47 protein-coding genes are annotated in these 56,692 nt (G+C 74.3%); 32 read left to right on the forward strand and 15 right to left on the reverse strand.

Annotation, left to right across the window (positions count from 1 at the left end; genetic code table 11):
- Positions 1 to 424: 424 nt before the first annotated feature.
- On the reverse strand, positions 425 to 1,204 hold the full coding sequence (locus ACFV7Q_RS02330) for a DeoR/GlpR family DNA-binding transcription regulator (RefSeq protein WP_385422682.1): 780 nt from the start codon (positions 1,202 to 1,204) through the stop codon (positions 425 to 427).
- A 209-nt stretch (positions 1,205 to 1,413) separates the two neighbouring features.
- Between ACFV7Q_RS02330 and ACFV7Q_RS02335 the strand changes: the two genes are divergently transcribed.
- On the forward strand, positions 1,414 to 2,325 hold the full coding sequence (locus ACFV7Q_RS02335; RefSeq protein ID WP_385422684.1) for an SIS domain-containing protein: 912 nt from the start codon (positions 1,414 to 1,416) through the stop codon (positions 2,323 to 2,325).
- Positions 2,322 to 3,161 carry a class II fructose-bisphosphate aldolase gene (locus ACFV7Q_RS02340; protein WP_385422686.1) on the forward strand — a complete coding sequence of 280 codons (840 nt, stop codon included), beginning with the start codon at positions 2,322 to 2,324 and terminating at the stop codon, positions 3,159 to 3,161. Before ACFV7Q_RS02335 ends, ACFV7Q_RS02340 begins: the two co-directional genes overlap by 4 nt.
- 130 nt (positions 3,162 to 3,291) lie before the next feature.
- Here ACFV7Q_RS02340 and ACFV7Q_RS02345 read toward each other — a convergent pair whose 3' ends face one another.
- Positions 3,292 to 4,149, reverse strand: a complete 858-nt coding sequence (locus ACFV7Q_RS02345) for a hypothetical protein (RefSeq protein WP_385422687.1) — start codon at positions 4,147 to 4,149, stop codon at positions 3,292 to 3,294.
- A gap of 289 nt (positions 4,150 to 4,438) precedes the next feature.
- On the opposite strand from ACFV7Q_RS02345, the gene ACFV7Q_RS02350 reads away from it, so the two are divergent.
- A complete protein-coding gene (locus ACFV7Q_RS02350; RefSeq protein WP_385422689.1) occupies positions 4,439 to 5,629 on the forward strand; it encodes an acyl-CoA dehydrogenase family protein in 1,191 nt (396 codons plus the stop codon).
- A 14-nt stretch (positions 5,630 to 5,643) separates the two neighbouring features.
- Here ACFV7Q_RS02350 and ACFV7Q_RS02355 read toward each other — a convergent pair whose 3' ends face one another.
- Positions 5,644 to 7,068, reverse strand: a complete 1,425-nt coding sequence (locus ACFV7Q_RS02355) for an MBL fold metallo-hydrolase RNA specificity domain-containing protein (RefSeq protein WP_385422691.1) — start codon at positions 7,066 to 7,068, stop codon at positions 5,644 to 5,646.
- 231 nt (positions 7,069 to 7,299) lie between these two features.
- Here ACFV7Q_RS02355 and ACFV7Q_RS02360 point away from each other — a divergent pair, with 231 nt between their 5' ends.
- From ACFV7Q_RS02360 to ACFV7Q_RS02390, 7 genes are all read left to right on the forward strand, one after another.
- The gene (locus ACFV7Q_RS02360) at positions 7,300 to 8,376 is read left to right on the forward strand and encodes a zinc-dependent alcohol dehydrogenase family protein (protein WP_385422693.1); all 1,077 of its coding nucleotides are present in this window, start codon (positions 7,300 to 7,302) and stop codon (positions 8,374 to 8,376) included.
- 5 nt (positions 8,377 to 8,381) lie between these two features.
- Complete coding sequence (locus ACFV7Q_RS02365; RefSeq protein WP_385422695.1) at positions 8,382 to 9,065, forward strand: helix-turn-helix domain-containing protein; 684 nt, start codon at positions 8,382 to 8,384, stop codon at positions 9,063 to 9,065.
- Positions 9,065 to 9,820 (forward strand): HAD family hydrolase, encoded by a 756-nt coding sequence (locus ACFV7Q_RS02370; RefSeq protein ID WP_385422697.1) that lies wholly within the window; start codon positions 9,065 to 9,067, stop codon positions 9,818 to 9,820. Before ACFV7Q_RS02365 ends, ACFV7Q_RS02370 begins: the two co-directional genes overlap by 1 nt.
- The gene (locus ACFV7Q_RS02375; RefSeq protein ID WP_385422698.1) at positions 9,817 to 12,222 is read left to right on the forward strand and encodes a glycoside hydrolase family 65 protein; all 2,406 of its coding nucleotides are present in this window, start codon (positions 9,817 to 9,819) and stop codon (positions 12,220 to 12,222) included. The genes ACFV7Q_RS02370 and ACFV7Q_RS02375 overlap by 4 nt, the downstream gene beginning before the upstream one ends.
- Positions 12,223 to 12,334: 112 nt before the next feature.
- Entirely contained in the window at positions 12,335 to 12,784 is a 450-nt protein-coding gene (locus ACFV7Q_RS02380; protein WP_385422700.1) for a universal stress protein, read from the forward strand.
- A 172-nt stretch (positions 12,785 to 12,956) separates the two neighbouring features.
- On the forward strand, positions 12,957 to 14,666 hold the full coding sequence (locus ACFV7Q_RS02385) for a SulP family inorganic anion transporter (RefSeq protein ID WP_385422702.1): 1,710 nt from the start codon (positions 12,957 to 12,959) through the stop codon (positions 14,664 to 14,666).
- A gap of 146 nt (positions 14,667 to 14,812) precedes the next feature.
- Positions 14,813 to 15,424, forward strand: coding sequence for a hypothetical protein (locus tag ACFV7Q_RS02390; protein ID WP_385422704.1), 612 nt, complete (start codon positions 14,813 to 14,815; stop codon positions 15,422 to 15,424).
- Positions 15,425 to 15,480: 56 nt separating this feature from the next.
- On the opposite strand, the gene ACFV7Q_RS02395 is transcribed toward ACFV7Q_RS02390, so the two are convergent.
- Complete coding sequence (locus tag ACFV7Q_RS02395) at positions 15,481 to 15,966, reverse strand: CBS domain-containing protein (RefSeq protein ID WP_385422706.1); 486 nt, start codon at positions 15,964 to 15,966, stop codon at positions 15,481 to 15,483.
- A 209-nt stretch (positions 15,967 to 16,175) separates the two neighbouring features.
- On the opposite strand from ACFV7Q_RS02395, the gene ACFV7Q_RS02400 reads away from it, so the two are divergent.
- Together ACFV7Q_RS02400 and ACFV7Q_RS02405 are read left to right on the forward strand one after the other, a co-directional pair.
- Positions 16,176 to 16,469 (forward strand): hypothetical protein, encoded by a 294-nt coding sequence (locus ACFV7Q_RS02400; RefSeq protein WP_385422708.1) that lies wholly within the window; start codon positions 16,176 to 16,178, stop codon positions 16,467 to 16,469.
- Positions 16,470 to 16,732: 263 nt separating this feature from the next.
- Positions 16,733 to 17,632 carry a universal stress protein gene (locus ACFV7Q_RS02405; protein WP_385422710.1) on the forward strand — a complete coding sequence of 300 codons (900 nt, stop codon included), beginning with the start codon at positions 16,733 to 16,735 and terminating at the stop codon, positions 17,630 to 17,632.
- Between the two features lie 34 nt (positions 17,633 to 17,666).
- On the opposite strand, the gene ACFV7Q_RS02410 is transcribed toward ACFV7Q_RS02405, so the two are convergent.
- A complete protein-coding gene (locus tag ACFV7Q_RS02410; protein WP_385422712.1) occupies positions 17,667 to 18,371 on the reverse strand; it encodes a response regulator in 705 nt (234 codons plus the stop codon).
- Between the two features lie 275 nt (positions 18,372 to 18,646).
- Here ACFV7Q_RS02410 and ACFV7Q_RS02415 point away from each other — a divergent pair, with 275 nt between their 5' ends.
- Both ACFV7Q_RS02415 and ACFV7Q_RS02420 read left to right on the forward strand, forming a co-directional pair.
- Positions 18,647 to 18,970, forward strand: a complete 324-nt coding sequence (locus tag ACFV7Q_RS02415; protein ID WP_385422714.1) for an STAS domain-containing protein — start codon at positions 18,647 to 18,649, stop codon at positions 18,968 to 18,970.
- A gap of 115 nt (positions 18,971 to 19,085) precedes the next feature.
- Positions 19,086 to 19,610, forward strand: coding sequence for a pyridoxamine 5'-phosphate oxidase family protein (locus ACFV7Q_RS02420; protein ID WP_385422716.1), 525 nt, complete (start codon positions 19,086 to 19,088; stop codon positions 19,608 to 19,610).
- On the opposite strand, the gene ACFV7Q_RS02425 is transcribed toward ACFV7Q_RS02420, so the two are convergent.
- The 3 genes from ACFV7Q_RS02425 to ACFV7Q_RS02435 form a co-directional block, all read right to left on the reverse strand.
- Positions 19,611 to 21,326: a GAF domain-containing protein gene (locus ACFV7Q_RS02425; RefSeq protein WP_385422718.1), complete on the reverse strand. Its 1,716-nt coding sequence runs from the start codon at positions 21,324 to 21,326 to the stop codon at positions 19,611 to 19,613.
- A gap of 126 nt (positions 21,327 to 21,452) precedes the next feature.
- The gene (locus ACFV7Q_RS02430; RefSeq protein WP_385422720.1) at positions 21,453 to 22,508 is read right to left on the reverse strand and encodes a nitroreductase family protein; all 1,056 of its coding nucleotides are present in this window, start codon (positions 22,506 to 22,508) and stop codon (positions 21,453 to 21,455) included.
- 334 nt (positions 22,509 to 22,842) lie between these two features.
- Entirely contained in the window at positions 22,843 to 23,484 is a 642-nt protein-coding gene (locus ACFV7Q_RS02435) for a CBS domain-containing protein (protein ID WP_385422722.1), read from the reverse strand.
- A 269-nt stretch (positions 23,485 to 23,753) separates the two neighbouring features.
- On the opposite strand from ACFV7Q_RS02435, the gene ACFV7Q_RS02440 reads away from it, so the two are divergent.
- Complete coding sequence (locus tag ACFV7Q_RS02440) at positions 23,754 to 25,526, forward strand: GAF domain-containing protein (RefSeq protein WP_385422724.1); 1,773 nt, start codon at positions 23,754 to 23,756, stop codon at positions 25,524 to 25,526.
- A 98-nt stretch (positions 25,527 to 25,624) separates the two neighbouring features.
- On the opposite strand, the gene ACFV7Q_RS02445 is transcribed toward ACFV7Q_RS02440, so the two are convergent.
- Positions 25,625 to 26,353 (reverse strand): response regulator, encoded by a 729-nt coding sequence (locus tag ACFV7Q_RS02445; RefSeq protein ID WP_385422726.1) that lies wholly within the window; start codon positions 26,351 to 26,353, stop codon positions 25,625 to 25,627.
- 182 nt (positions 26,354 to 26,535) lie between these two features.
- Between ACFV7Q_RS02445 and ACFV7Q_RS02450 the strand changes: the two genes are divergently transcribed.
- The 3 genes from ACFV7Q_RS02450 (at position 26,536) to ACFV7Q_RS02460 (ending at position 31,280) form a co-directional block, all read left to right on the forward strand.
- Complete coding sequence (locus tag ACFV7Q_RS02450) at positions 26,536 to 27,420, forward strand: oxygenase MpaB family protein (RefSeq protein WP_385422728.1); 885 nt, start codon at positions 26,536 to 26,538, stop codon at positions 27,418 to 27,420.
- A gap of 33 nt (positions 27,421 to 27,453) precedes the next feature.
- Positions 27,454 to 29,598, forward strand: coding sequence for a tetratricopeptide repeat protein (locus ACFV7Q_RS02455; protein ID WP_385422730.1), 2,145 nt, complete (start codon positions 27,454 to 27,456; stop codon positions 29,596 to 29,598).
- A gap of 77 nt (positions 29,599 to 29,675) precedes the next feature.
- Positions 29,676 to 31,280, forward strand: a complete 1,605-nt coding sequence (locus tag ACFV7Q_RS02460) for a phytoene desaturase family protein (RefSeq protein WP_385422879.1) — start codon at positions 29,676 to 29,678, stop codon at positions 31,278 to 31,280.
- A gap of 31 nt (positions 31,281 to 31,311) precedes the next feature.
- Here ACFV7Q_RS02460 and ACFV7Q_RS02465 read toward each other — a convergent pair whose 3' ends face one another.
- Both ACFV7Q_RS02465 and ACFV7Q_RS02470 read right to left on the reverse strand, forming a co-directional pair.
- Complete coding sequence (locus ACFV7Q_RS02465; protein ID WP_385422732.1) at positions 31,312 to 31,779, reverse strand: nitroreductase family deazaflavin-dependent oxidoreductase; 468 nt, start codon at positions 31,777 to 31,779, stop codon at positions 31,312 to 31,314.
- 71 nt (positions 31,780 to 31,850) lie between these two features.
- Positions 31,851 to 33,056, reverse strand: coding sequence for an FAD-dependent monooxygenase (locus tag ACFV7Q_RS02470; RefSeq protein WP_385422734.1), 1,206 nt, complete (start codon positions 33,054 to 33,056; stop codon positions 31,851 to 31,853).
- A gap of 93 nt (positions 33,057 to 33,149) precedes the next feature.
- On the opposite strand from ACFV7Q_RS02470, the gene ACFV7Q_RS02475 reads away from it, so the two are divergent.
- From ACFV7Q_RS02475 to ACFV7Q_RS02495, 5 genes are all read left to right on the forward strand, one after another.
- The gene (locus ACFV7Q_RS02475; RefSeq protein WP_385422736.1) at positions 33,150 to 33,776 is read left to right on the forward strand and encodes a TetR/AcrR family transcriptional regulator; all 627 of its coding nucleotides are present in this window, start codon (positions 33,150 to 33,152) and stop codon (positions 33,774 to 33,776) included.
- A 25-nt stretch (positions 33,777 to 33,801) separates the two neighbouring features.
- Complete coding sequence (locus ACFV7Q_RS02480; RefSeq protein WP_385422738.1) at positions 33,802 to 34,179, forward strand: VOC family protein; 378 nt, start codon at positions 33,802 to 33,804, stop codon at positions 34,177 to 34,179.
- Between the two features lie 144 nt (positions 34,180 to 34,323).
- The gene (locus ACFV7Q_RS02485) at positions 34,324 to 35,268 is read left to right on the forward strand and encodes a hypothetical protein (RefSeq protein ID WP_385422740.1); all 945 of its coding nucleotides are present in this window, start codon (positions 34,324 to 34,326) and stop codon (positions 35,266 to 35,268) included.
- Positions 35,269 to 35,286: 18 nt separating this feature from the next.
- Positions 35,287 to 35,913 (forward strand): hypothetical protein, encoded by a 627-nt coding sequence (locus ACFV7Q_RS02490; protein WP_385422742.1) that lies wholly within the window; start codon positions 35,287 to 35,289, stop codon positions 35,911 to 35,913.
- Entirely contained in the window at positions 35,891 to 36,730 is an 840-nt protein-coding gene (locus ACFV7Q_RS02495) for an inositol monophosphatase family protein (RefSeq protein WP_385422744.1), read from the forward strand. The genes ACFV7Q_RS02490 and ACFV7Q_RS02495 overlap by 23 nt, the downstream gene beginning before the upstream one ends.
- A gap of 79 nt (positions 36,731 to 36,809) precedes the next feature.
- Here the strand turns inward: ACFV7Q_RS02495 and ACFV7Q_RS02500 are convergent, their stop codons facing one another.
- On the reverse strand, positions 36,810 to 37,997 hold the full coding sequence (locus ACFV7Q_RS02500) for an SLC13 family permease (RefSeq protein ID WP_385422746.1): 1,188 nt from the start codon (positions 37,995 to 37,997) through the stop codon (positions 36,810 to 36,812).
- Positions 37,998 to 38,178: 181 nt separating this feature from the next.
- Between ACFV7Q_RS02500 and ACFV7Q_RS02505 the strand changes: the two genes are divergently transcribed.
- Both ACFV7Q_RS02505 and ACFV7Q_RS02510 read left to right on the forward strand, forming a co-directional pair.
- Positions 38,179 to 44,022: a TIR domain-containing protein gene (locus ACFV7Q_RS02505; RefSeq protein WP_385422748.1), complete on the forward strand. Its 5,844-nt coding sequence runs from the start codon at positions 38,179 to 38,181 to the stop codon at positions 44,020 to 44,022.
- A gap of 224 nt (positions 44,023 to 44,246) precedes the next feature.
- Entirely contained in the window at positions 44,247 to 45,302 is a 1,056-nt protein-coding gene (locus ACFV7Q_RS02510) for a hypothetical protein (RefSeq protein ID WP_385422750.1), read from the forward strand.
- Between the two features lie 127 nt (positions 45,303 to 45,429).
- On the opposite strand, the gene ACFV7Q_RS02515 is transcribed toward ACFV7Q_RS02510, so the two are convergent.
- Positions 45,430 to 47,175, reverse strand: a complete 1,746-nt coding sequence (locus ACFV7Q_RS02515; protein ID WP_385422752.1) for a serine hydrolase — start codon at positions 47,173 to 47,175, stop codon at positions 45,430 to 45,432.
- Between the two features lie 520 nt (positions 47,176 to 47,695).
- Here ACFV7Q_RS02515 and ACFV7Q_RS02520 point away from each other — a divergent pair.
- From ACFV7Q_RS02520 to ACFV7Q_RS02550, 7 genes are all read left to right on the forward strand, one after another.
- Positions 47,696 to 48,805 (forward strand): NAD(P)H-dependent flavin oxidoreductase, encoded by a 1,110-nt coding sequence (locus ACFV7Q_RS02520; RefSeq protein WP_385422754.1) that lies wholly within the window; start codon positions 47,696 to 47,698, stop codon positions 48,803 to 48,805.
- 14 nt (positions 48,806 to 48,819) lie between these two features.
- Positions 48,820 to 50,412, forward strand: a complete 1,593-nt coding sequence (locus ACFV7Q_RS02525; protein WP_385422756.1) for an acyl-CoA synthetase — start codon at positions 48,820 to 48,822, stop codon at positions 50,410 to 50,412.
- Positions 50,413 to 50,664: 252 nt separating this feature from the next.
- Complete coding sequence (locus tag ACFV7Q_RS02530) at positions 50,665 to 50,895, forward strand: hypothetical protein (protein WP_385422758.1); 231 nt, start codon at positions 50,665 to 50,667, stop codon at positions 50,893 to 50,895.
- On the forward strand, positions 50,892 to 51,083 hold the full coding sequence (locus ACFV7Q_RS02535) for a hypothetical protein (RefSeq protein ID WP_385422760.1): 192 nt from the start codon (positions 50,892 to 50,894) through the stop codon (positions 51,081 to 51,083). Before ACFV7Q_RS02530 ends, ACFV7Q_RS02535 begins: the two co-directional genes overlap by 4 nt.
- A 104-nt stretch (positions 51,084 to 51,187) precedes the next feature.
- Complete coding sequence (locus tag ACFV7Q_RS02540; protein WP_385422762.1) at positions 51,188 to 52,306, forward strand: calcium:proton antiporter; 1,119 nt, start codon at positions 51,188 to 51,190, stop codon at positions 52,304 to 52,306.
- Between the two features lie 127 nt (positions 52,307 to 52,433).
- Positions 52,434 to 53,939: a fatty acyl-CoA synthetase gene (locus tag ACFV7Q_RS02545; RefSeq protein ID WP_385422764.1), complete on the forward strand. Its 1,506-nt coding sequence runs from the start codon at positions 52,434 to 52,436 to the stop codon at positions 53,937 to 53,939.
- 68 nt (positions 53,940 to 54,007) lie between these two features.
- The gene (locus ACFV7Q_RS02550; RefSeq protein ID WP_385422766.1) at positions 54,008 to 54,352 is read left to right on the forward strand and encodes a GNAT family N-acetyltransferase; all 345 of its coding nucleotides are present in this window, start codon (positions 54,008 to 54,010) and stop codon (positions 54,350 to 54,352) included.
- Positions 54,353 to 54,375: 23 nt separating this feature from the next.
- On the opposite strand, the gene ACFV7Q_RS02555 is transcribed toward ACFV7Q_RS02550, so the two are convergent.
- Together ACFV7Q_RS02555 and paaK are read right to left on the reverse strand one after the other, a co-directional pair.
- Positions 54,376 to 55,197: a YhjD/YihY/BrkB family envelope integrity protein gene (locus ACFV7Q_RS02555; protein ID WP_385422767.1), complete on the reverse strand. Its 822-nt coding sequence runs from the start codon at positions 55,195 to 55,197 to the stop codon at positions 54,376 to 54,378.
- 70 nt (positions 55,198 to 55,267) lie between these two features.
- Complete coding sequence (gene paaK, locus ACFV7Q_RS02560) at positions 55,268 to 56,596, reverse strand: phenylacetate--CoA ligase PaaK (protein ID WP_385422769.1); 1,329 nt, start codon at positions 56,594 to 56,596, stop codon at positions 55,268 to 55,270.
- Positions 56,597 to 56,692 lie beyond the last annotated feature (96 nt).

The following is a 56,692-nucleotide window of genomic DNA, read 5'->3' on the forward strand; positions in this document are numbered from 1 at the left end:
GTCGCAATCCACACCAGGCCAGAAGGCCCTCACCCATTTCAAGATCCCTCAACCGAGACCTGCATCACCCGTCCACAACCTCCCGGGACAGAACAACTAGGGCGCGTGACAGCCGCACGCATCACCGAGCGGAACGCGCGCGGCTGGGGCACGCTGCGGGGCGGGGTCGGGGGGACACCCTCCCGACCCCGGGTGCGGGCCTCCCGCGCCGTCGCCTCCGCCTGGCGTTACGAAGCTTGCTTTTGTTCGCCCGCCTTCGCTTTCCCGGCCCGGCGGCACGAAGTCCGCTTTCGTCTGCCCGCCTTCGTCGCCACCGCCCGGCAGTACGAAGCCCGCCTTCGCCTTGCCACCTTCCCCCCGCCCGGCGTTACCGGGTCCGCCCGCCTCCCCGTCCTCGCCCCCCCCGCCCTCGCCCCCCGCCCCCTCACACCCGCAGCACCTCCACCCCCGCCGCCTCGAAGGCGGCTGCCACCGGGGTGGGGAGGCCGGTGTCCGTGACCAGGGTGTGGACCGCTTCCGTCGGGCAGATGCGGGCGAAGGCGCGGACCGCGAGTTTGGTGGAGTCGGCCGCGACGACCACCCGGCGGGCACGTTCGCACAGGAGGCGGTTCATCGCGGCCTCGTCCTCGTGCCGGGTCGCTGCGCCATCGGTGGGGTCGAAGGCGTCGACGCCGACGACGGCGGTGTCCACCGTGAGCTGGCCCAGCACCTGTTGGGCCAGCGGGCCGGTCAGCTCGTACGACTGGGAGCGGGCCACCCCGCCCGTCAGGACGATCTTGAACTGCGGTCTGATGACGAGCTCTCCCGCGATGTTGAGCGCGTTCGTCACCACCGTCAGCGCCGGTGAGCCCGTCGCCAGGTCCCGGCGCCCCGCCAAGGCCCGGGCCACTTCCGTGGTCGTGGTGCCGCCGGTCAGGCCGATCACCTCGCCCGGCGCGATCAGGGCGGCCACCGCTTCGCTGATGCGGTGTTTCTCGGCGGCCCGGCGGGAGGTGCGGTAGCGGAGCGGGAGTTCGTACGAGACGCCGTGCACCACCGCCCCTCCGCGGGTCCGCACCAGCAGCTGCTGTTCGGCCAGCCGGTCGAGGTCGCGGCGGATCGTCGCGGCGGAGACGCCGAGGGCCTCCGCCGCCGGCTCGACCTCCAGTTCGCCCCGCTCCACCAGCAGGTCCAGCAGTGTCTGCCAGCGCTCCTTCCGGGTCATGGACCCCACGGCGTTCGCCCCCTCCGGCGCTCCTCGTGCCGGTCAGCCGTCCGTCCCTCGGCGACCGCACACCCTTCTTCCCCCCCGACACTAGCCCAGCCCATCACCCCCGAGATGCTTGAAGTTGCGTGAAAATGCCCGATAGCGTGCAGGAATCCGCAAGGACGTCATAAAGCGAGCGAGTGCACAAGCCGGGCCAGGGAGCCGTCATGAGCCAGAGCCACGTCGCGTACGAGTTGGGGACCCAGCCCGAGTGCTGGGAGCGGGCGGTCGAACTGGCCCCGGTCCGGCGGGCGGTGCTCCCGCAACCGGGGGAGCGCACCGCGATCGTCGGGTGCGGGACCTCGTACTACATGGCGCAGGCGGCCGCCGTGCTGCGCGAGGAGGCCGGGGAGGGTGAGACCGACGCGTTCCCCGCTTCGGAGTTCCCGCTGCACCGCCGCTACGACCGGGTCCTGGCCCTGACCAGGTCCGGCACCACCACGGAGGTGCTGGACCTGCTGGCCGGGCTGCGGGACGCGGGCGTGCCCACGACCGCGGTGGTCGGGGACCCGGCGACGCCGGTGATGGGCCTCGCCGACGAGCTGGTGGTGCTGGACTTCGCGGACGAGCAGTCCGTCGTGCAGACCCGTTTCGCGACCACCGCCCTGACCCTCCTGCGTGCCCACGTCGGACGGCACACCGCCGCCGCGGTCGCCGACGCGCGGACCGCCCTCGCCGAGCCGCTGCCCGAACGGCTCTCGGAGCACGGCCAGTTCACCTTCCTCGGCCGCGGTTGGAGCGTCGGCCTGGCGCACGAGGCGGCGCTCAAGATGCGGGAGGCGTCGCTCTCCTGGGCCGAGTCCTACCCGGCGATGGAGTACCGGCACGGCCCCGTCAGCATCACCGGCCCCGGCACCCTCACCTGGTGCCTGGGTGCGGCCCCCGAGGGGCTGGCCGAGCAGGTGCGGGCAGCAGGTGGCGCGTGGGTGCCGGCAGGGCGGCTCGACCCGCTCGCCGAGCTGGTACGGGTCCACCGGCTGGCCCTCGCCGTCGCCGCCCGCCGGGAGCTGGATCCGGACCGGCCGAGGAACCTCACCCGCTCGGTGGTCCTCACCTCCGGCGAGGAGGCGGTCCGATGAGTCTGGCCGCAGCCGGTGACCTCGTCGCGGAGGCGGCCGCCGCCGGGCGGGCCGTCGCCGCGTTCAACATCATCACGCTGGAGCACGCCGAGGCGGTCGTCGCCGGCGCGGAGCAGGCGGGCGTGCCCGTCATCCTGCAACTGAGCGAGAACGCGGTGAAGTTCCGCGGCGGGGCGCTGCTCCCGATCTCGCGGGCGGCCGCCGCGTGCGCGGAGGTCGCCGCCGTGAAGGTCGGCCTGCACCTCGACCACGTCAAGAGCCCCGATCTGCTGCGGCAGGCGGTGGACGCCGGCTTCAGCTCGGTGATGTACGACGCCGCGCAGCTGCCGTACGCGGAGAACCTGGCGGCGACCCGCTCCGCCGCCGACTGGGCGCACGCCAACGGTCTATGGGTGGAGGCCGAGTTGGGGGAGGTGGGCGGGAAGAACGGGGAGGCGCCGCTGGATCCGCACGCGCCCGGCGCCCGTACCGACCCGGACGATGCCCGCCGCTTCGTGGCCGATTCCGGGGTGGACGCGCTCGCGGTGGCGGTCGGCAGCACCCACGCGATGACCAGCCGTACCGCCTCCCTGGACCACGCGCTGCTGGCCCGGCTGGCCGAGACCGTGGACGTGCCGCTGGTGCTGCACGGCTCCTCGGGGCTGCCGGACGCGGAGCTCGCAGCCGCCGTCGCCGGCGGCATCCGGAAGGTCAACATCGGTACGGCGCTGAACCTGGCCATGACGGGGGCCATCCGCGCCCACCTCACTCCGGCGGACCCGCGCCCGTACCTGACGGCGGCCCGTACGGCGATGACGGCGACGGCGGTGGCAATGATCGCCGCGCTGACCCGGTGACCCGCTGACCCGGTGATGACCCGGTGACCTGCTGATGGCCCGCTGGCCCGCTGGCCCGCTGGCCCGCTGGCCCGGTGATCCGCGTGCCCCGCTGACCCGCGGACGAGGCCGGCCCCGCCCCGCCCGCGGCTCAGCGCCGCACCAGCCGGGCCCCGTGGCAGGTGATGGCGTGCCACCGGGCCCGGTCCGGGCCCGCGCCGTGGGCGAGGGTCCGCCGGGCCTCGATGGCCGTGACGTGGCGTTCGTCGGTGAGGCACATGACGAGGAACAGCGCCGTGTGCTCGGGCTCCACCGTCTCGTAGTAGTACCAGTCGGCCCGGACGGACCGCTTGCCGGACAGGAACGGGCGCTGCAGGAAGTCCTGTACGTCCAGCGGGAAATGACCGAGGACGTCCTGGGCCTCCGCCGGGTCCAGGGCGAGCCGTTCCACCGGTGATCCGGCCCGGCCGGGGACGGTCAGGCCGCCCGCAGCCGCCGCTGCTGCCGGCGGACTTCCGTCGAAGGAGCGGCTCCGCAGGGTCCCGGGCTCCAGCCGTACCCGTTCGCCCCGGTACTCCCGGGCCGGGCTGGTGGACAGCATGTTCCGCAGCCGCCCGGCGGGTCGTTCGGGCTCTGCCGGCAGGAGCCGGCAGAGCCCGCGGTCGCCGAGCACCACCGCGAAGGGGGCGCGGTCTTCGGTGAGGTGGGCCCACCAGAGCAGGACCGTGCCGGCCTTCTCCAGGGTCTTGGCCCGTGCGTCGTCCGGGAGCCGCTGCCAGCAGGCGTCCCGGTCGGGCAGCTCCGGGTCGACGGGCAGGGGCCCGGGCTCGTGGATCTGGGTCAGCCCCTCGGGCTGCTCCGCCCGGGCGGTGGGCCGGGCCTCCGGTGGCCGTCGTGCCGGCCCGGCCGGCAGCCGGTCCGCAGGGCGCGGTTCCGGCATCCGGTCCCGCCCGGCGAACTCGCGCCGCCACGCCTCGTCCCGGTCCCTACCCGTCCTGTCCGTGCCCATTGAGTCCTCCGGTTGCGCGCCCCGACCCGACCGACCTGCCATTGTCCGGCAGGGCGGTCCCGCCTGTCAGGCGTTCAGCGCGGCGAGCGCGGCCTGGGCGGAGGCGACCAGGGGCTCGGAGGCCGGACGATCCCGCTGTCCGCGATCATCTGCCGTACGTCCACGGCCAGACCCCGAGCCCCGGACCCTTCCAGATTCTTGAAACAGGTTCTACTCTGCCCTGCGCCGGCCGGCGGCCGCCCGGCCGGCCGCGCCGCACCACCCGACAGCGGAACAACCCGGAGGGGCCGTGCACCTCGAATACACGCCCGAGCAACAGCAGTTGCGCAGCGAGCTGCGCGCCTACTTCGCCGAGCTGGTACCGCAGGACGTCCACGCCCGCTACGCGGACCCGGCGGCCCAGAAGCGGTTCTACCGGGAGACGATCCGCAGGCTCGGTGCCGACGGCTGGCTCGGGGTGGGCTGGCCCGAGGAGTACGGCGGGCGCGGCATGTCGGCCGTGGACCAGTTCATCTTCTTCGACGAGGCCGCACAGGCCGTCGTCCCGCTGCCGCTGATGGCCCTCAACACGGTCGGGCCCACCCTCATGCGGTTCGGCACCGCCGAGCAGAAGGCGTACTTCCTGCCGAGGATCCTCTCCGGCGAGATCGACTTCGCCATCGGCTACAGCGAGCCCGACGCCGGCACCGACCTCGCGGCCCTCACATGCCGGGCCGTCCGCGAGGGCGACGAGGAGACGGGCACGTACGTCGTCAACGGCCAGAAGACGTGGACCACCAACGGGGACACCGCCGACTGGGTGTGGCTCGCCGTTCGCACCGACCCGGACGCCCCCGCCCACAAGGGCATCACCATGCTCCTCGTGCCGACGAGCGACCCCGGCTACTCCTGCACCCTCATCAACACACTCGCCTCACACGACACCACGGCCAGCTACTACGAGAACGTCCGCGTCCCCGCCGGTCACCGCGTCGGGCAGGAGAACCAGGGCTGGCGACTGATCACCAACCAGCTCAACCACGAGCGGGTCACCCTCGCCGCCCACGGCACCATGGCGATCCGGGCGCTGCACGACGTCCAGCGCTGGGCGGCCGCGACCAAGCTCGCGGACGGGCGCCGCGTCATCGACCTGTCCTGGGTCCGCGGCCGCCTCGCCCGCACCCACGCCCGGCTCGACGCGATGAAGCTGCTGAACTGGCAGATGGTGAGCGCGGTCCAGGACGGCACCCTGACCCCGCAGGACGCCTCCGCCGTCAAGGTGTACGGCTCCGAGGCGCGCAGGGACGCGTACGCCTGGCTGATGGAGGTGGTCGGCGCCGCCGGCCCCCTCAAGGACGGATCGGCGGGCGCCGTCCTGCACGGCGAACTGGAACGCGGCTACCGCAGCGCGGTCATCTTCACCTTCGGCGGCGGCAACAACGAGATCCAGCGCGAGATCATCTCCTGGATCGGCCTGGGCATGCCCCGCGTCCGGCGCTGACGGCGGCGGCCGGCTCAGCGGACCAGGACCGCCTCGCCGGACCGGGGTACGACGGCCGTCCAGCCGAGTTCGGCGTCGATCCGGTCCCGGAGCGTTTCGGCGGCGGTCTCCTCGCCGTGGACGAGGTAGGTGGCGTGCGGGGCCGGGGCGGCGCGCAGCCAGTCGAGGATCTGGTCGGCATCGGCGTGTGCGGAGAAGTGCGGGACGTCGACGACTTCGGCGCGTACGGGAACGTCCTCGCCGAACATCTTCAGCGTGCGGGCGCCGTCCACCAGGCTCCGGGCGCCGGTGCCCTCGGTGGCGAAGCCGACGGTCACGACGGCGTTGCGGGAGTCGGGCAGGATCCGGTGGAGGTGGTGCAGGACGCGGCCGCCGGTGGCCATGCCGGCGGAGGAGACGATGACCGCCGGGCCGGTGGTGTCGTTGATGTCGATCGACTCCTGGACGGTGCGCGCGGCCAGGAAGGGCTCCGGGCTGATCGCGGCCCCGCCGCGGGCGATGACCTCGGGCCGGAGCTCGGGGGAGCGGGCCCGTACGGCGCCGCGGTAGACGTCGAGGGCGGCCAGGGCCATGGGGCTGTCGACGTAGACGGGCACGTGGCGGGGCAGGGTGCCGTCGCCGCGCAGGGCGGCGAGTTCGTGCAGGACGACCTCGGTGCGGTCGATCGCGAAGGCCGGGATGACCACCGTTCCGCCCCGCGCGAGCGCCCGGGCGATCGCCGAGGCGAAGGTGCGCTGCCCGCGCTCCTGGTCGTGGCGGCGGTTGCCGTACGTGGACTCCAGGAGCAGGACGTCGGCGCCGGAGAAGGGCTCGGGCGGGAGGAGCAGCGGGTGGCCGGGACGGCCCAGGTCGCCGCTGACGGCCAGGGTGTGGCCGTCCTCCAGGGTCAGGTGGGCCCAGACGGAGCCGAGGATGTGGCCGCCGTGGTGCAGTCGCAGGAGCGTCCCGGCCATGACCTCGACCTCGCTGCCGACCGGGACCGGGTCGAGGAACTTCACCGTCAGGTCGACGTCGTCATCGTCGTAGAGCGGCTGGGCCGGCCGGCGCTTGGACCAGCCGTGCCGGTCGGCGTGCTCGGCGGCCTCCGTCTGGAGGCGGGCGCTGTCGCGGAGCACGATCTCGGTGAGGCGGGCGGTGGCGGCGGTGGCCAGGACGGGGCCGCGGAAGCCGTGCCGGACCAGGCGCGGCAGGTATCCGCAGTGGTCCAGGTGGGCGTGGGTGACGACGACGGCGTGGATGTCGGCGGCGGCGCAGGGCAGCTCGGCCCGGTTGCGACGGCGCTGGTCCGCGACACCCTGGAAGAGCCCGCAGTCGACGAGGATCCGGGCGTGGTCGCTCTCGACGAGGAACTTGCTACCGGTGACCGTCCGCACACCGCCGAGGAAGGACAGCAGGGCCGGGCGGGCCGGGGCGGCGGAGAACGGCGCTGACCGGGGCATGGCAGCAGCCCTCCCTTCGGAACGGACGCCGGCTTCCACCATCCCACCGGCACGCCCCTCCTGCAGGGGACCGACCGGTCCGTCCCGCAGGGGACCGACCGGTCCCGCCGAGGGGCCGACCGGCCCGAGCGGGGCGGGGCGACCCGGGCACAGTCTGACGGGTGAACCCTGCGCAGTACTCCTCCGCACAGCACCCCGCAACCCGCACAGCAGACAGAGAGAAGGCGCGCCATGAAGGCACTCGTCTTCCAGGGGCCCGGACGAACCAGCTGGCAGGACGTTCCGGACCCGTCGATCAAGGACGCCGCCGACGCGATCGTCCGGGTCGACGCCGTCACCATCTGCGGCACCGACCTGCACATCATCAAGGGCGACGTCCCCGAAGTGGCGCCCGGCCGGGTCCTGGGCCACGAGGCCGTGGGCACCGTCGTCGAGACCGGCGGCGACGTCCGTACCGTCCGCCCCGGTGACCGCGTGCTCATCTCGTGCATCTCGGCCTGCGGCCGCTGCCGGTTCTGCCGGCAGGCCCGCTACGGCCAGTGCCGCGGGGGCGGCGGCTGGGTCCTGGGCCACACCATCGACGGCACCCAGGCCGAATACGTGCGCGTCCCCTTCGCGGACCTGTCCGTCCACCCGCTACCGAGCGCCCTCGCCGACCACGAGGCGGTCCTGCTCGCGGACATCTTCCCGACCGCGTACGAAGTGGGCGTCCTCAACGGCGACGTCCGCCCCGGTGACACGGTCGTCGTGGTCGGCGCCGGCCCCATCGGCCTGGCCGCCATCGCCGCTGCCGGCCTCTACAGCCCGTACCGGACCATCGCCGTCGACCTCACCGCCTCCCGGCTCGCAGCCGCCCGTGAGTTCGGTGCCGATGCCACCGCGAGCGCACGGGAGGAGCCCGAGCAGCTGGTGGAGGACCTGACCGAGGGGCTCGGTGCGGACGTGGTGATCGAGGCCGTGGGCGTGCCCGAGGCGTTCGAGCTGTGCACCCGCATGGTCCGTCCCGGTGGCCGGGTCGCGAACATCGGCGTCCACGGCAAGCCGGCCGTCCTCCACCTCGAAGACCTGTGGATCAAGGACGTGACCCTCACCACCGGCCTCGTCGACACCCACTCCACCCCCATGCTGCTGCGGATGACGGCCGCGGGCCGGCTCCCCGTGGCCAGGATGGTCACCCACCGCTTCGAGCTGGACCGGATGGAGGAGGCGTACGAAGTCTTCTCCCGCGCCGGCGACACGGGCGCCCTCAAGGTCGTGCTCGGCGGACCGCAGCACGACACGGTGGCCGTGCCTCCCCAGGAGCAGTGATCGCCATGAACAGCACCCCGCGCACCCCGCACCAGCCGTCCGTCGGGACGACCGGACGCACCGACCTGGGCCGCCGCCTGGCGGCCCGCCGCGAGTCCCTCGGCCTGAGCCGAGAGGAGCTGGGCCGGCAATGCGGAGCGGACGCCAACTACATCGCCTACCTGGAGGAGCACGCGGCCTCGCCGTCCATCGGCACCCTCGTCCGCGTCGCCGACGCCCTCGGCATCACCGTCGACGACCTGACCGGTGCCGCCGCCGAACGGGTCCCCGGCCGGTCCACCGCACGGCGCGACACCGCGCTCGTACCGCTGGACGAGGCCGAATGCCAGCGGCTGCTCGGCACGCACGGCGTGGGCCGCATCGCCGTCTTCACCCCCGACGGCCTGGCCGTCCTCCCCGTCAACTACCTGGTCGCGGGGACAGGCATCGCCTTCCGCACCTCCGAGGTAGCCACCGCCGCCAAGGCCGCGGGAACGGAGGCCGCCTTCGAGATCGACCGCATCGACGACGTGACCGCCGAGGGCTGGAGCGTACTGGCCGTCGGTGCACTCACGGCCGTCACCGACGCCGGTGAACTCCGCCACCTGAACGCCGAGGCCCGGTCCGGCCCCTGGGCGGGCGGGGGACGCACCCACTGGATGAAGCTCACCCCCGTACGGCTCACCGGCCGTCGCGTGGTGCACGGCTGATGGACGCCGTGCGCGCCGTCGTCTTCGACACGGACGGGGTCCTCCTGGCCACGGCGGCCCACCACGCCGCCGCGTGGAAGGAGACCTTCGACGGCTGCCTCCCGCGGTGGGGGCGGCGCCCCGGTGGACGGCCGCGCCCCTTCGACGCCGTCCGCGACTACCGGGACCTGGTGGACGGCAGGTCCCGGCTCGACGGCGTACGGGCCTTCCTCGCGGCCCGCAGCATCGAGCTCCCCGGCGGCACCCCGCAGGATCCGCCGGGGTGCACCACCGTGCACGCGGTCGCCGCCCGCAAGGAGCAGATCTTCTCCGCAAGGGTGCGGACCGAAGGCGTGGAGGTCTTCGACGACGTACGGCCCGCGCTCCTGCACCTGAGGGAGATGCAGGTAGGGTGCGCGGCCGCTTCGGCCTCCCGGCACGCCCGCTCCCTCCTCGAATCCGCCGGGCTCAACGGCCTGTTCGGCGCCCTGGTGGACGGGGAGGACGCGGACGCGCTGGCGCTCCCGGGCAAGCCGGACCCGGCCCTCTTCCTGGAGGCGGCCCACCGGCTCGGTGCCGGCCCCCAGCACACCGCCGTGGTGGAGGACGCACTCCCCGGCGTCGAGGCGGGACGACGGGGCCGCTTCCGCCTCGTCGTCGGGATCGACCGCGACGGCGACCCGCACGGCGCGGACGCCCTGCGCGCGCACGGCGCCCACCTCGTCCTGCCCGACCTCGGCCGACTGCCCACCGTGCTCGCCGGCGGCCGGCCGTGAACACCGGCACCTCCTGGCGGTGGGAGTACCCGCGCTACGACCCCGTGACCGAACGGCTGGCCGAGTCCCTGTGCACCCTCGGCAACGGCCGCTTCGCCACCCGCGGCTCGGCCCCCGAGAGCACCGCCGACGGCGTCCACTACCCGGCCACCTACCTGGCCGGCTGCTACAACCGCCTCACCTCCGCCGTCGCCGGACGCACGGTCGTCAACGAGGACCTGGTCCGGCTGCCGGACTGGACCGCCCTGCGCTACCGCTGCCTGCCCGACGACGCACCGCCCGGCGACTGGCTCGCCCCCGATCACCCGAGCTTGCGCCACCACCGCGTCTCGCTGGACCTGCGCACCGGAACGCTGACCCGTCGCATGCTCTTCCACGATGCCGAGGGCCGCCGCCTCGGGGTCACCCACACCCGCCTCGTCCACATGGGCGACCCGCACCTCGCCGCGCAGCGCACCGTCTTCCGCGCGTACGGCTGGAGCGGCCGGATCGAGGTCGTCGCCCCGCTCGACGGCGACGTCGCCAACACCGGTGTGGAACGCTACCGCGCCCTGGACGGACGTCATCTCGTCGTGCACCGGGCCGGGGTGGAGGCGACGGGCACGGCTTGGCTGTCCCTGCGCACATCGGCCTCCGACGTACGGGTCGGGCTCGCCGTCCGCACCACCGTGCGGCCCCTGGTGGCCATGGACGGGGCGTGTACGGCCACCGCCGCCACGCAGACGGTCTTCCTCCCGGTCAGGCGGGCGCGGCCGGCCGTGGTGGTGAAGACGGCCGCCCTGTTCGCCTCGCTCGACCGTCCCCTCGCCGATCCCGTGCGGCGCGGCATCGAGTACGCCGGGCACGCCCCGGACTTCGCGTCCCTGCTGGCGTCCCACCGGACGTCCTGGCAACGGATCTGGAACGACGGGGAGCTGAGAGTGGAGGGTGAGACCGGCAGGATCCTGCGCCTGCACGCCTTCCACGTGCTGCAGACCCTCTCGCCGCACACCGCCGAGCTCGATGCCGGAGTGCCCGCCCGGGGTCTGCACGGGGAGGCGTACCGGGGCCACGTCTTCTGGGACGAGCTGTTCGTCCTGCCCTACCTCGCCCTGCACTTCCCCGAGACCGCCCGCGCCCTACTGATGTACCGGCACCGCCGCCTGCCCGCGGCCCGGGAGGCGGCCCGCCGGGCCGGCGCGGGAGGGGCCATGTTCCCCTGGCAGAGCGGCAGTTCGGGCAGCGAGGAGACGCAGCTGCTGCACCTGAACCCGCGCTCCGGCCGCTGGCTGCCCGACCACTCGCACCTCCAGCGCCACGTGGGCTCGGCCGTCGCCTGGAACGTGTGGCAGTACGGCCTCGCCACCGGCGACACCGGCTTCATGCACGGCCCCGGAGCCGAACTCCTCCTGCACATAGCTCACTTCTGGGCGAGTGCCGCGACCTGGGACGCCGGCCTCGGCCGCTACCGGATCCGGGGCGTCGTCGGCCCCGACGAATACCACGACGCCTACCCGGACGCCGCCGCCCCCGGCATCGACGACAACGCGTACACCAACGTCACCGCGGCCTGGGTGCTGGCCCGCGCCCTCGACCTGTACGGGGAACTCCCGGAGGCCCGGCGCGCCGAGCTCCTGGCACGGCTCGGCCTCGGCGCCGACGACCCCGGACGGTGGGAGGAGCTCTCGCACCGCATGTACGTGCCCTTCCACCGGGACGTCATCAGCCAGTTCCACGGCTACGGCGACCTCGCCGAGCTCGACTGGGAGGCGTACCGCGCCCGCTACCACGACATCCGCCGCCTGGACCGCGTCCTGGAGGCCGAGGGCGACACACCCAATCGCTACCAGGCCTCCAAACAGGCCGACACCCTGATGCTCGGCTACCTCTTCCGCCCTGCGGAACTCGTCCGACTGTTCACCCGACTGGGCTACGCCCTCGACGACGCGCTGTGGGCGCGGACGGTGGCGTACTACCTGCGGCGGACCTGCCACGGCTCGACCCTCAGCAGCCTCGTCCACGGCCGGGTCCTCGCCCGGCAGCAGGGCGCGGACGCCTGGCGGTACTGCCAGGAAGCCCTGATCGGTGACATCACCGACATCCAGGGCGGAACCACCGGCGAAGGCATCCACCTCGGCGCCATGGCCGGCACCCTCGACCTCGTCGAACGCGGCATCACCGGGCTCGCCCCCGGCACGGACGGGCTGCACATCGACCCGGTGCCGCTCTCCGAGGTCCCCGGCTCCGCGTTCTCCCTCTCGTACCTCGGGCACCGGGACGTCCGCATCCGGTTCCGGCCGGGCCGGCTGGGGATCCGCGTCCCGCCGTCCCTCCTCGGCCCGGTTCCGCTGGTCCTTCCCGGCGGCAGGCGGGAGCTGGTCGCCGCGGGCCGGGAACGGTGGTTCCGCCTGCCGGGAGGCTGACCCGGCCCGCCCCTGCTCACCCGCGGCCACGGTTCACCGTCGGCCCCCTCGCATGGCGGTGCGCCAGTGCCCCGCCCACGCTGGAGGGAGAGCGCCGGAAGGGGTGAAGGACATGGGCACGCAGCATGAGGCTCCGCGGATCGTGGTGGGCGTCGACGGGTCGTCCTCCTCCCGGGCCGCCCTGCGCTGGGCGGTGCGGTACGCCGGTCTCGTCGGCGGGGAGGTGGAGGCGGTCACGGCCTGGGAGGTCCCCGGCGAATCGTCGTGGTCGGCCCCGGCGGTGGACGCGACGTTCGACGAGGAAGAGGCCGAACGGAGTCTGGTCGAAGAGGTGCGCACGGTACTCGGCGAGGAAGGTGCCGCCCTGGTGCACGAGCGCCTTGTGCACGGCCACCCGGCCGAGGTCCTGGTGGACGCGGCACAGGGGGCCGACGTGCTGGTCGTGGGCAGTCGCGGACACGGCGGCTTCCGTCGGGCCCTGCTCGGTTCGGTGAGCCAGCAGGTGGCGCTCCACGCCCCGTGCCCGGTGACCATCGTCCGCCCGGACGCGACCGACGACTGAACTGCGGGCAGTTCGGCCCGCACGGCCCCGGCAATGGCGATCACCCCGCCGCGCGGCGCGGTGTGCGGGCCCCTCGTACCGGGGGGCGGGCGTGCGCCTCCTGTCCCCGTGACCCCGGGGCGGGAAGGATGGTGCGGCACGCGCCCGCCCGCCCGGAGTCCACGGAGGTGCCATGCCGGAGCACGGAACGAAGGCTGCGCTGCCACCCGTCCTGCGCGGCTACCGCAGGAGCTGGTTGCGCGGCGACCTGCTGGCCGGGGTCACCGTCGCCGCCTATCTCGTGCCCCAGGTCATGGCCTACGCCGGGGTGGCGGGGCTGCCGCCGGTCACCGGGTTGTGGGCCGTCCTTCCCGCCATGGCCCTCTACACCCTGATCGGGTCGTCCCGGCTGCTGTCCGTCGGACCGGAGTCCACCACCGCCCTCATGACCGCCGTGGCCGTCGCCCCGCTCGCGGGCGGCGACCCCGCGCGGTACGCGGCCCTCGCGGCAGCCCTGGCCGTCGTCGTCGGTGTGCTGTGCACGGTCGCGTGGGCCCTCCGGCTCGGCTTCCTCGCGGACCTGCTCTCCCGGCCCGTGCTCGTCGGCTACATGGCCGGGGTCGCCTGCATCATGATCGTGGACCAGTTGCCCAAGCTCACCGGGGTGAGCAGCAGCGGGTCGGGGTTCTTCCCCCAACTGTTCTCGTTCCTGCGGCACCTCGGCGACGTGAACCGGCCGACGGCCGTCCTGGCGGCCGGATGCCTCGTCCTGCTGTTCGTCCTGCCCCTGCTGGGGCGCGGCGTGCCCGGGCCGCTCGTCGTCCTCGCCCTGTCCACGGCCGTCGTCGCCGGGTTCGGCCTCGACGACCGTTACGGCATCGACGTCATCGGCGCCGTTCCGACCGGGCTGCCGGGCTTCGCCCTGCCCAGCCCGTCGGACTGCGCCGGCCTGGTCCTGCCGGCCCTCGGAGTGCTCCTCGTCGGGTACTCGGACGTCGTCCTGACCGCGCGGGCCTTCGCCCGCCGCGACGACCCCCGGCCCCTGGACGCGGACCGCGAACTGCTCGGCCTCGGCGCGGCCAACCTAGGCGCCGGCGTCCTGCAGGGCTTCCCCGTCAGCAGCAGCGCCAGCCGTACCGCCCTCGCGGACTCCGCGGGCGGCCGCACCCAGGTGTACTCCCTCGTCGGGGCCGTCTGCGTGGTCGCCGTCCTGCTCTTCCTCGGACCGCTGCTCGCCCACACCCCGTCCGCCGCCCTCGGGGCCATCGTCGTCTACGCCGCCCTGCGGCTGGTCGAGGTGGGCGAATTCCGTCGGCTCGCCGCGTTCCGACGTCGCGAGCTCCTCCTGGCCGTCGGCTGCACGCTCGGCGTCCTCGCCCTCGGCATCCTGTACGGCGTCCTCGTCGCCGTCGCCCTGTCCGTCGCCGAACTGCTCACCCGGGTCGCCCGCCCGCACGACGCCGTCCAGGGCATCGTCCCCGGCCTGGCCGGCATGCACGACGTCGACGACTACCCGACCGCCCGCACCGTTCCCGGCCTGCTCGTCTACCGCTACGACTCACCGCTGTTCTTCGCCAACGCCGACGACTTCCGCCGCCGGGCCCTGGCCGCCGTCGACGCGCAGGACGGGCCCGTCCACTGGTTCGTCCTGAACACCGAGGCCAACGTCGAGGTCGACATCACCGCCCTCGACGCCGTCGAGGCCCTGCGCGCCGAACTCACCGACCGGGGCATCGTGTTCGCCCTCGCCCGCGTCAAGCAGGACCTCCGTGACCCCCTCGACGCGTACGGCCTCACGGCGGCGGTCGGCGAGGACCGCATCTTCGCCACCCTCCCCACCGCCGTCGCCGCCTACCGCACCTGGCGGGGCACGACGGGCAGCGATCCGGCCGGCACCACCTGAGACCGGCCCCGCGGAACGCGCCGCCGCGCCCGCAGGCTGCTCCACGCCCGGGATCCCGGCCCCCGGCGGCCGGGTCGCGCCGCTGCGTGGCCCGGGCGGCGGCAGCGGAGCACAGTGGGAGAGGAGGTACACCCCGGAGGTGCACGATGTCCTGCCGGCCGCCCGCCGGGGGTGCCGGTGCGGGGGCCAACCCGCTGCGGCGGGGGGCCGACCGTGCCCGCGCCCGCTGGCATGCCGTCTTCGCGCTGGCCTGCGTACTCGCGGTGGTCTGCGCGATCGGTGTCGGCACGGCCGTGCACGCCGCCGGCGAGCGCGCCGCCGAGGCCCGGGCCCGGATCCTGCACCGCATCACGGCCACCACCGTGGCCGAGCCGGTGGGGCCGGAGGCTGTCCGCGCGGCCGGTGCGCCCTCGGCCTCGGCCCGGGCCACCTGGCGGTATCCGGGCTCCCGCGTGCACACCGGGCTCGTCCCCGTCCCTCCCCGCACACCCGTCGGCGAGGCCGTCGCCATCTGGGTGGACGACGCGGGAGACGTGTCCTTCAGGCCGCCGCGCACCGAGGAAGCGATCACCCTCGACGCGATCGCCGCGGCCGCGGGCACCCTCGCCGCGATCGTCCTGGGCGCCGGCGGCCTGGTGTCCGTACGCCTGCGCCGGATCGAGGCGGGCAGCCTGCGCCAGTGGGATCGCGAGTGGGCGCGGGTCGAGCCGTACTGGTCCGGGCGCGCCCGCCCGGAGCAGGGCGCGGACGACGACTGAGGGCGGACGCGCGCCGGTCCGGTCCGGTGCGGGCCGGTCGACGGGTCGACGTGGTGCTAGGCGGCGTCCGGCGGGCCCGGAGGCTCCGCGAGGACGCTCCAGGCGACCGGCCCCAGCAGGTCCGCCACCCGCTGGAACACGTCCATCAGCAGGTCGTCCACCGTCAGCACGCCCACCACGCGTCCCCCGTCCAGTACGGGGAGGCGCCGCACACCGGTGTTCCGGAAGAGCCGGTACGCCGTGTGGATGTCGTCCCCGGCGTCCACGGTGACGACGGGGGAGGACATCACCGTCCGTACCGCCCCGCCCGGGTCGGCGCCCGCCGCCACGACGCGGACGGCGAGGTCCCGGTCGGTGACGATGCCGCACACCTCCTCGCCCTCCGTGACGACCACGGAGCCGACGCCGTGGCCGTCCATGCGCCGGGCGACCTCGTCGATCGGGGTCCCGGCGGCGACGGCGACCGCCGGCGCCGACATGGACGCGGACACCTTCGCCGCGGACACTCGTGATGCGGACACCTTCGATGCGGAGACCCTCATGGTCCGGATCCTTCCGGGCAGCGCCCCTGCGGAAACCCACCGCGGGCGGTGCGGGCCCGGCCGGAGCAGGGCCGAGCGGGCCGGCTCGGGGCCGCACGGCCCTGTGCCGTCCGTCCGTGCTGCCGCAGCATGGAGTTCCAGGGGACGGACACCGCATACGGCGTCCAGGCCGACCAGACCAGAACAGAACCTTCCAGAGGTGATCTGACATGGCATCCGCAGAATGGACCACTCCAGGGGTGTACGCCGGCCCGGGCGGTGTGCTCACCGACGCAGCCGGCGCCCTCACCGGTGAACTGACGGTGCACACCACGTGGGAGCAGGAAAGGGCCCACATCACGGTGCAGTACTCGGGTGCGTCCGAGTGGTACGCCCTGGCCGGCAGCCCCGTGGCCTGCCCGAGCCCCGAGGCCAGCCGGACGGTGCACCAGAGGGCGGTGGAGGCAGTGCGCACGGGCGGGGCGGTGCCCTTCACCCCGTGGCCGACCACCCCCGTCGCCTGAGCCCCCCGTCACGTCCGCTGACCGGCTCCGCCGCAGGAGGGCGGTGCGGTGGCGGGGCGCTCGCGAGGCGTCGGTCATCGCGGTCCCCGGCCTGTTCCGTGGAGACCCTGCCGGGGCGGTGCGTAGCCGCACCGGGTGCCGACCGGCCCCGGTTGAGGGCCGGTCGGCCCTTCGGCCGGCGCGTGGCGGCGCGCCAGAGTGGGATCGGGCGGCCCCGGTGCCGCACACCGAAGCCGCAACCGAACAGTATGGAGGGCGGAGCCGTGACACCTGTCATCGTCGTCGGAGTGGACGGATCCACGGAGAGCCGCGCCGCCGCGCGGTGGGCGGCGGCCGAGGCGGCCCGGCGGGGCCTGGGCCTGCGCCTGGTCCATGCCTGGCTGTGGCAGCCGGCAGCACTGCCGATGGCCCAGGACCGGGACGAGGAGGCCCGGCGCGCGGACGCCGTCCTGCACGCCGCGGCCGACGAGGTCGCCGTGCGCCACCCGGAGCTGGGGATCGTCACCGAGGTCGTCCATGACGCTCCGGTGCCCGCCCTGCTGCGGGAGGCCGAGGAGGCGGAGCTGCTGGCCCTGGGCACCCGCGGGCACGGCCCGGTCCTCGGCTTCCTGCTGGGATCGTACGGGCAGCAGGTCATCGGCGAGGCCGCCTGCCCGGTGGTCTCCGTGCGGGCGGCCACCGCGGACCAGCCGGACGGCGGACCGGACGCGGGACCGGACGGGGGGCCGGGCGAGGTCGTCGTCGGCCAGTACGGCTACCCCGAGGACAGCCACGACGTGCTGGGCTTCGCGTTCGAGGCGGCCGCCGCGCGCGGGGCCTCCGTCCGGGCGGTGCGCGCCTGGGACCTGCCGTCCATCTACGCGTACAGCCCCGGATCGATGTGGATCTCCGACCAGGACGGCGGGCTCGTGCAGTACGAGCAGGCGGCGCTGCGCCGGGCGCTGGAGCCGTGGCGCGAGAAGTACCCCGAGGTGCCGGTGGTGGAGCACGTCGAGCTGGGCAGTGCCGGGCAGGTGTTGCTGTCCGCGGCGGAGGGGGCCGCGTCGCTGCTGGTCGTGGGCCGGCGCACCCGTAGGGGGCCCATCGGCAGCAGGATCGGTTCGGCGGCCCACGCGGTCCTGCACCACGCACGGTGCCCCGTGGCCGTGGTGCCGCAGTCCTGAACTCCCGCGCCGCGCGGGCCGCTGACCGCCGCCGTCAGGCGGGGCGGCCGGGCTGGCGGCTGGACGGCACCAGGGTGTGGCTGGCGATCACGGCGGCCTGGACGCGCCGGTCGACGCCGAGCTTGATGAACAGGCGGGAGACGATGTTCTTGACCGTCTTCTCGGCGAGGTAGAGCCGCTTGCCGATCTCACGGTTGGTCAGGCCCTCGCTGACCAGCACCAAGATCTCCTTCTCCCGGTCCGTGAACCCCGGCAGCCCCGGCACCTGCTCCTCCTGCGGCACCTCGCCCCGCATCCGGGCCATCACGCGCGCGGTGGCGCCCGGGTCGAGCATCGACTTGCCGGAGGCCACCGTACGGACCGCGGTCACCAGGTCCGTCCCGCTGATCTGCTTGAGGACGTACCCGGAGGCGCCGGCCATGATGGCGTCCAGCAGCGCCTCCTCGTCGTCGAACGAGGTGAGCATCAGGCAGGACAGCTCCGGCATCCGGGAGCGCAGTTCGCGGCAGACGCTGACGCCGTCGCCGTCCTGGAGCCGTACGTCGAGCACCGCCACCCGCGGGCGCAGCGCGGGGACCCGTACCAGCGCCTGCTCGGCCGTGGACGCCTCGCCCACCACGCGGATGTCCGGCTCGGCGTCCAACAGGTCGTGCACGCCACGGCGGACGACCTCGTGGTCGTCGAGGAGGAAGACGCTGATCGGCTCCTCCGCCGGGTGGGGGACACCGCTGTCGGTCATCTTCTGCTCCTCGGTCGGGCGTGTACCGGGCGTACGCGCGCACTCGCATCCTGCCCCGGGCGGCGGGTCGTCCGACAGGGCCGATCGGCCCTCCCGTTAGCGCGGTACGGGCCCGTGTGCGACCGGAATCCCGGACTTCGGGACCTTCGGCCCTTGGTGCGGGGCATGCGGACCTTACGCCTCCGTCTGCGCGGCTGATGTGGTGGGGTCGACCTGACCGCCGGGTCCCGAACGGGCACGGCCGGCCACGGTGACGTAGGAGGGGAGAGGGGCACATGGGCAGGACGATGATCGCGCTCAGGACGGTCGTCCGGGACGAGTACGGGGCGGGGGTCGCCGTCGTGGGCGAGTTGGACGTGCACACGGTCGCCGCCGTCGAGCCGAGACTCGCACGGGTCGCCGACGGCGGCGGGGACGTGGTCCTCGACCTGTCCGGGCTCGCGTTCTGCGACAGCTCGGGCATCGACATGTTCCTGCGCCTGCACCGGCGGTGCGCGCGCACCGGGGCGCGGCTCCTGCTCCAGGGCGTGCCGCCGCTGCTGGCCAAGTCGCTGCGGGTGGTCGGTGCGGACCGGGAGTTGTACTGCGGCTGGCGGTGAGGCCCTAGGGAGGACCGTTCGGCCCTGGTGCCGCGCCCGCGGTCCGGGTGACGCTGCTGGTTCACGTACGAGCACAGTACGCAGCAGATCGATCTCCTTCGGACCGCAGGTGCGCATGATGGAACACGAAGTGGACGGGGAGGGTGCGCGCCGCATGCGGCCCTTGGACCGGGGCGAGGCCCTGCGCCTGCTCGGGACGGTCCCCCTGGGGCGGGTCGTCTTCACCCGGCACGCACTCCCCGCGGTACGCCCCGTGAACCACCTCCTGGACGGCGAGGACATCGTCCTGCGGGTGCACGACGGCGGCGCGCTCGCCGCGCTGGCGGCGCCGTCCGACGGAGCGGGCGTCGTCGTCGCCTACGAGACGGACGACATCGACGCCCGCAGCCGCCTCGGCTGGAGCGTGGTCGTCACCGGCTACGCCCGCCCGGTGACCGACCCCGCGCAGGCGGCCGCGTACGAGGACCTGCTGCGGCCCTGGGTGCTCGGCCCGGAGCCCTGCCGCGTCGTGCGCATCCGGCCGGACCTGGTCACCGGCTTCCGGCTCGAGCACTACCCGGCCCCGGAGCGGGGGGCGGACGGGCACCCCCGTGCGGCCGCGGAGCCGGGTACGGCCCCGCGTGCCGGGGCGGCCGGCTGATCAGCCGAGCTCCGCCGAGGCCGGATCCCTGTGCAGCGGGGCCCGCCACACCAGCCGGCTGCCGCCCTCGGACGGCGATTCGATCAGGAACGCGCCACCCACGCTGCGGGCCCGCTCGTCCAGGTTGGCCAGGCCGCTGCGGCGTCCCTGCTCGGAGATGCCCACGCCGTCGTCCGACACGGACAGCACGACCTCGCCCCCGCCCGCCTTGAGCGACACCCCGACCCGACTGGCGTGCGCGTGCCGCGCCGCGTTGCTGAGCAGCTCCCCCAGCACGGCCACGACATGGTCGGCCACATCAGTGGGCACGTCGGTGTCGAGCAGGCCCTCCATGCTCAGCCGCGGGGGATGCCCGAGGAGGGTCGCAGCCTCCCCGACCGCGCGCGCCGCGCGGGCCCGCAGCCCCGCACCGCCGGCACCGTCCCGGTCCTTGGTGCGCAGCCCGAAGATCGTCGACCTGATGATCTTGATGGTTTCGTCGAGGTCGTCCACGGCCCGGCCGAGCCGCTGCGCCGCCCCGCCGTGCTCCACCAGCCGGGCCGCGCTCTGCAAGGTCATCCCCGTCGCGAACAGCCGCTGGATGGCCAGGTCGTGGAGGTCGCGGGCGATGCGGTCGCGCTCTTCCAACAGGGCGATCTGCTCGGCGTCCCGCCGCCGGTCCGCCAACTCCAGGCCGAGCGCCGCCTGCCCGGCGAAGGCCAACAGCGGTTCGAGCTCGCCGTCGCTGAACACGGGCTGGCCCGCCGCCCGGCCGAGGAACAGCACCCCGCGCGCGGGCGCGCCGCCCGTGCCCAGGGGCACCGCCACCGCCGGGCCCTCGGCGCGGTCCTGCGCCGGATCCGCTTCGAACCGCCGGTCGGTGGCTGCCCTCGGGCTCGACACCGGGGCACCCTCGGTGTGCGCCGCGCCCACCATCGTGCCCTCGATGGGCAGGACCAGCCCCTGGCGGGCCTCGGCGCCCGCTCCGGTGGCAACCTCCACCAGCAGCCCCTCGGTCCCGGGCAGCGCGGTGGCGATCTCGGCCGCCCGTGCGCCGGTGATGTCCTGCGCCCTGCGCGCGATCAGCTGGAGCACCTCGGTGCGCGAACTCCCGGACAGCAAGCTCCCGGTGATCTCGGCATTGGCCCGCAGCCAGTGCTGCTGGCGCTGGGAGCCCTCGTACAGGCGGGCGTTGTCGATGGCCACGCCGGCAGCCACCGACAGGGTGGTGATGACCGACTCGTCCTCCGTGTCGAACTCCTGACCGCCCCGTTTGTCGGTGAGGTAGAGGTTCCCGAACACCTCCTCGCGCACCCGGATGGGCACGCCCAGGAAGGTGCGCATCGGCGGGTGGTGTGCGGGGAAGCCGTGCGAGGAGGGGTGCGCGCCGATGTCGGCCAGCCGCAGCGGCTCCGGGTGCCGGATCACCTCCCCCAGCAGGCCGTGGCCGGCCGGCAGCGGCCCGATCCGGGCGATCTCCTCGTCGGACACGCCCACGGTCAGGAACTGCGAGAGCGTCCTGCCGTCCGGGCCGATGACCCCGAGGGCCCCGTACTCGGCGTCGACGAGCAGCGCGCCGGCCTCCACGATGCGGCGCAGGACCTGGGACAGCTCCAGCTCCCGTCCCACCGACACGACGGCTTCCAGCAGGCTGTGGACGCGGTCGCGCGTGCCGCGGGCGGCGTCGATCCGCGCCTGGAGCTCGTCGAGCAGCTCGTCCAGACGCATCTTCGGCATCTGGGACAACGAATCCCCCACCATGAACCGGATCTCCTTGTACTCAACCGGCGCAAAGCCTATCGGGAGCACACGGATACGGAAGGCCGAACTCCCGTCAGGGGGCGGGGCCGGGGGAGACCGGCGTCAGAGGACGTGCAGGACGTCCGCGACGGCCCGGCGGGGCGTGCCCGGGCCCTGAGGGCCGTAGCCGAGCCGGACGACCATCTGGACGTGACCCGTGCCCGCGACCGGGTTCCGGGCCGGCCACCGCAGCTCGGGCCACTCCAGGAGCTGGGAGGTCATGGACGTGGCCAGACCGTCGGCGGTGGCCTGCAACAGGACGCGCTCCAGGGCCTGTCCGGCGCGCAGCCAGTCGGTGGGCGCGTCCCCGGCGGTGCCGAGCAGGACCAACTGCGGGCGCTCCTCGAAGGCGGCCCGGTCGCGGCCGGCCACCGGCCTGGCCCGGCCGAAGTCCCGTACGGTCGCGGTCCCGCCCGTGCCGCGCGGGCCGAAGGCAGCGGCCGGGATGCCGTCACGGCGCGGCCTCGCGCCTGCGCCCCCGCCACCCGCACCCGCACCCGCACCCGCACCGGCCGCACTTGCGGCGGTGTGCGCGGACCCGGCGGTGTCGTACGTCCAAGCGGCCGTCTCGGCCCGCACGCCGGGATCGACCTCCTCGCGCTGCTCCGCGTCGCGGACCAGTCCGAGCAGGGTGTCGACGTGCCACGGGTCCGGCACCTCCAAGCGGCAGCCCTCCAGTAGGGCGGCCGCCCGCAGGCCGTCCAGCAGCGCGGTCGGCACGGGCTCGTCGCCGAAGGGGAAGCGGCTCGTGTGGCGCCTGCGCAGCGCGGGGTACAGGTCTGCCAGGTCCCGGTCATCGCCGACGGGCTCGGTGAACCCGACCTCGGCGAGCAGCCAGGGGTCGGAGGCGTCCGGAAGCAGGCGCACGACGGCCTGCAGGCCGTGGTGGGCGGCGGAGACGCGCAGGTTGAACAAGGCCGCCGCGCAGCCGACATGGAGGGCGCGGTGGTCCGGGTCCGCCCGGTGCATGGCCCGGCGGGGGTCCCCGTACAGCTCGATGGTGCCGGTGGCCCGGCGGAAAACGAACTTCCAGGGCTGCGCGTTGTGCATCGAGGGCGCGGTGACGGAGTCGCCGACGAACAGGGCGGCTTCTGCGGAGCCGATCAGTGGTGCGGTCACGGGACTGCTCCTGTCGTGTCGGATGGTGCGCTGTACCCAGGTTCCGTCGCGCGCCCGCGCCCGCGGGAGGGGCCGAGCGGCCCAACCCGGGACCGGTCGGCCCTGGCGTACCGGCCCCGGGAGTGCTTCCATGAAAGTGCGGAGAGAGCCCATTTACTGAGGATGCGGAGAAGCGGCCTCGTGCCGTGCACCACACAATCGGGTTCCGCGAGAAGCGGGCGGGCTCTTTCCGCCCTTTCCTGCGCGGCTTTCCCGTGCGGCTTCCTGCGTCAGTCCTTTCGCGTGGGAACACCGCGGGCGCGGGCGCGCCGCCCACTACGCCGTCGCCTGCGGCTCACCACGCCATCGCGCTGCGGCTGCCGGTGTCATCGATCCGCGCGGTGACGTGCGAGACCACGGCCACGACCCCCTCGATGCGTTCGGCCAGGCTCCGCAGGACCGTCAGCTGGCTCTGCCGCTCCACACGGCCCTCCAGGGCGACGACCCCGTGGGCCACGTCGACCTCCACGGCGCCGGAGGGCAGGCACAGGGTCCCGTCCACCACCTCCGTCACGACGCGGCGGCGGATCTCCGCATCCGGCCGCAGGAACAGGCGCAGCAGGTCCCGTCGGGTGACGATGCCGACCAGGCGGTCCTCGACGTCCACGACGGGCAGCCGTTCCACCCCGCGGCGGACCATCAGCCGGGCGGCGCCGGCCGCCGGCTCGTCCGCGCGGACGGTCACCGCGGGGACGGACATCACCTCGGCCGCAGTGGCCGGCCCGGCCGCCCCACCGGGGACGTGCTCCTCCGGCGGGAGGTGCGCGAGCAGGTCCGTCCGGGAGATCACCCCGAGGACACGGTCCTCGTCGTCGAGGACCGGGAGCCCGGTGATGTCGTGCTCCTCAAGGAGGCCCACGACGTGCTCGAAGGCCGTTCCGGGAGCCGCGCAGACGACCTCGTCGGTCATCAGGTCCGCCACCTTGATCTGTCTCATGAGGCCCTCCTCGCCCTCCTGTCCTCGCGCACCTCGTCTCCCTGGTGTGCGCGGCTACGCAGCCCACGATCCGGCGGGCGGGCAGCGCGATCGAGGGCCGAACGGTCCTCTTCCGGGCCCGGGCGGCCCTCCCGCGTCCGGCAGCTCGCGCCGGACGGGTCGGGAGGTGGGTCCTCTGCTGGACGCACGGACGGGAAAGGGGCCCCGGTCCGGGCTACGGTGAAGGAGCCGGTGCCCTTCCTGCCGGAGCCGGCGGCTGGAGGTGGTCCATGGGCGGCGCCGACGGCCCGGCGGCTCCCCGGAGCAGGATCCCGGGACTGCGGCTGGACGAACTGCTCGACGAGCTCCAATCCCGCATCGACGAGGTCAGGGGGACCCGGGACAGGCTCCACGGGCTCCTGGAGGCCGTGATGTCGGTCGGCCGGGAACTGGACCTGCCGCAGGTGTTGCGCGGCATCGTCGAGGCCGCCGTCGTCCTCGTGGACGCCGAGTACGGGGCCCTCGGCGTGATCGGCGGCGACAAGAGGCTCGCCGAGTTCCTCCCCGTCGGGGTCAGCGACGAACTGCGGGCCCGCATCGGCGCCCTGCCGTCCGGCCACGGCATCCTCGGCGAGCTCATCCGGCACCCCGAGCCGCTGCGGCTGTCCGAGCTGTCCGCGCACCCCGCCTCGTACGGCTTCCCGCCCCACCACCCGCCGATGCACTCCTTCCTGGGGGTCCCGATCCGGGTCCGCGAGGAGGTCTTCGGGAACCTGTACCTCACCGAGAAGCGGGGCGGGGCCGAGTTCGACGCGGAGGACGAGGCCGTGCTCTCCACGCTGGCCGTCGCCGCCGGCATCGCCATCGAGAACGCCCGCCTCTTCGAGGAGGTACGGCTGCGCGAGCGCTGGCTGGAGGCCGGCTCCGACATCACCAGCGGCCTGCTGTCCGGAGCCCCCGAGGACGACGTCCTGGAGGGCATGCTGGAGCGGGCCAAGGACATCACCGGCGCCGACCTGGGCGTCCTCTACCTCCTGGGCCCGGCAGGGGACGTGCGCGACTCGCTCGCCCTCGGGGAGGGCGCCGGGGCACACCGCGGGACCGTCCTGCCCGGCACCGCGGGCACCCTCGCGGCGGCGGCGCTGGCCGGGGAGGGCCTCGTCGGCGTCGCGGACGCAGAGACGGACGGACGCATCACCGTGCAGCCGGAGCACTGGAAGGGCTTCGGCCCGGTCGTGGCCGTGACCGCCGGCACGGAGGAGAAGCTCAGCGGAGTCCTCGTACTGGCCCGGCTCCGCGGTCGCCCGGGCTTCGCGGCCGCCGAGGTCGCCGCTCTGCCCGGGTTCGCCGGACAGGCGGCCCTCGCCCTGGAGCTCGCCGGGCGGCGGCGGGACGCCGAGCAGCTGAGCCTGCTGGAGGACCACGACCGCATCGCCCGCGACCTGCACGACCTGGCGATCCAGCGGCTCTTCGCCACCGGCATGACCCTGCAGAGCGCCCAACGGTTCGTCGACCACCCCGAGGCGTCCGAGCGGCTGGCGCGGGCGGTGGACGACCTCGACGCCACCATCAAGATCATCCGATCGACGATCTTCGGCCTCCGGGAAGGGGAGGCCGGAGCCGCGGGCGCGGGGTCCGGCGGCCGGGCCGGGCCGGGCGCGCCGCGCAAGCTGCGCCTGGGCCTGGTCACGGCGGTGGACGAGGCCGCGCGGGTCCTCGGCTTCACCCCGGCGCTGCGCATGGAGGGGCTCATCGACACGGATGTGCCGCCCGGCGTGGCCGAGGAGGTCCTCGCGGTGGTCGGGGAGGCCCTGACCAACGTGGCCCGGCACGCCCGCGCCACCGCGGCGGAAGTCGCGGTCGCCCTGGCCGGCGGCGTCCTCACCGTCACGGTGACCGACGACGGCGTCGGCCTGCCGGAAGCGGGCGGGCGGGGCCGCCGCAGCGGGCTGCGCAACCTCGCCGAACGCGCCGAGCGGCTCGGCGGCCGCATGACGGCGGCCTCCCGCCCCGACCACCACGGCACCCGCCTCCACTGGGAGGTCCCGGTCACGCCCCCCTGACCCCGGCCGGTCGGTCACAGGCCGGGACGGGCACGCGACCGGGCCCGCTCCGTCGGGCGCCGGTACCGCGGGCCGCCGTGCGGGCGGCACCGCGGGCGTCAGTGGGCCGGGGGCCCGGCCTCGTGCTCGCGGACCTCGGCCGCGATCACGGCCGCCTGCACGCGGCGCTCCACGCCAAGCTTGCCCAGCAAGCGGGAGATGTGGTTCTTGACCGTCTTCTCGGACAGGTAGAGCCGCTTGGCGATCTGCCGGTTGGTGAGGCCCTCGCCGATCAGCTCCAGCACGGCCCGCTCCCGCTCCGACAGGGCCGCCAGCCGGGGGTCCGCCGGCTCCTCCGGCTCCGGGCCGCGCAGCGAGCGCATCAGGCGCGCCGTGGTCGCCGGATCCAGCATGGACTGCCCGCCGGCCACCGTCCGTACCGCCGAGAGCAGATCGGAGCCGTTGATCTGCTTGAGCACGTACCCGGCCGCCCCGGCCATGATGGCGTCGAGCAGTGCCTCCTCGTCGTCGAAGGAGGTCAGCATCAGGCAGGCGATGCCCGGCATGCGCGAGCGCAGTTCCCGGCAGACGGTGATGCCGTCGCCGTCGGGCAGCCGTACGTCGAGCACGGCGACGTCGGGGCGCAGCGCCGGGCCGCGGGCCAGTGCCTGCTCGGCCGTGGCGGCGTCGCCCACGACGGTGATGTCCGGCTCGGCGTCGAGGAGGTCGTACAGCCCGCGCCGCACCACCTCGTGGTCGTCGACGACGAACACCCTGATGGCCTCCGGTGCCGGTGCGCCGGCAGCCTCGGGTGCGGGTGCCTCCGGTTCGTGGGATGCGTCGGCCATGTTCTCGCCCCTGCCCTGTTCGGGCCGGTCCTTGCTCCGTGCCCGATGAGTGCATTGTCCCAGGACGGCACCCCCGCGGCCGTTACCGGAGGCCCCGTGGCGCCCGGCGCGCCGCAGTGGCACGCTCGATCCGGCCGGTCCGCGACCCGCGCCCCGGGTCCGAGGCTTCAGGGAGGCAAGGGATGAGCGGCGCCGCCGACCCCGGGCTCTACGGGCCCGCGTCCGTCAGGTGGCAGTGTCACGGCGATCCGGTCATGTGGATCGCAGGGGTGCGCGCACTGTGGCTCCAAGCCCTGCACCCACGCGCCGTGCGCGCCGTTCTGGCCAATTCCGACTTCCGCAACGACGCCTGGGGGCGGCTGCTGCGCACCGCCGACTTCGTCGGCACCGTCACCTACGGCACCACCGAGGCCGCCGAAGCCGCCGGTGCCCGGGTCCGCAGGATCCACCGGGCGCTGTCCGCCACGGACCCCGCCACCGGAGAGCGGTTCGGCGTGGACGACCCCGACCTGCTGCTGTGGGTGCACTGCGCCCAGATCGACAGCTTCCTGCACGTCCTGCGCCGCTCCGGCGTCCCGCTCACCCCCGCCCAGGCCGACCGCTACGTCGACGAGAACCGGGTGAGCGCCCGCCTCGTCGGTCTCGACCCCGGGGCCGTACCCGCGGACACGCGCGGCCTCGCCGCCTATTTCGAGCAGGTCCGGCCGGTGCTCGCCGCCGGTCCCGACGCCCGCGCCGTGGACGACTTCCTGCGCGACCCGCCCGTCCCCGCCCTCTTCCGCCCTGGCCGAAAACTGCTGTGGCGCCCCCTCGCCGCGCTCGCGTACGGCACCCTGCCCGGACACGCGCACCGGCTGTACGGGAGGCCCGCGCCGCCCGCGCGGACCGTAACGCGGCGCCTGCGTCTCACCGGTACCCTGCTGCGCAGCATTCCCGCAGGTCTGCGCTGGCAGCTGCCTCCAGGTCACATCTTGAACGCGATGCGGCGCATGGGCCCCGGGAGCCGTCCCTCGGCGTACACACTGCGTACATCAGCGGCCATACTTGACCGGCCGGGGAGGGCGTAGGACGTAGCACGACAACGGGGGCGGCTTTAAGACATGGCGGAGTCCAGACTGATCCAGGGCCGGTACCGGTCACTCGATCTGATCGGGCGCGGCGGCATGGGCGAAGTGTGGCGCGCGCGGGACGAGTCCCTCGGCCGGCACGTCGCGGTCAAATGTCTCAAACCGCTCGGTGCCGAACGGGACAACCACTTCACCCAGGTCCTGCGCGAGCGCTTCCGCCGCGAGGCCCGCGTCGCCGCCTCCCTCCAGCACCGCGGGGTCACCGTCATCCACGACTTCGGCGACGACAGCGCCGCCGGGGGCCCGCTCTACCTGGTCATGGAGCTCCTCGACGGCCGCAACCTCAGCCAGCTCATGGAGGAGAACCAGGCGCGGCCGCTCCCCGTCGACGTGGTCGTCGACATCGCCGAGCAGCTGGCCGCCGCCCTCGGCTACACCCACGCCCAGGGAGTCGTGCACCGCGACCTCAAGCCCGCCAACATCATGCGGCTCACCGACGGCACGGTGAAGATCTGCGACTTCGGCATCGCGCGCCTCGCCCACGACATCGGTTTCACCGCGAAGCTGACCGGCGGCGGCATGGCCATGGGCACCCCGCACTACATGTCGCCCGAGCAGATCGCCGGCGGCGAGCTCGACCACCGCAGTGACCTGTACTCCCTCGGCTGCGTCCTGTACGAGATCGCCACGGGGGCCCCGCCGTTCGACCTCGGCGACTCCTGGTCGGTGCTGGTCGGGCACCGGGACAACGCGCCCGTGCCGCCGCGCCGCCACCGGCCGGAGCTGCCCGAGTACTTCGAGCAGGTCGTCCTGGACCTGCTGGCCAAGTGCCCCGACGACCGGCCCGACGACGCCCGCGACCTGCACCGCCGGCTCGTGGAGGACCGCCTCCGCGCCGGCATGTCGTCGCCCGACCAGGCCCCGCCGCTACCCGCCTGGGCGCAGGGCATGACCGCGGGCCGCAAGGCGGGCCTCGACGCCCGCCCGGCGAGCGGCGAATGGGCCGTGCTGACCGGCTCGTGGACGGCGGCACGCCCGAGCGGCGGGCACCGGATCCTGCGCCCGGCCGCATCGGAGGACCCGCGGCTCACCGCACCCTACGGCGTGCCGCGCGCCACCGTCTTCGACGGCTCCGGCCCCGGCACCGCCACCGGTATCGGGATCGGCACGGGGCTCGACGCGCTCGGAGCCGACGGCTTCGACTCCGACACCGGATCCGCCGCCGCGCTGGCCGTCGGCAACGCCCGGGCGTTCGCCCTCAGCCGGGCCGGCCGCCCCGAGGAGGCGCTGGCCACGTACGAGGCCGTCGCGCACGGCCGCACCCGGCTCCTCGGCGCGGACCACCCCGACACCCTGGCCGCGCGCCAGGAGGCGGCGTACGAGTTGGGCCGGCTCGGCCGCCACCAGGAGGCGTTCGACGTGTACAGGGCGGTGCTCGTCGCCCGCGAGCGCAGCATGGGCCCGCTCCACCGCGACACCCTGCACTGCCGCCACAACCTGGCCTGCGCGCTCGGGGCGCTGGGCCGGCACGCCGAAGCCCACCACACGGCCGCGGAGACCGCCGCCGACCGGGCGGTAGTCCTGGGCGCCGAGCACCCGGACACGCTGCTGACCCGGTACGAGGCGGCCTACGCGCTGGGCCGCCTCGAACGCTGGGAGGAAGCCCTGGAAGGCTTCCGCGAGGTGGCCGCGGCCCGGGAACGGGTGATCGGCCGCGACCATCCCGACACCCTCGCCGCCCGCTACGAGGTCGGTATCGCGCTCGGCCGCACCGGCCGTCCCGCCCAGGCCCTGGACCTGTTCCGGGGCCTGGTCCGCGACCGCACCCGGGCGTACGGCGCCGCCGACCCCGAGACGCTCCGCGCCCGACACGTCCTCGGCGTCAACCTGGGCCGGCTCGACCGCTGGGAGGAGGCGGTGGAGGAGGCCCGGCAGGTCGCCGCGGTCCGGTCGCGGGCGCTCGGCGCCGAACACCCCGACACCCTGGTCAGCCTCCGCGAGCTGGCCGTCGGCCTCGGCCGACTGGGGCGCTGGGACGAGGCGCTGCCCCTCTACCGGGAGATCTCCGGTGTCCGCGAGCGCTCCCTCGGCGACGGCCACCCGGACACGGTCGCGGCCCACGCCGACGAGGCGCACTGTCTGGAGCGGCTCGCCCAGGTGTGCTACCAAGAGCCATGACGACCTTCGGGCGGGACGCACACGGCGACGGCGGCAACGGCGACGACGGCGGCGACGGTGGTGGTCCCCGCCGGGACGTGTACGACGACGTGATCGTGGGCGGCGGGCACAACGGCCTGGTCGCCGCCGCCTACTTGGCCCGGGCGGGCCGTTCGGTGCTGGTCCTCGAACGCCTCGGCCGCACCGGCGGGGCCGCGGTCTCCACCCGCCCCTTCGCGGGGGTCGACGCCCGCCTGTCGCGCTACTCCTACCTCGTCTCGCTCCTCCCCGCCAAGATCGTGCGCGATCTGGGGCTGGACTTCGCGGTCCGCCGGCGCGCGGTCTCCTCGTACACGCCCGTCGAACGCGGCGGCCGCCACGGCGGGCTGCTCGTCGGCGCCGACGAGGCCCGCACCCGGGAGTCCTTCGCGCGGCTGACCGGCTCCGACCGGGAGTACGACAACTGGCGGGCCTTCTACGGGACGGTCCGGCAGGTCGCCGGGAAGGTCTTCCCCACCCTGACCGAGCCGCTGCCCACCCGGGCGGAGCTGCGGGCCAGGGTCGGCGACGAGACGGCCTGGCGGATGCTGTTCGAGGAGCCCCTCGGGCGGGCGGTCGAGGGTCACTTCGACGACGACCTGGTGCGGGGCGTGGTCCTCACCGACGGCCTCATCGGCACCTTCGCCGACGCGCACGACCCCTCCCTCACGCAGAACCGCTGCTTCCTGTACCACGTCATCGGCGGCGGCACCGGTGACTGGGACGTCCCCGTCGGCGGCATGGGCGCCCTGACCGATGCGCTGGCCGGGGCCGCGCGGGCCGCCGGGGCGCAGATCGCGACCGGGCACGAGGTCCTGCGCATCGACACGGACGGCACCGGGACCGAACCCGCCGAGGTGGTCTTCCGTACGGCGACGGGCGAGGGCCGGGTCGCCGCGCGCACGGTGCTGGTCAACGCCTCCCCCCGGGCACTGGCCGAACTCCTCGGCCAGGAGCCGCCGTCGCCGCCCGCCGAGGGCGCCCAGCTGAAGGTGAACATGCTGCTGCGGCGGCTGCCGAGGCTGCGCGACACCTCCGTGGACCCCCGCGAGGCCTTCGGCGGCACCTTCCACATTGCCGAGGGCTACGCCGAGCTGGCGCGGGCCCACGCCGAGGCCGCCGCCGGGGAACTGCCCTCCGTACCGCCCTCGGAGATCTACTGCCATTCGCTGACCGACCCGACGATCCTCGGCCCGGAGCTGGTCGAGCAGGGCTACCAGACACTGACGCTGTTCGGCCTGCACACGCCGGCGCGGCTGTTCGAGAAGGACAACCGGGGCACGCGGGAAGTGCTGCTGACCGCCACCCTCGCCCAACTCGACGCGCACCTCGCCGAGCCGATCACCGACTGCCTCGCCTTCGATGCGGACGGCCGGCCCTGCATCGAGGCCAAGACCCCGCTCGACCTGGAGCGCGAACTACGCCTGCCCGGAGGGCACATCTTCCACCGGGACCTGTCCTGGCCCTACCGGGACGGGGACGGAGGTGGGGACGGAGACGGGTCGGCCGGTGCCGGGTCCGCCGTCGCCGGGTTCGGTTCGGGGCGGTGGGGCGTGGAAACCCCGTACCCGGGCGTCCTGCTGTGCGGGGCGGGCGCCGTGCGCGGCGGCGGGGTCAGCGGGGTCCCCGGCCACAACGCCGCGATGGCGGCGCTGGGGCACTGAGACGCGGGGGGCGCGGGGTGCGCCGCTGTCCTTACCGTTCCTGCGCGGGGGCGGCCGTCGGTTCGATGACCACGATCGGGATCTCGCGCTCGGTGCTGCGCTGGTAGTCGTCGTACGCGGGCCAGTGCCCCACCATGACCGGCCAGTAAGCGGCGCGTTCCTCGGGCGTGGCCGTGCGGGCCCTGCCCTGCATGATCTCGGGGCCGACCTGGATGCGCACCTCGGGGTGGGCGACCAGGTTCCGGTACCAGAGCGGGTGTTCGGCGGAGCCGCCCCGGGACGCGACGACGAGGTAGGCGCCGTCGGCCTCCCCGTAGATGAGCGGGGTCCGCACCGGGTGGCCGGAGACCCGGCCGAGAGTGGTGAGGAGGAGGGTCTGGGTGCCCCTCCAGAACTGGCCCTCGGTGCCCTTCGACCCGACGTACAGCTTGACGTGGTCGAGCTGCCAGCCCGGCCGGGGGTCCTTCGGGTCGTCCCAGTCGATGTCCTTGATCGTCATGCGGTCCTGCCTGCTTTCGCTGCGGGGGTGGCCGTGGATCGACATCGACGTCAACGGCGGCCGGGGCGGTCTTATGCCGGGACCGCCGTCCCCGGAAGGGTGAAGCCGTCGAACAGGTCGTCCACCGCCCGCTGGCGGACGCGCTCCGGGACGGCCCGGACCGCGAGGTCTCGGGCGGCCACCGCGAGGGGGTGGGTCAGCGCGGCCATCCGGCCCGCGCGCCAGGCCCGGACCCGGATCGCGTCGGTACGGGCGCACCGGGCCGCGCTGTAGGCGGCGAGCGCTTCGGGGACGCCGGCCTCCGTCCCGCCCGCCGCGTCGAGGAGGTGGGCCAGGACGACGGCGTCCTCGACGGCCTGGCAGCCGCCCTGGCCGAGGTTGGGGGTCATGGCGTGCGCGGCGTCGCCGAGCCAGGCGATCCGGCCGTGGTGGAAGCGGGGGAGGGGGGCCGCGAGGTCGTACAGGTCGTGCTGGAGGACGGCCGCCGGGTCGATCCGGTCGATCAGCGCCGGGACGGGGTCGTGCCAGGTGCCGTAGCGGTGCAGGAGCTCGGCGCGGACGTCCGCGGGCCGGTACCCCTCGGGGACGACGGCGGTGGCGTACAGGTACAGGCCGCCGTCGCCGAGGGGGACGATGCCGAAGCGTTCGCCGCGGCCCCAGGTTTCGGCGGTGGCCGGCCGGGGCGGCTGCCCGGCCCCCACCGCGGAGGGGACGTCGCCGGCCGGCAGTACGGTGCGCCAGGCGGTCTCCCCGCTGTACCGCAGGCCGGGGTGGCCGGGGAAGTACTGGCGGCGCAGGGAGCTGTGGATGCCGTCGGCGGCGAGGACCACGTCGGCGCTCAGCTCGCCGGCGGTGGTGCGGACCAGCGGGGAGCCGTCGGGGCTGTCGATCCCCGTGACGGCGGCCCCGTACCGGACCGCCTCCGCGGGGAGTTCGGCGGCCAGCCCGGCTGCGAGGGCCGGGCGGTACACGGCGAGCGGGGGCCGGCCGTAGCGGGCCGCCATGGCGGCGGTGTCGGCGCGGCTGAGCCAACGGCCGCCCTGCCGGCGCAGCCCCATCGCGGCCGGGACGGCCCGTCCGGCGGCCCGCCCCGCGTCGAAGCCGATGGTGTCGAAGGCGCGCAGGGCGTTGGGGGCGAGGACGATCCCCGCGCCGGCGGCGGACGGCCCCGGGGCCCGCTCGCACACGGTGACCCGCCAGCCGCGGCGGTGCAGGGCCACCGCAGCCGTGAGCCCGCCGATTCCCGCACCCGCCACGACCGCATGACGTTGGGGCATGCCCGTCCTCCCAGTCCGTGCGCCACGACCGACGCCCCTCCCTCTACATCCGTAGAGGACCTGCGGCCCACTCTACAGCTGTAGAGTGGGGGGATGTCCAGCCCTGACTCCGGCCGCTCCGCCGCAAGCCCCGCACCCCGCACCGGTGCCGCGGACCGCAGAACGCTGATCGCGGACACCGCGATCGAGCTGGTGGCCACCGCCGGCCTGCGCGGCCTGACCCACCGGGCCGTCGACGGCGCGGCGCAGCTGCCGCCCGGCAGCACCTCGTACTACTTCCGCACCCGGACCGCGCTGATCGGGGCCTGCTACCAGCGGCTCGCCGAACTGGACCTGGCGGACTACGGGCACGGCGACCGCCCCGAGCCGACGAGCCGGGACGCGGTCGCCGCGGCTGGCGCCGCGCTCCTGCACCGGTGGCTGACCACCGGGCGGTCCCGGCAACTGGCCCGCTTCGAACTCAGCCTGGAAGCCGCCCGCAACCCCGAACTGGAACCGGAGTTCGAGCGCGCCGGCCGGACCGTCCGCGCCTGGGCCGCCGGGATCCTCGGCGAACTGGGCGCGCAGCGACCCCAAGAAGCAGCCGAACTCCTGGTCGCCTGGACCGACGGACTCCTCTACGACCGGCTCGTCGGCGCCCTCGCCCGCTCCCGACCGGTCCCCGACCAGGCCGAACTGGCCGCCGTCACACGCCGGATGCTCGACGCCGTCCTCGCCTGACCCTCCGGCGCCCTAAGATCGGGGCGTGATCGCCGAATTGCAGTGCGTGGCGCTGGACTGCCCCGATCCGCTCGCCCTGGCCGGGTTCTACCGGTCCGTGCTGGGCGGCACCGTCAACCGGCCCGACCCGCGGTGGTCGGTCGACGAGGACTGGGCGACGCTGCACACCCCGTCCGGAACCGTCCTCGCCTTCCAGCGGGTGGCCGACCACCGGCCGCCGCGCTGGCCCGACCCCGCCCACCCCCAACAGTTCCACATGGACTTCGGGGTGCCCGACCTGGACCGGGCCCAGGAGCAGGTCCTGGCCGCCGGAGCGACCCTGCTCGACGCCCGCCCCGGCACCGACGACCGGCGCGTGTACGCGGACCCGGCGGGCCACCCGTTCTGCCTCGTCCGCCACTGACCCGCCCGCCCGGGGCGCCCCACGCCCCACCGCCGCGCCACCGCACGCATGCCGTGCGCCCCCTCGTGCGACGCGAACTCGCTCTGGTGGCGCTGCCGCGGCATCTCCTACCATCGGAACAGCGGGTGGGGGAGGGGGGCGTGCATGGCGGCACGAGTCGGGCGGCTGGAACGCTTCGTGGCCTGGGTGCTGCGCAACGCCGATGTCGTGGTCGCCCTGTGCGTCGCCATGGGCGTCGGCTTCCTGGAGATCTTCGGTGACGTCGTGAGCGACGACGTCTCCTCCGGAGCCACCCTCGTCGTCCTCGGCCTGCTCGCCACCGGGTCGATCGTGGAGCGCGTACGCCGGCCCGCCGCCATCCAGGAGGCGATGAGCGGCACCCGGCGGGCCCTGGAGGACCTCGCCATGGTGCGCTCGCTGTCCGGCAACGAGGTCGGCGAGGCCCTGCGCAGGGCCCGCCAGCACACCAACCTCTGGTACTTCAAAGGCGGCACCGGCACCTACCTGCGGGCGGTCACCCTGCCCCTGTGCGTGGCCGCGGCCAAGGAACAGCGGTCCCAGCTCAACATGAAGATCGACATCGTCAACCCGGCCGACGAGCGCGCCTGCGCCGCGTACGCCCGGTTCCGGCAGATGTTCGGCGGGCAGCGCCGCGGCGACGAACCGTGGACCACCGACCGGGTCCGCCGGGAGTCGTACGCGACCGTCCTCGCCGCCTGCTGGTACCAGCGGCAACTGACCACGCTGGAGATCAGCGTGCACCTCTCGGCCGCCGTGCCCACCCTGCGCTTCGACCTGTCCGAAACCTGCCTCGTCATCACCCAGGACGACCAGTCCAGGGTGAACCTGCTCGTGGAGCGGGGGCAGCCGCTCTACGACTACTACGTCACCGAGCTGCACCAGAGCCGGGAGCAGGCCACCGTCCTCGACCTGCGCGTCGCCTCGCCGCTCAGCCAGGAGCCCACCGTCGACGAGGTGCGCTCCCTCTTCGACGAACTGCGGCTCCCGCTCCCGCGCGTCTTCACCGACAGCGACATCGGCAAGATCATCGAGAAGGCCCTGCACGCGGAGGACCCCTACAGGAGGTGAGGCGCTCCGGCGCGCCCCATGGACCACGAGCTCGAAAGGACACTCGTCACCCTGGAGGAAATAGCCGCCGGGGAAAGGGAGTTACGGGCGGTTCGGCACCCCCTCGGATTCCTCTGCCTCCCCCTGCTGAGAGAGGACCCCCGCGGCGTCTGCGTGCACCTCTTCGAGGCCGGCGACCGCGCCGAACCGGGCGCCTCCTCCCTGCACGCCCACAGCTGGGAACTGCGCAGCCGCGTACTGTACGGGCGGGTGGCCAACCTCCCCGTACGCACGCACCCCGTCCGCGACGGCGCGGACGGCGCCACCCACCGCGTGTTCGAGGTGCACAGCGGCAACGACGGCGTCGACGAGATCCGGCCCACCTCCCTCCTCGTCCGCAGCGAGCTCGGCGCCGCCCACATCACCTCCCAGGGCGAGACCTACACCCTGGCCGCAGGCGAGTTCCACGCCACCGCCCTGGAGGGCCCCGGACCCGCCGCCACCCTGGTCCACGGGCTGTCCGTGCCCGGACAGGTCGACCTCTCGCTCGGGCCGGTCGACGGCCGCGCGCGCCGCACGACCCGCCGGCTGTGCGACACCGAACTCACCGTGCGCAGCGTCCATGCCGTCCTCAGGAGGATCCATGCCGAACAGCGGGCTGCCTGACTTCGACCACGAACGGCAGGTCGCCGTCGCCGCGGCGGAGGAGGCCGGCGGCCTGCTGCGCAGCCGCTTCGGCAGGGCGCGCTGCCTGCGGACCAAGGGCGACACCGGGGACGTCCAGGTGGACCTCGACCTCGCCGCCGAGGAACTCGTACTCGGCCGGATCCAGCACCACTTCCCGCACGACCGGATCCTCTCCGAGGAAGCGGGGCTCCTCGGTGCCGCGGGCGAACGCACCTGGCTCGTCGACCCGCTGGACGGCAGCAACAACGTCGCGATCGGCCTGCCCGCGTTCGTGGTCGGCATCGGCCTGTGCCTCGGGAGCAACCCGGTGATGGGCGTCGTGCACGAGCCGGTCACCGGGGAGACCTGGCACGCGGTCAAGGGGCACGGCGCGCACGGGACGACCGGAACGCTGCCCGGCCCCCGCCCCATCCTGCCGCGCCCCGGGCCCGTCGTCGCCTGGACCCAGGGGTATGCCGTGGCCCGCGGCGACGCGACTGCGACCGCCCTGCGCGGGGCGCTGGAACTGAGCTGCCGGCGCGTCCTGCAACTGTGGGCGCCGCTGCTCGGATGGAGCCTGCTGGCGCGCGGCACGATCGACGCCTTCGTCGGCTACCGCGCCGAGGGCGTGGACCTGCCCACCGGGGCGCTGCTCGCGGCCGAGGCGGGAGTGGAGCTGCGCACCCTGGCCGGTGCGGAGTTCCGGCCGGGCTTCGCCGGGGACGACACCGGGCGCAGCTTCGTGGCCGGGCGCGGCGGAACCCTCGCCTACCTGCTGCGGGAGGTGGGGGCCGCGGTGGAACGGGCGGCCGGGTGACCGTGCCGCCCGGTACGTCCGGTGCGTCCGGTGCGCCGGGTGCGCCGGGTGGCCCCCTGCGTCGCGGGCGGGCGGCGTCCTAGGCGGTGGCCGCCAGGGCCACCGTTGCCGCCAGCGTGCCCGAGACCGCCAGCACCAGTCCCGTACCGAGGAAGCGGCCCAGGTCGATCCGCGTGCCGTGCCAGCGGCACCGCTCGAACCACAGCAGGGTGGCCAGCGAGGCCCACGGCGTGACGACCGGGCCCACGTTGACACCGATCAGCTGGGCGAGCAGCTGGTGGTGGTTGGCCTCGGGGATCGCCGCCTCGCCCGCCATGTAGGCCGGGAGGTTGTTCAGTATGTTCGAGAAGCCGGCACCGACCGCGGCGGACCTCAGCATTCCCACGGGGCCGTTGTCGGAGCCGATCGCCGTCGCCAGTACCTGCTGCAGCCCGTGGGCGCTGGCCGTCTCCACGACCAGGAACATCCCCGGTACGAGGACGAGGAGCCGCCAGGGGATCAGGGACAGCCGCAACGTCTGCCGGCTGCGGACCGCGAAGGCAGCCACCACGACCAGCGCGGCCGTCAGCGACGCCGCCCACAGCGGCACGTCGGCGAGGATGGCCAGCAAGAACCCGGTGCACGCCACCGCACACACCCGGAACAGGACCCGGTCCGCCGGGCTCGGCGGCAACGGCGGCTCGTAGCGGAGCTCGCCGCGGCGGCCCAGGCGCCAGTAGAAGCCCCACAGACAGGCCATCGTGACCGTTATGGCGGCCAGCTGGGGCGCCCACATGGCGGCGGCCATCTGCGACGGGGCCAGCGCCACCCGGTCCGCGGCCAGCAGGTTCGTCAGGTTCGACACGGGGAGCAGCAGGCTCGCCGTGTTCGCCAGCCAGACCGTGGTCATCGCCAGCGGTACGGACGCGATGCCGACCCGGGTCGCCAGCGCCAGCATGACCGGGGTCAGCAGCACCGCCGTGGTGTCCAGGTTGAGGGTGATGGTGGTGAGGGACGCGAACGCCACGCACAAACCGAACAGGAGCGGGTAGTTCCCCCGGCCGGCGCGCGCCACCCAGGTGGCGACCACGTCGAAGACCTCCGCCTTGCCCGTCAGTTCGGCGAGGACGATGACCGTGGCGAGGAACACCAGCAGCGGGCCGATGCGTTCGACCACGTTCCCGGCGGGGCCGGTGGGGAGCAGGCCCGTGGCAACGCAGAGGACGCCGAGCACGAGCAGCCCGCCGGCGAGCCAGTCGAGTCCATGGAGACGCCTGAGGAGAGACACGGCGAACAGACTCGCACACACGGGCGCCGGTACGGCAGACGGCGAGGAGCGTCACAGGACGGACCGGCCTCCGCGGGCGCCGGCCGGCCTCCCGCGGGCCGCGGTCCCCCCGCCGTCGGCCCGACGGCCCTTCCTCGCCGGAACAAGGTCGCTCCCGGCGGCCCGGCCCTACCATGGATCCATGATGACGGACGGGCAATTCGGCGCTCCCGCAAGAGAGTTCGACTTCTTCATCAGTTACTCGCCCGCAGACGAACCATGGGCCGCATGGATCGCATGGACCCTGGAGGAAGCCGGCTACCGGACCGTCGTCCAAGCCTGGGACTTCGTGCCGGGAACCAACTTCATCGACTTCATGGACCGCGGGGTCAGCGAGTCCGTGGCGGTGATCGCCGTCCTGTCCCGCCACTACGAGCGCTCCACCTACGGACGCATGGAATGGCAGGCCGCCCTCCGCGCCTCGCCCGAGTCGCCCGAGCGGCGCCTGCTGACCGTCAGGGTGGACGAAATGCCCGTGGAAGGGCTCCTCGCCACCATCACCTACGTCGACCTCGTCGGCGTGGCGGACTCCGACAGCGCCCGCTCCCTGCTGCTGACCCGCGTCGAGCAGGCCGTCGACGGTCACGCCCGACCCGACCGCCGACCCGGATACCCGGGAGGCCCGTCGACCCCCGCCCGCCGCCCCGAGCAGCCCAACCCGGCCCGGCCGCAGCCGGGCGCGCTCGCCGGCCCGGCCTGGCCGGGGCGCCGCCGGCCCGCCCGGGCACCGCTCTACCCGCAGGCCTCCCCGGCCGGCGGCAGCGCCGCCCGGGACGCCGTCACCGTCCTGCACCTGGCCGGGCCCGACTTCGGGCGCGGCCGCGAGCCCGACGCGCTCAGCCGGCAGATCCGCGGTGACCTCATCATGCTCCGGGACGCCGGAGCCCCCGCCCCCGACCTGATGGTCGTCACCGGCGACCTCACCGCGTCCGGCAGCCCGCGCGAATGTGACCAGGCCCTCAGCTTCCTCACCGCCCTGCGGTCCCAGCTCGACCTGTCCCCCCAGCGGGTGATGGTCGTGCCCGGAGCGCAGGACGTGAACCAGGCCGCCTCCCAGGCCTACTTCCACACCTGCGAAGCCGACGAGGTCGCCCCGCAGCCCCCGTACTGGCCCAAATGGCGCCACTACACCCGGCTCTTCCGCGGCCTCTACCAGGGACTGGACACCGTCTTCGACAGCGACCAGCCCTGGACCCTCTTCCCCGTCCCCGAACTGAGCACCGTCGTGGCCGGCTTCAACTCCACCATCGCCTACAGCCACCGCCCCGAGGAGCAGTACGGGTTCATCGGCCGGGACCAGGCCGCCTGGTTCGCCGAGGCCATGCGCACCTACGAGGAAGAGGGCTGGCTCCGCATCGGAGCCCTGCGCCACCCGCTCACCGACGGCCGCCGCCCGGGCGACGCCGTCGGCGGTCCCGGCGGGCTGAAGGACGCAGACACCCTCGCCCGGCTCGCCGCCCCCCGGCTGCACCTGCTGCTGCACGGCCCCACCGGAGGCCCCCGCACCACGACCGCCGACCCCAGCCGCTCCCAGCTCCCCGGCCCGGCCGGCGGGCTGCCGCTGTTCGGCTCCGCCGCCCCCGCCCGGTTCCAGCTGCTCCAGGTCACCGCCGACGGCGTCACCCGCTGGGACGACCGGATCAACGCCGCCGGCGAGCGCTTCCCCGCCGAATGGCGCCAGACCCGCCGGGTCTTCCCCGTCCCCGAACTCCCCGCCGTCATCCACGTCGAGCGCACCCAGGGCCGGGCCCCCCTCGACGACCCGGCCGCCTCCCTCGCCGAGCGCGTCAAGGAGGTCTGCCGGGTGCGCAGGGAAGGCGTCCGCCTGCGCGACGTCCCGCGCCGCGAACCCGGCGACATGACGCAGATCATGGCCACCTGGCGGGAGACCGACGACGGCGTCGTCCGGCAGCAGCGCATAGCCGTGCACCCGGGCACCCCCTCCGAGGGCGAACTCGACCGGTTCATCTCCCAGGTCCACGCCACCGACCCCGGCTCCGAAGCCGTCCTGGTGTACGGGGGCGAAGCACCGAACGGCGCCCTGCGGCAGCGGGCGGCCAGCCACGGCGTACGCGTCAGGGTGCGCAGCTTCATCGAGTTCCAGGGCCTGCTCGACCTGCGCGGGTACGTCGCCGCCCAGACGGCCCGGCTCGTCGCCAGCGAGCAGTACCCGCCCTCCCTCTACCTCCCCCAGCGCTACCGCGACGCCGACCGCCCCGACGGCCAGGAACGCGACGGCCTCGTCGAGGAGCTGCTGGAGCTCCTCGAATCCGACCACGGCCGGTTCGTCCTGCTCCTCGGCGACTTCGGCCACGGCAAGACCTTCGCCCTGCGCGAACTGGCCCGCCGCATCGCCGGACAGCTCCCGCACCTGACCCCGCTGCTCATCCCGCTCAACACCCTCGACCGGGCCCACAGCCTCGAAGGTCTGGTCGCCGCCCACCTCGCCGGCCACGACGTCGACACCATCGACCTGCGGGCCCTGCGCTACATGCTCGCCCAGGGCCGCGTCGTCCTCCTCTTCGACGGTTTCGACGAACTCGTCCACCGCGTCAGCTACGACCGGGCCGCCGACCACCTCCAGGTCCTCCTCGACGCCGCCGTCGACAGCGCCAAGATCGTCGTCAGCAGCCGCACCCAGCACTTCAAATCGCACGCCCAGGTCCTCACCGCCCTCGGCGAACGCGTCGGACTGCTGCCGCAGCGCCGCATCCTGTCCGTCGAGGGCTTCACCCCGGCGCAGATCCGCTCCTACCTGGTCCGCAGCTACGGCGACGAGCGCGCCGCCGACCACCGCTACCAGCTCCTGCAGAACATCCCCGACCTGCTGATGCTCTGCCGCAACCCCCGGCTGCTGTCCTTCGTCGCCGGCCTGAGCCAGGACCAGCTCAGGGCGGTCGCCGGGGCCGGCCGCGCACTCAGCCCGGCCCGCCTGTACGAGGACGTGTTCACCGCCTGGCTGGAGTACGAGGAACTGCGCGGCCAAGGCGGCCCCGGCGCCCCGCCCGGGCTCACCCTCGCCGAGCTGTGGGCCGCCGTGACCGCCCTGGCCTGGCGGCTGTGGGAGACCGGCCGCACCGCCCTCCGGCTGGACGAGCTCACCGAGACCGTGGCCGCCACCCTCAGCGAAATCACCGAGTCCCCGCTCACCCCGGCCGAACGCGCCCAGGCCGTCGGCGCCGGCAGCCTGCTCGTGCGCAGCGACGACGGCGTCTTCCAGTTCATCCACGGATCCGTCATCGAATGGCTGGTGGCGCGGGAAGCCGCACGCCAGCTCGCCCGAGGGCAACACGCGCTGCTCTCCGCCCGGCCCCTCAGCCAGCTCGCCGTCGAGTTCTTCTGCGACCTCGCCGACCACGAGCTGTGCGCCCGCTGGGTCCGCGGGGTCCTCGACTCACCCGGACGCGGGGTCAGTGACGCCGCCCGCGCCAACGCCGTCCGCATCAGCGACCGCCTCCGGGTGCCCGCCAACGCCGACCTGCGCGGCGCCCGGCTGGCCGGCGAGGACCTCTCGCACCGCGACTTCTCCGGCGTCGACCTGACCGACGCCGACCTGACCGACGCCCGGCTCATCGGCGCCAACCTGTCCGGCGCGCTCCTGCGGGGCACCCTGCTGTCCGGCGCCCGCCTCGACCGCGCCGACCTGAGCCGGGCCGACCTGACCGGCGCCAACCTCAGCCGGGCCCGGCTCACCCGGGCCGACCTGCGGGGCGCCCTCCTGGCCGGCAGCCGCTGGCACCGGGCCGCGCTCATCGACGTCACCATGGACGACGGCATGCGGGAGGCCCCCGAACTCCGCACCGCCGCCCTCGCCCCCGGCATGCCGGTCGACGCGGGCCTGCGCCCGTCGGCGGTGGGCGTCCCGTACGGCTTCGGCATCCGCACCAGCCGCCTCCCCGAACCCATCGCGTACAGCCCCGACGGCGAACTCCTCGCCGTCGGCAGCGAGGACGGCTCCGTCCTGGTCTGCGGCGGTGACGACGGCCGGGCGGTGCGCACCCTCCAGGGCCACGAAGGCCGCGTGTACGCCGTCAAGTTCCGCGGCGACGTCATCGCCACCGGCGGATCCGACGGCGTCGTACGGCTCTGGGACCCGGTGACCGGAGCCTGCCGCCACCGCCTGGACATCCACCCCGACGGGGTGTGGCCGCTCTCCCTCGACGCGGACGGCACCCTGCTCGCCACCGGCGACAGCGAGGGCCTCGTCACGGTCTGGGACGTGGCCACCGGCGCGCCCGTGCACCGGCTGCCCGGCCACACGGCCCCCGTCTACACCGCGGTCTACGGTCCCGGCGGCACCCTGCTCACCGGCGACGCCAATGCTCAGGTACGCCTCTGGGACCTGACCACCGGACGGTGCGTCCGGGAGATCGGCGGCCACCAAGGGGCCGTCTACCGTGCCCGGTTCAGCCCCGACGGCACGCTCTTCGCCACCGCCGACCGCGGCGGCGGCGGCCGGGGCGGCACGGTCAGGGTGTGGCACACGGCCGACGCCCGCATGCTGCACGAGTTCACCGGGCACACCGGCCGCGTGTACGTCCTGGACTTCCACCCCGCGGGAAACCTCCTGGCCAGCGGTGACACCGACGGCCAGGTCCGGCTGTGGGACCCCCTGATCGGCACCCCCGCCGGAACCCTGGAACGCGGCACCGGCGCCGTCTACCAGGTGCTGTTCGGCGACGACGGCAGGCTCCTCGCCGCCTGCGACAGCAACGGCTCCGTCCGGCTGTGGACCGTCACCGCCCGCCCGCACGGGTACACGATCGCCCTCCACCCCCAGCAGCCGACCGAGCACCGGGGCACCGCCTGGGCGTGCGCCTTCCGGCCCGGCGACGGCCAACTGCTCACCGTGGGCAACGACGGCGGCGCGCAGATCTGGGACGCCGCCACCGGCCAGGGCAAACGCATCCTGCGCGGCCACGGCCGCCGGATCAGCGGGGTCGCCTTCAGCGCGGACGGGACCCAGCTGGCGACCGCCGGCAACGACGGCGTCGTACGGCTGTGGGAGACCCGCACCGGGCGGCGCACCCAGGAACTCCTCGGGCGCGGCGACCGGCTGGTCTCGGCGGCGTTCAGCCCCGTCGAACCCCTCCTGGCCACGGCCAGCAACGACGGCGACATGTACCTGTGGGACCCGGCGGACGGCGCATACCTGCGCGAGCTCGACGCCGAGACCGAACACGTGTGGGCAGAAGCCTTCAACGCCGACGGCACCCTCCTGGCCACCGCCAACGACGACGACTCCGTCCGGGTCTGGTTCCGCCCCACCGGATCCCCCGTGTCCACCCTGGACGCGCACCGCGGCCGGGTCCGCTCGATCGCCTTCCGCTCCGACGGCGACACCCTGGCCACCGGCTGCGACGACAGCTTCGTACGGGTGTGGGACGCCAGGAGCGGCCGGCTCGTGTCGGAACTCGGGGGGAGCGGCGGCGGGCACGCGGACCGGGTGTACGGCGTCGCCTACGGGCAGGGCAGCGGCGGCTGGCTGGCGAGTGCGAGCTGGGACGGCACCGTCATCGTCTGGCGGGACGAACAGCCCGCCCTGCGCCTGCGCGGACGCGGGGGCCGGCTGTGGGCCGTGGCCGCGCACCCGGACCGGCCGCTACTGGCCGCCTCGGGCGACGACCGCAGCATCTGCCTGTGGGACAGCGCAACGGGCGAGCACGTCACCGACCTCGTCGGCCACACCGGCCGGGTGTCGTCCCTCGCCTTCTCCCCGGACGGCAGCCTCCTCGCCAGCGGCGCCGAGGACGGCACGGTCCGGCTGTGGAACCTTCCGGCCGCAGGGGCGGCGCCGTCGCTGCGCGCCACCCTCATGGGCCTGGCGGGCGGCTGGGCGACGCTGACCCCGTCGGGCGGGTACAAGTACGAGGGCGACGTGGCCGGCGAGTTCTGGCACGTGGTCGGCATGTCCCGGTTCACCCCGGGGGAACTCGACGAGTACCTCCCGAGCATCCGCCGCCTGCCCCTGGGTGAGGAGCTCTGATCCGCCTCGGCACGCCGACCGGGCACCGGGCCCGGCCGTTCGTCACCGGGGGTGGTGCGGGGAGCGCGAGCGGGACGGCGAAGTGCGCCGTCACCGGCCTCGCGCGCCGCTGCGTGCGACCTGTCGTCCCCCGCGCCACCGGTGGTTCGATGCCTCGGCGGGCGTCCGTCGCCGGCCCCGTGCGGGCCGGTGACCGTGCCGCGGAGCCGAGGGAGGGGAGAAGCGTGGGACTCACGTCATTGCGCCCGGGCCGTGCCGCGCGGCGGGCGGGGTCACGACGGGCGGGCGACCTCGCCGTCCGCGTGGCGCGCGGGTTCGTGGTCGCGCTGTTGTTCGCGGGCTGCGTCGTGGCCACATCGGACGGCACGGCGCACGCCGGCACGGTGGAGGCCATGAACCGTTGCACGGCGAACCAAGTGCCCGACATCGACACGACGATCACGGTGCGGGGCAACGGCGGTGGCAGCTTCCCGGCGGAAGCCGTGCCCTCGAACGTCATCCAACCGGGAGACGTGTTCTACATCATCCCCACGGGCACCACGAAGGTCTCCACCGGCTCGGGGGCCGCCGGCGATGTGGGGCCGGGCGGCAACGGTGTCGCCGCGCCGACGTCGTTCCCCTACCCGGGCCTGAGCAAGTACTCCGCGGTCCTGCGCTTCAACAACGACCCGGCGGGATGGGTCGGTGCGCCCGTACAGGTCACCACCCAGCAGAGCCGGTGCATCCGGTGGGACGCGTCGTTGCCCGTGCGCATGCTGTTCGGCGTCAACGACGACAACACCGGTGACAACGGCGGCGGCTGGGACGTGCGCATCCTCGTCCAGAAGGCGAACGCCGTCACGTCGCCCGCCATGGAAAGGTGCAGGCTGGCCGGTACGCCCACCACGAGCGGCCTCGTCCCGGTGTCCGGCAGCGGCGGCGGAGGCTTCCCCTCGGGAAGCAATCCGGGCAACGTCCTCAACCCGGGCGACGTGTTCTCGGTCGGCTACCTCCGCGGCAACGTCGGAACCGGCCTCGGATCGCCGACCGTCGGACCGTACGGCAACGGCACTGCCGCACCGGGCGGTTGGCCGTACCCCGGGCTGTTCCAGTACTCCGCGGTCCTGCGCTTCAACAACAACCCGGGCGGATGGGTCGGAGCCCCCGTGCACGCCGCGGCCTTCGGCGGGTGCCACGTGTGGTCGGGCGCCCTCCCCGTCAGGCTGCTGTTCGGAGTCAACGACACCCCCACCTGGGACAATTCGGGGTACTGGGAATTCGGGATCCGCATCTACCGGTAGGCGCCGCCGTGCGTCCCGCGGGGACCGCCCGGTCCGTGCCGCGGGACGCGGACGGTCCACCCCGGTGGTCAGCCCCCGCACGGCCCCGGGCACGTGCCGGAGCCGGAAGACCGCCCCGGGGCGTCTTCTAGTCGGCCGAGCGGGTCCAGCCGACCGCGCGGACGGCCGAGGCGTCGGTCGGGCGGTCCTCCGAGAACAGCAGCCGGGCCCGTTCCGCCACCCGTACGACGTCCACGTACACCCCCCGCCCGACGTAGCGGCCGGTCGCGGTGTGCCGGAAGCGCAGGTGCACCGGGCGGCCGGACCACGCCGTGAGGGGGGCTTCCAGGCGGTGCCAGATCCGGCCCGACCAGCCGTCGGCGCAGCCTTGCGGCCACTGCTCGGGGGAGCCGCCGGTGGTGCGGACCGTGCTGAACGGCAGCGGCTCCCAGACCGTGCCGTCCGCCGAGGCCTCCAGGTGGAAGGCGCCCTCGCCGGGCACGGTGTCCCACCACACGGCGCAGCGCAACCGGGCCTCGTCGGTGGTCGGGGTGAGCGGGGGCAGCGTCAGGGTGCCGGAACCGCCGGGTTCCATGCCGGAGAACCAGGCCGCGCCGCCGTGCCGGGTCCGCACCGGTACGGCGCGGGCGAAGCGGTTGCCGACCGCGACCCGCGGGGCGCTGCCGGCCCGCCAGGTGCGGACGGGGTGCACGGAATTGCCGAGGAGGACGAGGAAGGAGTCGGTGGAGGGGTCCAGGACGAGTGAGGTGCCGGTGAAGCCGGTGTGACCGGCGGACTGCGGGGTGGCCATCGCGCCCATGTACCAGTGCTGGTAGAGCTCGAACCCGAGGCCGTGGTCGTCGCCGGGGAAGGCGGTGTTGAAGTCGGTGAACAGGAGCTCGACGGAGGCGGGGCGCAGGATGCGCTTGCCGGCGTAGGCGCCGCCGTCGAGGAGGGTGCGGGCGAGGACGGCGAGGTCCCGGGCCGTGCCGAAGATGCCGGCGTGGCCGGCGACGCCGCCGAGGGCGTACGCGTTCTCGTCGTGGACCTCGCCCCAGACCAGCCCGCGGTCCAGCCCGGACCAGGGCGGGCGCTGGACCTCGGTGGCGGCCGTGACCCGGCGCCAGGAGAGCGGCGGGTTGTAACGCGTGCGGTGCATCCCGAGTGGAGCGGTGATCTCGTCATGGAGCAGGAGATCCAATGTGTGACCGGTGATCCGTTCCAGGAGTAGCTGGAGCGTGATCAGGTTGAGGTCCGAGTAGCGGTACACGGTCCCGGGCGGCTCCTGGGGGCGCACGGACCACAGGAGCCGCAACTGCCCCGCCCGGGTGGACTCTTGGTAGAACGGCGCCCAGGAGCGCAGCCCCGAGGTGTGCGTCAGCAGCTGCCGGACCGTGATCAGCTCCTTGCCGCCGCCGGTGAACTCGGGAAGGTACCGGTCCACCGGAGCCTCCAGCTCCAGCCGGCCCCGCTCCATCTGCTGCACCGCGAGCAGCGAGGTGAACAGCTTGGTCAGCGACGCCAGGTCGAAGACGGTGTCCTCCGCCATCGCGATGCGCTGTGCGGCCGGGAACTCCCGGGCTCGGTCGGTCCGGCCGTCGTAGTCCTCGTACCGTACGGCGCAGCCCATCGCGCGGTGCAGGGCGATGGTCCGGCCGCGGCCGGCGAGGACCACGGCCCCGGCGTAGTAGGGGTGCAGGGGGGAAGGGCCGAGGAACCGCCGGGCCTCCTCGACCACCTGCTCCAGGTGCCGCTCCAGCAGCCCCGCCTGGCGTGCCGACCCGTACCGCAGGCACAGGCCCTGGAGCGCCCGCCGCTCGGCCGGGTTGCCCGCCGCCCCCGCGGCCCCGGGCAGCGCCGCGTGCAGCAGCAGCACCCCGCCCAACGCCAGCAACCGCCCTCCGAGTCCCCGCCGACTCAACCCGCCAGCGCCACCGGCGCCAGCGCCACCGGCGCCAGCGCCACCGGCGCCAGCGCCAGCGCCAGCGCCGGCGCCACCGGCGCCACCGGCACAGCCACCTACGCTCGGCCCGCCGTCGTCCGGGTGTCGGGCCGGGGCCTGGCCGCCGCCCCCGGGCCGTGTGGCCGTGCAGGGCGCTCCCGGGTAGGCCCCCCGATCGGTGGCAGCCGGAGCTCCGGCCGGCGGGGTGCGGTCGGCGGGGCCGCCGGGCCCCGCGGGGTGGCTCCGGGCCGCAGCCCGGACGTGGTCGGGTGGTGCTTCCGCGTGCCGGGCGCGGTGTGCCGTGTCGTCCCCCGTGCGTGCCTCCATGGCGGGCCTCCTGTCTGCCCCGTCGACCTCTCGGAATATGTGCCCGCCCGCGGCGCGCGCCCCGCACGGACCACCCCCCAAAGAATCTGACGCTGCATCAGGAAACCCCTTCCTTCGTCCGTCGGGCTGCGGCATGCTGCCGCCCATGCAGACGGAGCTGAGCACGAGACTGGGAGTCGAGCACGCCCTCTTCGGCTTCACGCCCTTCCCCGCGGTCGCCGCGGCCATCACCCGCGCCGGCGGCTTCGGCGTGCTCGGTGCGGTCCGCTACACCGCCCCCGACGACCTGCGGCGCGACCTCGACTGGATGCAGGCGCACACCGACGGCAAGCCCTACGGCCTCGACGTCGTCATGCCCGCCAAGAAGGCCGTCGACGGCATCGGCGAGGCCGAGATCGAGGCGATGATCCCGGCCGGGCACCGCGACTTCGTCCGCGACACCCTCGCCGAGCACCACGTCCCCGAGCTCCCCGAGGGCGAGGCGTCCGGCTGGCGGATCACCGGCTGGATGGAGCAGGTGGCCCGCGCCCAGCTCGACGCGGCCTTCGACTACCCGGTCAGACTCCTCGCGAACGCCCTGGGTTCCCCGCCCGCCGACGTCATCGCCCGCGCCCACGACCACGGCGTCCTCGTCGCCGCCCTCGCCGGCAGCGCCAAGCACGCCCGCCGGCACGCCGACGCCGGCATCGACATCGTCGTCGCCCAGGGGTACGAGGCGGGCGGCCACACCGGCGAGATCGCCACCATGGTGCTCGTCCCCGAGATCGTCGAGGCCGTCGCCCCGCTCCCCGTCCTCGCCGCCGGCGGCATCGGCAGCGGCGAGCAGATCGCCGCCGGCTTCGCCCTCGGCGCGCAGGGCGTCTGGCTCGGCTCCCTCTGGCTGACCACCACCGAGGCCGAACTACACTCCCGCGCCCTCACCGAGAAGCTCCTCGCCGCCGGCTCGGGCGACACCGTCCGCTCCCGGGCCCTCACCGGCAAACCCGCCCGCCAGCTGCGCACCGGGTGGACCGACGCCTGGGACGACCCGGACGGTCCCGGCGCCCTGCCCATGCCGCTCCAGGGCCTCCTGGTCGCCGAGGCGCTCTCCCGGATCCAGAAGTACGAGGTCCAGCCGCTGCTCGGCACCCCCGTCGGCCAGATCGTCGGCCGCATGAACAGCGAGCGCAGCGTCCAGGCCGTCTTCGACGACCTCACCCGCGGCTTCGAGGAGGCCGTCGCCCGCATCAACCGCATCGCCGACCGAGCCGTGTGAGAGGGATGACCCGCATGAGCAGCGTGACGGGCACGAACGGGAACGTGAACGGCACCGGGCGGCAGAACGCGGGCGGATTCTGGGCCCAGGCCGCTGCCGATCCGCAGCGGGTCGTCCTGGTCACCCCGCAGGGCGAGGAGTGGACGGCCGGCCGGCTGCACGCCGACGCCAACCGCCTCGTCCACGGCCTGCGCGCCGCCGGACTGCAGCGGGGCGACGCGTTCGCCGTCGTCCTGCCGAACGGCGTCGAGCTCCTCACCGCCTACCTCGCCGCCACCCAGGCCGGCTTCTACCTCGTCCCCGTCAACCACCACCTCGTCGGACCCGAGATCGCCTGGATCGTCTCCGATTCCGGAGCCAAGGTCCTCATCGCCCACGAGCGCTTCGCCGACGCCGCCACGGCCGCGGCCGACGGGGCCGCCCTGCCCGCCACCCACCGCTACGCCGTCGGCACCGTGCCCGACTTCCTCCCGTACGCCGGACTGCTCGACGGCCGGCCCGGCACGCCCCCCGAGGGGCGCACCCTCGGCTGGGTCATGAACTACACCTCCGGCACCACCGGCCGCCCCCGGGGCATCCGCCGCCCGCTGCCCGGCAGGACGCCCGAGGAGACGAACCTCGGCGGTTTCCTCGGCATCTTCGGCATCCGCCCCTTCGACGGCAACGTGCACCTGGTCTGCTCGCCGCTCTACCACACCGCGGTCCTCCAGTTCGCCGGCGCCGCGCTGCACATCGGCCACCCGCTGGTACTGATGGACAAGTGGACTGCGCAGGAGATGCTGCGTCTGATCGAAGTCCACCGCTGCACCCACACCCACATGGTCCCCACCCAGTTCCACCGCCTGCTCGCGCTCCCGGAGGCAACCCGGGCGGCGTACGACGTCAGCTCCATGCGGCACGCCATCCACGGCGCCGCCCCCTGCCCCGACCACGTCAAACGGGCGATGATCGCCTGGTGGGGCCACTGCGTGGAGGAGTACTACGCCGCCAGCGAGGGCGGCGGGGCCTTCGCCACCGCCGAGGACTGGCTGAAGAAGCCGGGGACGGTCGGCCGGGCCTGGCCCATCAGCGAGCTCGCCGTGTTCGATGACGACGGCAACCGGCTCCCCGCCGGCGAAGTCGGCACCGTCTACATGAAGATGAACACGGGCGGATTCAGCTACCACAAGGACGAGGGCAAGACGCGGAAGAACCGCATCGGCGACTTCTTCACGGTCGGCGACCTCGGGCTGTTGGACGAGGAGGGCTACCTCTTCCTCCGCGACCGCAAGATCGACATGATCATCTCGGGCGGAGTGAACATCTACCCCGCCGAGATCGAGGCCGCGCTCCTCACCCATCCGGCGGTCGCCGACGCCGCCGTCTTCGGCATCCCGCACGCCGACTGGGGCGAGGAGGTCAAGGCGGTCGTCGAGCCGGCCGACGGGCACGAGCCGGGGGAGGAGCTCGCCGCCGGGATCCTCGCGCACTGCGCGGGCCTGCTGGCGGGCTACAAGCGGCCCAGGACGGTCGACTTCATCGCGGAGATGCCCCGCGACCCCAACGGCAAGCTGTACAAGCGGCGGCTGCGCGACCCCTACTGGGCAGGTCGCGACCGGGCGCTGTGACCGCGTGGTCCGAGCGGCGCAACCTTGCGGCCGGCCGGAGGAACGGGCGGCCGTGCCTGCGGAGGGGGGCGGGGGCACAGGTGAGATGGCTCGGCGGACCGGTGCGTCCGGTCCCCCAGCCACTCCCACCGCGCTCCTCCGTGCCCGCACGGCCGGGGGAGGTAAGGAAGTCGCGAACGCAACACACACCTCCCGACGCTCCCGGCGCCGGGCGCCTGTGCGCCGTCCCGGTGAAGCCGGGGGCAGTCGTACGTGATCGTCGTCGTCGGCGACGGCGGTACGGGCGGTACCGGTGGCGCCGGTGGCACGGGAGGACCGGGTACGGCGGGCAGCGCCACCACCCTGGCCTCGCCCAAGGGCGACGTCCTGGCCACCGCCGCGGCGGTGGTGGCGGTGGCGGCGGCGGTGGCGGGACCACCACCAACGGTGCGCCCGGCACGCCCGGCACGGGCGGCACCGCCACCTGCCGCACCGGTGGCGTGACCCGGACCGGGGATCCGGGCGGGCCCGGCAACAGTGCCGGTGGTGCCGTGGACGGCGTCGTCGGCCTGCCGGGCGAGGCCGGCACCGGTGGGTTCGGTGCTCCGGGCGGTGGCAGTGGCACCGTGACGGGCGGCAGGGGCGGCACGTCGACCGGCAGCGGCGACGGGTACGCCGTCATCTTCTGGTAGCCCCGCGGTAGCGGCGGCCGGTTGCAGTCCCTGGCGCGGGGACCGCAGCTGGCCCGCCCGCCGCCGCTCGCGCGGCGGATCACGGGTCGTGGCAGCGTGGGGGCATGAGACGCGCAGTCCTCAGGCTCCCCGCCGCTGCCTGGACCGTGCTGGTCCCGCTCGTCTCGCTCCTCGCGCTCGTGCTCAGCTGGGGGCGGGACCTGCCGGGCTTCGCGGTGGCGATCGTCGCGCTGTGCCTGGCGGGGGCGGTGCTGGCGGCCGTGCACCACGCCGAGGTCGTCGCCCACCGGGTGGGCGAGCCGTTCGGCTCCCTCGTCCTCGCGGTGGCCGTCACCGTCATCGAAGTGGCCCTCATCGTCACCCTGATGGTCGACGGCGGTCCGAAAACCGCCTCGCTCGCACGCGACACCGTCTTCGCCGCCGTCATGATCACCTGCAACGGCATCGTCGGCCTGTCCCTGCTCGTCGGTGCGCTGCGCAACCGCGTCGCCGTCTTCAACCCCGAAGGCTCCGGCGCCGCCCTGGCCAGCGTGGCGACCCTCGCCACCCTCAGCCTGGTCCTACCGACGTTCACCACCAGCAAGCCCGGCCCGGAGTTCTCCACGGCTCAACTCGCCTTCGCCGCCTGCGCCTCGCTCGCCCTCTACGGGCTGTTCGTCTCCGTGCAGACCATCCGCCACCGGGACTACTTCCTGCCCGTCGCCACCGCCACCGCCACCGCCACTGGCACGGGTACCGGCGACGACAGCCATGCCGTACCGCCCACCGCCCGCGCCGCCCTGATCAGCCTCGGGCTGCTGCTCGTCGCCCTCGTCGCCGTCGTCGGCAACGCCAAGGCCGTCTCGCCCACCATCGAGTCGGCCGTGGCGGAGGCCGGCCTGCCGCAGGCCGTCGTCGGGGTGGTCATCGCCCTGCTCGTCCTGCTGCCCGAGACGCTCGCCGCGGTCCGCGCCGCGAGCCGCGACCGCGTCCAGACCAGCCTCAACCTCGCGTACGGTTCCGCCCTCGCCAGCATCGGCCTGACCATCCCGGCCATCGTCCTCGCCTCCCTGTGGCTGTCCGGCCCGCTGCTGCTGGGCCTCGGGCCGGTCCACATGGTGCTGCTCGCCCTCACGGTCGCGGTCGGCACCCTCACCGTCGTACTCGGCCGCGCCACCCTGCTCCAGGGCGGCGTCCACCTGGTCGTCCTGGCGGCCTACCTCTTCCTCGCCGTGAGCCCGTGAGCCCGTGAGCCCGTGAGGCTGCACTGCGGTGCGCGTTCCGCGCGCCGGCACGTGGCGACCCGCGGGCGTAAGCCCGTTCGGCCCCGCGGTGGTTGACCGCGGTGCGCGGGGGAACGAGGATCGCGGCATGACGGCAGTGCGGGACAACACGGTCGACGGGTTGGTGCGCGACAGTGCGCGGCGGTTCCCCGGGCGGGAGGCCGTCCGGTACCGCGACCGGGCCTGGACGTACGCCGAGCTCGATGCCGCGGTCTCCACCGGGGCCGCGGTCCTGCGCGAGCGGTACGGGCTGGGCGCCGGCGACCGGGTCGTGACCTTCGGCCACAACTCCGACGCCTATCTGCTCGCCTTCCTCGCCTGTGCCCGGGCCGGTCTCACGCACGTCCCGGTCAACCAGAACCTCACCGGTGGGGACCTCGCGTACATCCTGGACGACTGTGCGGGCGCGCTCGTCCTCGCCGACCCGGACCTGGCCCAGCGGATCCCCGACGGGTACCCGGTGCGGCCGCTGCGCGACACGCCGGGCTCCTTCCTCGCGGAGCTCGTCGAGCCGCTGCCCTTCGAGCCGGTCGCCGACCCGGGCGCCGTGGTGCAGCTGCTCTACACCTCCGGCACCACCGCCCTGCCCAAGGGCGCGATGATGACCCACCGGGCCCTGGTCCACGAGTACGAGAGCGCCGTCGAGGCGCTGGACCTGAACCCGGAGGACCTGCCGGCGCATGCGCTGCCGCTGTACCACTCGGCGCAGATGCACGTCTTCCTGCTGCCCTACCTCGCGGTGGGCGCCCGGAACACGATCCTGGACGCGCCCGTCGCCGACGAGCTGTTCGGGCTGGTGGAGGCGGGCCGGGCGGACAGCTTCTTCGCACCGCCCACGGTGTGGATCGCCTTCGCCAACCACCCGGAGTTCGAGCGGCGCGAGCTGGGCGCGCTGCGCAAGGCGTACTACGGGGCGTCCGTCATGCCGGTGCCGGTCCTGGAACGGCTGCGGGCGCGGCTGCCCCGGCTCGGGTTCTACAACTGCTTCGGGCAGAGCGAGATCGGGCCGCTGGCCACCGTGCTCGGGCCCGCGGAGCACGAGGGGCGGCTGGAGTCCTGCGGGCGGCCGGTCCGGCACGTCGAGGCGAAGGTCGTCGACGAGGACGGCGCGGACGTGCCCGACGGGACTGCGGGCGAGGTGGTGTACCGCTCGCCGCAGCTCTGCCTCGGCTACTGGAACGACCCGGAGGCCACGCAGAAGGCCTTCCGGGACGGGTGGTTCCGCTCCGGTGACCTGGCGGTGCGCGATGCGCAGGGCTACTTCACGGTCGTCGACCGGGTCAAGGACGTCATCAACTCGGGCGGGGTGCTGGTCGCCTCCCGGCAGGTCGAGGACGTGCTCTACACGCACCCGGCGGTCGCCGAGGCGGCGGTCGTGGGGTTGCCCGACGCGCGGTGGATCGAGGCGGTGACGGCCGTGGTGGTGCCGCGCGGGGAGGTGGCGGAGGCGGAGCTGCTGGCCTACGCGCGGGAGCGGCTGGCCCATTTCAAGGCGCCGAAACGGGTGCTGTTCGTCGACGCCCTGCCGCGCAACGCCAGCGGCAAGATCCTCAAGCGCGAGCTCCGCGACCGGTTCGGCCGGGCCGGGCGCTGACACGGGGCGCCGCGGGCCCTTCCCCGGGGCGATGAGCGATCTTCGTATCGAACGCGTGCACGGCGGCAGTGCGGACCGGCTGGGGACTGGCGGCTGGTCCAGGCGACCTCGTCATCCCCACCGATCCGCTGTCGCCGGACGACGTGCGCGAGCGGGCCGGGCGCCACCTCCCGGACGTCGCCCACCACGGGGACGCCCTCCTCGGCTGCTCGACCGTCCGTCCGCCGGCCGGGGACGGAGCGGTGACGGTCCTCGCGGAGGCCCGACGGCTCGGCGCGGAGGTCATCGAGACGGTGGTCCTGGAGTCGAACGGGAACGGGCCGCGGTTCGCGCTGGCACGGGGGTTCGTCGAAGTGGAGTGCTACCTGCTCCCCGGCGACAGCGTGCCGTACGTCGACCTGCGGCTCACGTGAGCAGGCGGCCCGGACGGAGTCGTTCACTCGGGGAACAGGCCCGAGTGCTGGAGCCGGCGCAGGGTCAGGTGCTCGTGGACCAGGCGGCCCACGAGCGCACCCCCGTAGACGACGAAACCGACGCCGACGAGCCAGGACTGGACGACCAGCAGGGTGCCGAACGGCCCGTACGTCACGGCGTTGGAGGCGATCAACGGCGAGAACACCAGCTGGGAGAAGATCCGCAGGCCGAGCAGGCCCAGGCCGGTCGTCACCGCCCCGGGCAGCAGGGCCCGCCAGCGGACCCGTCCCCCGAGCAGCAGGCGCTGGGACCCCCAGAAGAACACGCAGGTGCCGATGACGTCCGCGGTGCCGACGAGGAGGTTGCCCAGCGTGTCGTCCGACGGGGCGGGGACCCCCACGAGCAGGGCCAGGTAGCACACCAGTAGGGCGAGCCAGACGACGTGGCGCCACATGGTGTGCCACCGGGCGGTGGGCAGGTCCCAGACCTTCTCGTACCCGGTCTGCACGGCCGAGCCGAAGGTGAGGCCGAATACGGCCAACGCCGCGAGGCCGAAGGCGGTCGTCCGCTCCAACGCCAGGTCGGCCGATGCGAACAGCACCTCGATCCGGGCCCGGGACGACGCCGTGACCCCGAGCGCCTGGCCGAGCCAGCGGCCGAAGTTCGAACCGCTGCCGGGCGCGGCGGCCGCCACCACGACCAGCAGGGGCACCAAGGTCAGGAAGCCCAGGGCGGCGAACCCCATGGCCCGGTGCATCAGCTCCATCTCGCGCCCCCGGCTCCAGGCGAGCCCGGCCGAGGAGGCCAGGATCCGGTCGTGGAGGTGTCGGAGCTTCGAGGTCACGCCTCATGCACTACCCGCACGGTCCCGACGCTTCTCGGAGGCCGGCACGAAGTGCGGCCGATCGGGCGTGTCAGCCGCCCGGGCGCGTGTCCCCCCGCTCCCCGGCGCCGCGCAGGTCGACCATGCGCTTGAGCTTCCCCACGGAGCGCTCCAGGGTCTCCGGGTCGACGACCTCGACCGCGACGGTGACCCCGATGCCCTCCTTGACCGCCCGCACCACGGCCGCCGCCGCGGACGCGCGCAGGCCGGCGTCCGCATCCGGGCGCGCCTCGACCCGCACCGTCAACGCGTCCATCCGGCCCTCGCGGGTCAGCCGCAACTGGAAGTGCGGGGCGAGGCCGGGCGTCCCGAGGACGATCTCCTCGATCTGGGTCGGGTACAGGTTCACCCCGCGCAGGATGAGCATGTCGTCGCAGCGCCCGGTGACCTTCTCCATCCGCCGGAACGCGGGCCGGGCGGTCCCCGGCAGCAGCCGTGTCAGGTCCCGGGTCCGGTAGCGGACCACGGGCATCGCCTCCTTCGTGAGGGAGGTGAAGACCAGCTCCCCGGGCTCGCCGTCCGGCAGCACCTCGCCGGTCAGTGGGTCCACCACCTCCGGGTAGAAGTGGTCCTCCCACACGTGCAGGCCGTCCTTGTGCGTCGCGAACTCCTGGGCCACACCGGGCCCGATCACCTCGGACAGGCCGTAGATGTCCACCGCATCGATGTCGAGCCGCTCCTCGATCTCCCGGCGCATCCCCTCCGTCCACGGCTCCGCACCGAAGATCCCGGTCCGCAGGGACGTGCTGCGCGGGTCGACGCCCTGCCGCTCCATCTCGTCGAGCAGCGTCAGCATGTACGAGGGCGTCACCATGATGACCTCCGGTCGGAAGTCCTGGATCAGCCGCACCTGGCGGTCCGTCATGCCCCCGGAGGCGGGCACGACCGTACAACCCAGCCGCTCCGCCCCGTAGTGCGCGCCCAGGCCCCCGGTGAACAGGCCGTACCCGTACGCGATGTGCACGACCTGGCCCGGCCGTCCGCCCGCCGCCCGGATCGAGCGGGCGACGACCGAGGCCCAGGTGTCCAGGTCCCCCTCCGTGTAGCCCACGACGGTGGGGCGGCCGGTGGTGCCGCTGGAGGCGTGGAGACGGCGTACCTCCGAGCGGGGTACGGCGAACATCCCGAAGGGGTACTGGTCGCGCAGATCCGTCTTGGTGGTGAAGGGGAAGCGGGCGAGATCGGCGAGGGAACGACAGTCGTCCGGATGCACCCCGGCCTTGTCGAAGGCCTGCCGGTAGAAGGGCACCCGCTCGTAGGCGCGGGCCAGGGTCTCCCGCAGCCGGGCCAGTTGCAGGGCGGCCAACTCGTCGCGACCCAGCCGCTCGCCCGCGTCCTGGACGTCCTCGTACTGCGTCATGAGCCCTCACCCCGTCGTGAGCCGAACAGCCGACCGATCATTCGGTACATTGCCCGACCCGGGGGGTCGAAATCAATGACTCGAACGAGTGGTCGT

It is taken from the genome of Streptomyces sp. NPDC059851, assembly GCF_042732005.1.
GTDB lineage: Bacteria > Actinomycetota > Actinomycetes > Streptomycetales > Streptomycetaceae > Streptomyces.

What these genes read in the sequence shown, in the direction of transcription:
- ACFV7Q_RS02330 (WP_385422682.1), bottom strand. Translation starts at nt 1,204, where the DNA reads ATGACCCGGAAGGAGCGCTGGCAGACACTGCTGGACCTGCTGGTGGAG.
- ACFV7Q_RS02335 (WP_385422684.1), top strand. Translation starts at nt 1,414, where the DNA reads ATGAGCCAGAGCCACGTCGCGTACGAGTTGGGGACCCAGCCCGAGTGC.
- ACFV7Q_RS02340 (WP_385422686.1), top strand. Translation starts at nt 2,322, where the DNA reads ATGAGTCTGGCCGCAGCCGGTGACCTCGTCGCGGAGGCGGCCGCCGCC.
- ACFV7Q_RS02345 (WP_385422687.1), bottom strand. Translation starts at nt 4,149, where the DNA reads ATGGGCACGGACAGGACGGGTAGGGACCGGGACGAGGCGTGGCGGCGC.
- ACFV7Q_RS02355 (WP_385422691.1), bottom strand. Translation starts at nt 7,068, where the DNA reads ATGCCCCGGTCAGCGCCGTTCTCCGCCGCCCCGGCCCGCCCGGCCCTG.
- ACFV7Q_RS02360 (WP_385422693.1), top strand. Translation starts at nt 7,300, where the DNA reads ATGAAGGCACTCGTCTTCCAGGGGCCCGGACGAACCAGCTGGCAGGAC.
- ACFV7Q_RS02365 (WP_385422695.1), top strand. Translation starts at nt 8,382, where the DNA reads ATGAACAGCACCCCGCGCACCCCGCACCAGCCGTCCGTCGGGACGACC.
- ACFV7Q_RS02370 (WP_385422697.1), top strand. Translation starts at nt 9,065, where the DNA reads ATGGACGCCGTGCGCGCCGTCGTCTTCGACACGGACGGGGTCCTCCTG.
- ACFV7Q_RS02380 (WP_385422700.1), top strand. Translation starts at nt 12,335, where the DNA reads ATGGGCACGCAGCATGAGGCTCCGCGGATCGTGGTGGGCGTCGACGGG.
- ACFV7Q_RS02385 (WP_385422702.1), top strand. Translation starts at nt 12,957, where the DNA reads ATGCCGGAGCACGGAACGAAGGCTGCGCTGCCACCCGTCCTGCGCGGC.
- ACFV7Q_RS02390 (WP_385422704.1), top strand. Translation starts at nt 14,813, where the DNA reads ATGTCCTGCCGGCCGCCCGCCGGGGGTGCCGGTGCGGGGGCCAACCCG.
- ACFV7Q_RS02395 (WP_385422706.1), bottom strand. Translation starts at nt 15,966, where the DNA reads ATGAGGGTCTCCGCATCGAAGGTGTCCGCATCACGAGTGTCCGCGGCG.
- ACFV7Q_RS02400 (WP_385422708.1), top strand. Translation starts at nt 16,176, where the DNA reads ATGGCATCCGCAGAATGGACCACTCCAGGGGTGTACGCCGGCCCGGGC.
- ACFV7Q_RS02410 (WP_385422712.1), bottom strand. Translation starts at nt 18,371, where the DNA reads ATGACCGACAGCGGTGTCCCCCACCCGGCGGAGGAGCCGATCAGCGTC.
- ACFV7Q_RS02415 (WP_385422714.1), top strand. Translation starts at nt 18,647, where the DNA reads ATGGGCAGGACGATGATCGCGCTCAGGACGGTCGTCCGGGACGAGTAC.
- ACFV7Q_RS02420 (WP_385422716.1), top strand. Translation starts at nt 19,086, where the DNA reads ATGATGGAACACGAAGTGGACGGGGAGGGTGCGCGCCGCATGCGGCCC.
- ACFV7Q_RS02425 (WP_385422718.1), bottom strand. Translation starts at nt 21,326, where the DNA reads ATGCCGAAGATGCGTCTGGACGAGCTGCTCGACGAGCTCCAGGCGCGG.
- ACFV7Q_RS02435 (WP_385422722.1), bottom strand. Translation starts at nt 23,484, where the DNA reads ATGAGACAGATCAAGGTGGCGGACCTGATGACCGACGAGGTCGTCTGC.
- ACFV7Q_RS02440 (WP_385422724.1), top strand. Translation starts at nt 23,754, where the DNA reads ATGGGCGGCGCCGACGGCCCGGCGGCTCCCCGGAGCAGGATCCCGGGA.
- ACFV7Q_RS02445 (WP_385422726.1), bottom strand. Translation starts at nt 26,353, where the DNA reads ATGGCCGACGCATCCCACGAACCGGAGGCACCCGCACCCGAGGCTGCC.
- ACFV7Q_RS02450 (WP_385422728.1), top strand. Translation starts at nt 26,536, where the DNA reads ATGAGCGGCGCCGCCGACCCCGGGCTCTACGGGCCCGCGTCCGTCAGG.
- ACFV7Q_RS02455 (WP_385422730.1), top strand. Translation starts at nt 27,454, where the DNA reads ATGGCGGAGTCCAGACTGATCCAGGGCCGGTACCGGTCACTCGATCTG.
- ACFV7Q_RS02465 (WP_385422732.1), bottom strand. Translation starts at nt 31,779, where the DNA reads ATGACGATCAAGGACATCGACTGGGACGACCCGAAGGACCCCCGGCCG.
- ACFV7Q_RS02470 (WP_385422734.1), bottom strand. Translation starts at nt 33,056, where the DNA reads ATGCCCCAACGTCATGCGGTCGTGGCGGGTGCGGGAATCGGCGGGCTC.
- ACFV7Q_RS02475 (WP_385422736.1), top strand. Translation starts at nt 33,150, where the DNA reads ATGTCCAGCCCTGACTCCGGCCGCTCCGCCGCAAGCCCCGCACCCCGC.
- ACFV7Q_RS02485 (WP_385422740.1), top strand. Translation starts at nt 34,324, where the DNA reads ATGGCGGCACGAGTCGGGCGGCTGGAACGCTTCGTGGCCTGGGTGCTG.
- ACFV7Q_RS02490 (WP_385422742.1), top strand. Translation starts at nt 35,287, where the DNA reads ATGGACCACGAGCTCGAAAGGACACTCGTCACCCTGGAGGAAATAGCC.
- ACFV7Q_RS02495 (WP_385422744.1), top strand. Translation starts at nt 35,891, where the DNA reads ATGCCGAACAGCGGGCTGCCTGACTTCGACCACGAACGGCAGGTCGCC.
- ACFV7Q_RS02505 (WP_385422748.1), top strand. Translation starts at nt 38,179, where the DNA reads ATGATGACGGACGGGCAATTCGGCGCTCCCGCAAGAGAGTTCGACTTC.
- ACFV7Q_RS02520 (WP_385422754.1), top strand. Translation starts at nt 47,696, where the DNA reads ATGCAGACGGAGCTGAGCACGAGACTGGGAGTCGAGCACGCCCTCTTC.
- ACFV7Q_RS02525 (WP_385422756.1), top strand. Translation starts at nt 48,820, where the DNA reads ATGAGCAGCGTGACGGGCACGAACGGGAACGTGAACGGCACCGGGCGG.
- ACFV7Q_RS02540 (WP_385422762.1), top strand. Translation starts at nt 51,188, where the DNA reads ATGAGACGCGCAGTCCTCAGGCTCCCCGCCGCTGCCTGGACCGTGCTG.
- ACFV7Q_RS02545 (WP_385422764.1), top strand. Translation starts at nt 52,434, where the DNA reads ATGACGGCAGTGCGGGACAACACGGTCGACGGGTTGGTGCGCGACAGT.
- paaK (WP_385422769.1), bottom strand. Translation starts at nt 56,596, where the DNA reads ATGACGCAGTACGAGGACGTCCAGGACGCGGGCGAGCGGCTGGGTCGC.